Raw genomic sequence first — 56,392 nt, forward strand, 5'->3', positions numbered from 1 at the left:
CGGATGCGCTGCGCTTATCCGGGCTACGGAACGGGGCGCCGCGCCGCCGGCATCACGTCGCTCGCGGATCCGCGGACACGTGGGACAGGCGTCGGCCGTCGCCTCGTGATGCCGGGTCCATGCGCTGGCGCGCCTCGCGTGCCGGACCCGCGCGTCTCGCTACTCGCCAGCGCGGGCGTCACAGGCGTAGCGCGGGGGGAGCCTGCCGGAAGGTCTACGGGTGCGTCGGCGGCGCCGCGTCGGACTCGGGTCCGGATTCGCCAAGCGCATTGATCGCGTCGTTCTCCACCACGTCGGGCGGGTCCGGCGTGGCCGCCAGTGCCAGCATCGCGCGCCCGAGCAGCGCGGTACTCGTCATCATCCCCGGCAGCAGCCGCACGCCCAGCACCATGGCCGGCCCCGCGACCGTGTAGAGCGGCCGCATCCATCCGTGCGGACTGCGTTCACCATGCGCCGGCGCGATGCCGCCAGGGCGCAGCATCACGGCGGGGATCGGCAGACCGCGCAGCGCGCCTTCGGCCTCGCCCTTCACCCGCAGCGGCATCAAGCGGCTGGCGGGGTCGGCATGGGCGCCGGAAATGTAGAGCAGCCGCGCGCCGGGATTGCGCTGGCCGAAGGCGCGGGCCACGTGCAGCGTGAGATCGACCGTGACGTGCCGGTACTCGGGTTCCGGTGTGCCCAGCGGCGGTGCGCCCGCGCAATAGAAGCAGGCGTCGAAGGGAGTCAGGCGCTCGAGCACCCCGGTCAGCTCGTCGAACCGCTCCACCACCAGATCCTCCACCCGCGGGTCGGGGTGCGACAGGGCGCGGCGTCCCAGGACCGTTACATGGGACACGCCCGGGTGCGCCAGGGTTTCCACCAGCACCCCCTGGCCGACCAGACCGGTGGCGCCTGTCATCAGGATGCGCATGGGAAATCCGGCAGGGAGGGAGGGGGCGAGTCTAGGCCCGGAGGCATGTGGGCCATGTCATGGCGCGCTGCAGGAGACGGGAGGACCCGGCGCTTGAGGGGGGCGCCGACACGGCACCGTCCGCCCGTCCGTCGCTCCCGTCCGCGCCGGCCGTTCGCCGCGTCGGCTGTCGACAGGTGTCTGCCGGCCGATAAGGGGGCGTGGCCGACCGTACCCGGTCCGTCCCGCGTGCTTGAATAGTCCACGCGGACGGAGACTTGCCGCGGCGAACCTGGATGAGGGCCCCGTGCCGACCTTGTGGATTGCAGTGATTGCCGTGCTGGTGGTGTCCGCTGCTGCGGGCCTGCTGCTGCGACGGCGGCAACTTGGCGGGCCGGGAGGGCCATCCGCGCCCGTGCGGCGCGCGGCGCCTCGGCGTCCCGTCGATGGCGACGGCGCTCCGGACGCGACCGTGACGGCCGCGCCGGGCGATGCAGCCGTCTCGCCGCCGGCTGTGCGGGCGCCCGAACCCGAGCGGGTGATGCTCGAGCGGCTGTGCGCACCGGCGTTCGCGCATGCCGCGACGGCGGGCAGCGTGTCGGCGGTGGACTCCGCCGACGCCGGGGCAGCCGCGGTCGACGTCCTGGCGCGCATCGACGCGCACCCGCGCTACGTGCCGCGGCGTCCCCAGCTGTTGCCGCAGTTGACGCGTGCGATCAACGATCCGGCCGCCAGTGCGCCGTCCATCGCCGCGATCATCGCGCAGGACCCGGCGCTGGCCGGCAACCTCCTGCGCATCGCCAACAGCGCGATGTACCGTCGGCAGGACGCGCCGATCGAGCACCTCGAGCGTGCCGTGGCGCTGCTCGGCACCGAGGGACTGCGCCGGATCGTGATGGCCGCCCTGCTGCAGCCGGTGATCGCCGACGACGGCAGCGTCTTCGGCCGCTGCGCGGCATTGCTGTGGGACCACACCCTGCGTTCGGCCGACTTCGCCCTGCGCGCGGACCAGGGCGCGACGCGCGACGACCAGCATGCGGCGCAGCTGCTGGCGCTGCTGTACGGGTTGGGCGGTGTGGTGGTCGTGCAGGTGCTGCGCGACACGTGGGGCAGGCGCGGTGACGGCGTGCCCGAGGTGGGGACGCTGGCGATGCTGCTGGATGCCTGGTCGGCGCGTTGCGCGCGTTCGATTTCGGTCGACTGGGGCCTGTCCTCCCGGGTCGGGCGCGTCCTCGAAGAGCTCGCGGGTGAGGATGGGCAGCCGGCCCCGAGCGGCCTTGCACGCTCGCTGCGCATCCACCGGGCGCAGGCGGCCGCTGCCATGCCCGGCGCGGCAGGCCGGGAATCCGTCGAACGCGTCGAACCCGTCGAATTGCCCCGGCTTGCGGCCGAGCCATCCCGCCTGGACTGACGTGGTCCGCGGCGCCGGTGGCGTGGCGCGCATGCAGCAGCCCTGTGCGGGTCGGATGTCCACGGATCACGAGACTTCGACCCGCATCGTGCGTGAATGGTGCGCTCCGCACCGGGACTGGCACATGTTCTTCGACAGCTGGCACGGGCTGCTGCGCGTGATCGTGGTCGGCACGCTCGCATACCTCGGACTGGTCGCGTGGCTGCGGGCGACCGGCAAGCGGACCGTCTCGAAGTGGAACGCGTTCGACCTGATCGTCACGATCGCGCTGGGTTCGACCCTGGCAACGATCCTGCTGACGGAGGAGGTCGCGCTGGTGGAAGGCGTGCTCGGCATGGGGCTGCTGATCATGCTGCAGTACGCGATCAGCTGGACCTCCGTGCGTTCCGGCTGGGTCCGTCGCGCAGTGAAGAACGCGCCGACCCTGTTGCTGCGTGAAGGCCGGCCCTGTGTCGATGCGCTGCGCAAGCAGCGGGTCACGGAGGGCGAGTTGCGGGCCGCGGTCCGCGCGGCGGGGCATGCCACGTTCGAGGAGATCGACGCGGTGGTGCTGGAGACGGACGGGAACTTCAGCGTGATCACCCGCGGCTGGGAGGGAGCGCGCTGTGCGATGTCCGATGTGGAGGGCGTCGAGGACCGGGCAGGCGTGCCCGGGGTGCGCTGATCCGCATCAGGCCGACGGTCAGTCGCGCGCGGGCGCGGGCTGGTCGGGATCGACGTCTCCGGCCAGCGTCCACACGATCTCGCGGCCCTGCGGGTCGCGGCTGAGATGGAAGTACGCCCGGGCGCGTGGCGCGATCGCATGCACTCCGGCGCTCCCATCGCTGCCCGCGATGGCGACGGGCACGATGTACAGGCCGGTCGCGTCGATCGTCCTGCGTGCGGGGCGCCCGGCCAGGTCGCCGATGTCGAGCACCGTTGCGCCGCGTTCCAGCAGCGCATCGTCGAATTCCAGCACCAGATCGGCCCTGGCCGGCGCGCGTCCGGGGAGCACGAGCGTGCCGCCACTGATACGCAGGTCTGCCCAGCTGCTTCCGTTCTCTGGCAGTTCGCGATACGCCGCATGCGGCAAGCCGGCATGGGCGCCGGTGGCGATGGCGTCCAGCGCGGCGGCCAGGGCGAGGAAGTTGAGCTTGCGCAACTGCTGCTTCTGCAGATCGCCCTCGATGCCGCCGGACTCCACCAGGATGGTCGACACGCCGGCCTGCGCCGTCAGGTCGCCGAACGCGCGCGGGTTGAACGTGTCGTCCCATCTGGCGATGCGGCCGGCGACGTAGGGCTCCAGCGCGGCGCGGATGGCCACCGAAACTTCGATCGCGCGCGCACGCGCGGCATCGACCTCGCGCGCCTGGTTGTAGGGCGGAGCGAGCAGGGCGATGGCGGTGCCGCGGCCGGTGTCGCCCACGCGCGTGCCCACGTCCTGGTCGTGCAGGTTGAACCCGAACCTGGGCTGCAGGCGTTCGCGCAGGTCGTGCAGGGCGCGACCCTCCGGCGTGGCCAGGGCGCGCGCGTCGCGGTTGATGTCGATGCCCTGCGCATTGCGCCGCTGGAAGCGCGCCGCGCCGTCCGGATTCACGATCGGGAAGAAGTGCAGGCTGGTGTGCCTGCGCCATCGCTGGACCAGCGGATGCCGAGGGTGCTCGCCCAGGAACCGGAACAGGTCTGCCAGGGCCATCGACGCCGTGCTCTCGTCGCCGTGCATCTGCGACCAGAGCAGCACGCGCGTGTCGCCCTCGCCCCAGGACACGTACCGCAGGGGGCGTCCTTCCGCGCTGCGGCCGATGCGTTCGCTCCGGAATCCGCGCGAGTCGCTGGCGAGCGGCCCGGCCAGGGACCACCACTGTTCCGGCGCGAACCGCCGGTCTTCCAGGCCGGCCACGCGGATGCGCTGGTCGTACAGCGCGTCGAGCGCTTCGAGCCAGGCCGGTGCGGGCGGCACCATGGTGTCGGGCGGTGTCGTCGGGGTGGTCGCCGGCTCCCGGTCCTGCGCCGGGGACATGGGCGGCCACAGCAGCACGCACAACAGCAAGGACAGCGCGGGCAGATTCGGCATGGCGTTGCGCTCCATCATGAGCGTCGCATGCTCCGAACCACGTCCGCCGTTGTCAAACGGTATGCGCGCACCGTTCTCCACGCGGCCCCACATCTCCTGCACCGCATTCGCACAGCCGCCACGGCGGCGCACCGGCGGGCATGCTGCAGCGCCTAGTGCTTCGGCGTCCCAAGCTCCGCCTTCACCAGCTGCTTCCTGCGGATGAATTCCGCATGCGGCACCGCCAGGAGGTCCGCGACCCGACGCACCATCAGTTCCTCGTGCTTGTCCAGGCGCGCATCGGCGAAGGCGACCCGCCACAGCCATTCGACCAGCTCCGCACGCTGGGCGGCATCGAGCCCGGGCCTCAGCTCGCGGGTGAACTCGTGCAGCGAGACCGACTGCCGCCGCGCTTCGTGCGCCTGTTCGATCAGCGACGCCAGCTCGGCAGGCGCCATGCGGAAGGCCGTTGCCATCGCCTGGTGCACCACGTCCAGCTCCACCTCGTCCCCGCCGTCGGCGGTCACCGCCATCTCCAGCAGCAGCGCGGCGGCCGCCCGCGGCAGCGCATGCGGATCGTCGCTGCGTTCGTGCCGGTTGACGATGCGGGTCAGGGCGCTGAACCAGTCGGTCACGGGAGAGCCTGCCTGTGTCTCGGTGGAATTGGAGAAACTGGGGGCTACGGCAGGGTTCTCAACCGGGCCGCCGGCGGCCTGGCGCGAACCGCCAGCGTCGACCGGGGATGGCCGTGGCATATGTGCCGCGTGTCGTGGTCGGGATCCCATCGCGCGTGGCGCCGGCTCGCGATGCCCCTCAGTCCGGAGGCGCAGCCCGGCGGTAGTGCAGCAACCGTCCGCTTACGGCGCGGTCGTCGTCCTCCATCGCGAAGCGTGATTCGCTGACATCGAACCCCTGCGTGGCCAGCAGCCGGGTGAACCCACCGCTGTGGCCGCGACCTGGATCGGTGATCACGACTTCGCACCCTTGGCGTGCGTGGCGCCTCACCACTTCGGACAGCAGCCCGGCAGTGCCGCGTTCGTACAGCACGTCGCTGGCGATGAGCATGTCGAACTCGCCCAGCGTGGGCAGCGGATGATCCCAGCGCAGTTGCCGGTAGTGCAGCGCAGGCAGCGCGTTGAGCGCGGCGTTGTAGGCCAGGAACGATTCGGCCAGCGGATGCATGTCCGTCGCCACGACGTCCGCGCCACGACGCTGCAGGACCAGGCTGGCCAGGCCGATGCCGCAGCCGATCTCCAGCACCCGCTTGCCGTCGACGTCGGCCCGGTCCATTGCCTCGGCCAGCAGCCGGCCCGAGGGCCACAGCTGACCGAACAGCGACCACTGTGCGGACGAAATGCCGAGGCGCTCGCCATGGCCATCGGGATCGGCGAACTGCTGGCGGTCGCTGAGCACGCGCAGCCGGTACGCGTGGTCGCCCACGACGACGGTGAGGATACGGGTACTGAAACCAGGCACGAGGCTCCCGGGAAGCGTCGCCGGGCACGGCCGGGCGATGACGCATGGAAGGGAGCGAGGCGGGCGACGGTCGCCGCGGAACGCGCACTGCGGGAATGGCCCGCGGGCCATGCTAGTCGAAACAGGAGTAGGGGACCATCAGGAAGGCGGGCGCGAAGCGGGCGGGGCCGGGTCCGATGCGGCCACAGGTGCTGACGTGCTGTTCGCGCCGCCGGCGCTACGGTCCGGGCGTCACGTTCCCTCCGGAGGCTCCGATGCGACTCGAAGGTTCCTGCCACTGCGGCAATGTCCGCTTCAGCTGCGAGGCGTACGCACCCGCACCTTTCCTGCATTGCTACTGTTCGATCTGCCGCAAGACCGCGGGCGGGAGCGGCAGCGCGGTCAACCTCGGCGCGCGCGCGGACACGCTGGAGGTGGAGGGTCGCGGGCATCTGGGCGTCTACAACGCGAAGATCCGCAGGGACGACGGCAGTTGCCGCATCAGTTCGGGGCGCCGCCACTTCTGTACCGGATGCGGCAGCGCGCTGTGGCTGTTCGATCCCGACTGGCCGGACCTGGTGCATCCGCATGCGTCGGCCATCGACACCGAGCTTCCGCGGCCACCGGAGCGGGTGCACATGCTGCTGGACTCGAAGGCCAACTGGGTGCAGGTGCCGGACGGGCCGCACGACGTGCAGCTGGACGGTCTGCCGGAGGAATCGCTCGAGGACTGGCACCGGCGCCACGGCATGTTCGAGGGCGAGTGAGCGCGCGTCCGTCGGGTCCCGGGTGCGCTGCGCTTACCCGGGCTACGCGATCGCGGATCGGCATGGGGATGGAACGGGGTATCGTCGCCGGGTGAGCGCAGCTCGCCCGAGACCCGCTACTTCTGCCGGGGCATGTCGAGAGTGGCGCCGGCCTCGCGCTGCCCTGCACGCAGCTGGCGGACGCGTTCGAGCAGTGCCCGCGCGGCGTTGCGGCTCTCCTCGATGACGGCCCGGTCCTCGTCGAGCGCGTCGTGGCTGGTGGCGTAGGGCGCGTAGTAGCCGATGTAGCGGTCCAGTTGCGACAGCGCGCCGGCGTCCACCAGGCCCATGCCGCGCAGCCAGTCGGACAGCGCATGACGCACCAGCTGGGTTCCCTCGCTGTCGCCATGCACGACCACCGAGAAGGCGCGACCGGCCAGGTGCTGGGGGTAGTCCCAACCCTCGAGTTCCAGGCGCTTGGCGCGCGCCGGATCCTTGCCCTGCGTCGAAGTGGGATCGGGGTTGCCGCCGTCGGCGCAGACCAGGCGGTCCATCATCAGCTTCAGCGGCGAGGTGGCCTGGTTCCAGTGGACCGGCGTCACGATCATCACGCCGTGCGCCTCCGCCCAGCGCGGGTAGATCGCGTTCATCCAGTCCTGGTGCTGGCCCAGGCCGTGGTTGGGATAGCACGAGCACGGCCAATGGCACAGCGGCATCGCGGTGGACACGCAGCCCTTGCACGGATGGATGGTGCGGCCGAATTCGGACGCGGTGCGGTTGAGTTCGAGCACGTCGCATTCCGCGCCCTGCGCCGTCGCCGCATCGCGCGCGGCCTCGAGCAGGCGCCAGGTCTTCGACATCTCGCCGGGACAGGTGTGCTCGCTGCGCGGCGAGGCGCAGACGAGAAGGAGTCGGTCCGGCGTGCCTGGTGCCTGCTGGCGTCGCGTGGCCTCCACGATGGCATCGCGCGCGGCGCGCCATTCGTCGGACAGCGCATAGGCAGGATCTTCGAAGCCGGGCCCGGCGGGATGCGTGTGCGGCGCCTTGCGGCCCTCGTCGTACGCGTTCCAGGCGATCGCGGCGAGCTGGTCGATGGCGCCACGGTGGGCATCGAATGCGGGGTCGGTGAAAGCGATGCGATAGCGACGCTCGAACTCGTCCCGGCCGAGCTTCGGATCGGGCTGGCCCTTTCGCGCGGGGGGAGGGGAAGCGGGCGTGTCGGTCATGGGTGTCGATTCGGTACGGGGTCGAGGGGCCCGTGGGGCGGGCGGGTCCGGAAGCGCGAATCCGCGGCGTCGGAAAATCGTGTCGCATCGCGCGTGTTCGGGAACGGTCGCGCGGTGAGGCGGGACATGGTGCGGACTTCGCCTGTCATCGGCACTGATGCTTGCGGCCGCGCGCCTGGACGGCGCACCGGATCGATGTGCGGCGATCCGACGCAATGGACGATGCCGGCGTCCGGGTGAAGCCGGTGTCGTGGGCAGACAGCCACGCTCACGCTGCGGGGAGCCACGGAATGTCCCGCGCGTCGCGTCGCGGGCGCGGGATCAGGCACCCCTGGACGGGTGGACAAATGCGATGGGCGCAGGGAAAGTGCACGCTGTTTCCGGCCCGCCGCGGCCGACTCTGGGGATCGATCGGACATGGGGTTCAAGGCTGTGTTGTGCGGAATGCTGGCCGTCGCCGGGGTCGTGTCCGGGTCGTCCGCTGCGGCTGTGGCGCCGGAGGCATCCGCCACTGCGGTGCACCTGGTGCCGTTGCCGCAATCGCTGACGATGCGTGGCGGAGAACTGCGATTCGCCGATACGGTGGCGGTGCAGGTCGACACGCAGTCGCCTGGAGCTGAGGCGGCACTCGAGGCGACGCTGGAGTCGCTGGGAATCGCCGTCGCCGATGCCGGTGCCGTTTCCGATGTCGATGACGCGCCGACGCGCATCCGCCTGCAGCGCGTGGACGATCCTGCGCTGGGCGACGAGGGCTACCGGCTGGTCATCGCCGGTGACGTGCAACTCGGCGCCCGCACAGAGGCCGGCCTGCTGCATGCCGTGCAGACGCTGCGCCAGCTGCTGCCGGCGCAGCCGCAGGCGGACATACGCCTGCCGCGTCTGGAGATCGTCGACGCGCCAGCGTACCGATGGCGCGGGCTGTCGCTCGACGTGGCGCGGAGCTTCCTGCCGGTGGAATACGTCGAGCGGACGATCGACCGCATGGCCCTGTTCAAGTTGAACCGCCTGCACCTGCACCTGACCGACGACCAGGGCTGGCGAATCGAGATCAAACGCTGGCCGAAGCTGGTGGAGATCGGCGGCGCCAGCGCGGTGAAGGGCGGCCGCAGCGGCTGGTACACCCAGGACGAACTGCGTCATCTGGTCGCCTACGCGCAGGCGCGCGGCATCACCATCGTGCCGGAGATCGACGTGCCCGGACACGTGCAGGCGGCGCTGGCCTCCTACAACGAACTGGCCTGCGACGACGAGGACAACCTGGCGCCGTACTCGGGACTGGAGGTGGGCTTCAGCGTGCTGTGCCTGGACAAGCCCGAGGTGGTGTATCCGTTCGTACAGCAGGTGCTGGAGGAAGTGCTGGCGATCTTTCCCTCGCAGGAAATCCACATGGGTGGGGACGAGATCAAGCACCCGCTGTACGGCGAGTTCGTGGCGCACACGGCCCGCATGGTCGAGGACATGGGACGCACGGCCATCTTCTGGGAGGAGGGGTCGGTGGCGGACACCCGTCCGGACGTGCTCTTCCAGTTCTGGAACGATGGCTACGACATCGCCGCGGCGGTCGAGGAAGGCCATCGGCTGATCCTCTCGCCGTGCTCGTACTTCTACATCGACCATGGCAACTACGCCGGCCAGCCGCAGACCTACGACTGGTGCCGCAAGGAGGGCGTGCCGCTGGCGCGGCTGTACGCGTTCGATCCCACGCCGTTCCCGACCGCGGTGGGCATCGAGGCCGCGCTGTGGACCGAACTGGTGCACACCGATGCCGCTGCGGACAACCGCCTGTGGCCGCGCCTCGCGGCGGCGGCGGAGGTGGCGTGGACGCCGAAGGCGCAACGTCGCTACGAGGACTTCGTGCAGCGCACGGGCGCGTTGCGTCCGCACCTGGACGCGATGGGGATCGGCTACCACCCGGAGCCGGACCTGGGTTGGCAACCGGACGCCGCGACGCCCGACTAGGGAGGACTAACGTCCCGCAGCTGCAAGGCATGGCGTTCGGTCGGGTACCGTGCGCTTTCGCGATCGCGAAAGCGCTCTACCGTCGCATTGAAGGCCCGGGCTGAGGATCACGGGGCCGAGCCGCAAACGACGCCTCAGAAGCGTTCGCCCGCCGGCAGGTAGCGCCATGCACCCACCGGCATCTTCGCCAGCGACACGCGTCCGATGCGCAGGCGCCGGATCGCCACCACCTCCAGGCCCACCTGCCTGCACACGTCGCGCAGCTGGCCCGGCTGCACGCCCTTGAGCGCGAAGCGCAACCGCACCTCGTTCTGCCAGCTGACCTTGCACGCGGGCAGCGCGCGGCCGCGGTAGTGCAGGCCATGCTTGAGCCTGGCCAGGCCGTACGGGGCGATCTCGCCGACCACTTCCACCACGAACTCCTGTTCGATCGCCTCGACATCTTCGGTCAGGCGCCGCCACACGCGGCCGTCCTGTGTGAGCACCACCAGGCCAGTGGCCTCGGCGTCCAGCGGCACCAGCGGCGTGAGGCGGTGGAAGTGGCGCTGCAGCAGGCGCACCCCGGACGGATCGTCGGGCCAGCGCGTTTCGGGCCGGACCAGTGCGGCGACAGCGCCGGGATCGCGGCCGGCGTCGAGGTCGGCGGGCCGGTGCAGCAGCACCGTGGCCGGCTCGATCGCATCCAGTCGCGCGGCCGGGTCGAGCTCGACGGTCTCGTCGCGCACCGCCAGCGCAGGATCCTCGACCACCACGCCATCCACCCGCACCCATCCGCCCTTGATGTACTGCTCAGCCTCGCTGCGCGGGCAGCGGGCGAGGGCGGAGACGCGTTTGGCCAGTCGCACCGGTTCTGACATTGCTCCACGCCACGCGATTCAGGACAGGCAGTGTAGCGATCGGGCACTCTAGGCGCCCTGCGATCCGCGCGTCGCCTGTTGCGCCGCGCGGCGCGCCCATGATCGAGGTGCCATGAAAACCCCGTCCGGCCTGCAGCCGCTGATCGACGATGGCGTGATCGACGCCGTGATGCGGCCGCTCAAGAGCGGCAAGGAGGCGGCCGTGTACGTCGTCAGCGCAGGCGGGGAGATCCGCTGCGCCAAGGTCTACAAGGACATGGCCCAGCGCAGCTTCCAGCAGCGCGTGCAGTACCAGGAGGGCCGCAAGGTGCGCGGCAGCCGCGAGGCGCGCGCGATCGCCAAGGCCAGCAAGTACGGCCGGCGCCAGCAGGAAGCCGAGTGGAAGAACACCGAGGTCGAGGCGCTGTACCAGCTGCGCGATGCCGGTGTCCGGGTGCCCGAACCCTTCGGCTACTTCCACGGCGTGCTGGTGATGGAACTGGTGGTCGATGCGGACGGCCATTCCGCGCCGCGGCTCGGCGAAGTGGAGCTGGCGCCGGAACAGGCGCGCGGTTTCCACCGCTTCCTGGTGCGGCAGGTGGTGAAGATGCTGTGCGCCGGGCTGATCCACGGCGACCTGTCCGAGTACAACGTGCTGGTCGCCCCGGACGGCCCGGTGATCATCGACCTGCCGCAGGTGGTCAGCGCGGCGGGCAACAATGCCGCGCGCACGATGCTGCTGCGCGACGTGAACAACCTCACCGCCAGCCTCGGCGCGTGGGCGCCGGAGCTGCTGGACACCTGGTACGGCGAAGAGATGTGGGCGCTGTACGAGGCCGGCGAGCTGCATCCGGATACCGAGCTCACGGGGCGGTTCGAGCACGACGAGTCCGCGCCCGACCTCGACGGCGTCCGCCATGCGATCAACGACGCGCGCGAGGAAGCCCTGATCCGCCAGCAGGGCCGCGAGGCGGCCGCCGAGGGGGATTGACGCGTATCGGGGCGATGGTGGAGCGGCAGCCTGCGCGTCGACCGCACGGCTGGCGCCACGCGTGAACGCGACGGGACACGCATCCGGAGCGGCGCGATGGTGTTGCGGCAGGCGGGGTGTCCTGCTTGCCGGCAACGGTGCATTGACACGGCGGCTGGCACCATCGTCATTCGTCCGGGAATGCATTCGCCACGCGATCCCGATCCGTTTCGGAGCCGATCTGATGCCGTATGGCCCGTCCAGCGCGTGCCGAGGGGCCCGATGAGCCGGGATCCTGGTGGTGATCCGCGCGTCTCCGGTCCGCCCGCCCCAGTGGATGCATCCGCCGCCGGCATCGTCGGAACCTGGCGGCTGCTGGCGTACGAGGTGGAGGTACGCGCGACCGGACGCCGCTTCCCCGCGATGGGGGAGCGACCGTCCGGCTACACCATCTTCAGCCCGGAAGGCCGGGTCTGGTTCATGCTGACCGGCGACGGACGCGAGCCCGGCGACAGCGACGCGGAGATGGCCCGGCTGCTCGAAAGCCTGATCGCCTATACCGGGCGCTACCGCATCGAGGGCGACGACTGGATCACCGAGGTCGATGTGGCCTGGAACCCGGCGTGGGTCGGCACCGGGCAGCGGCGCCAGTTCGCACTGGACGGCGACCGCCTGGAGGTACTCACGCCCTGGCGCGTGATGCCGAACTGGGCCGACGAGGGCGAGTCGCGCAGCATCATCACTTTCGAGCGCGTCACCGTCGAACGCGTGGCCGGGGCGGTCGCTCCCGAGTGACGTTCGCGACGTCACGTGGCGCCGACCGGGTCGCGGCCACGCTTGGCGCATCGTGGTCGGGAGTCCTCGACATGCGTCATCCGATAATCCTTGCGGCCCTCTTGGCCGGCCCGCTCGCGGCCGCCGGCATCGCCGCCGCAGCGCCGCCTGATCCACGGCCCAACGTGCCGGTGGACGACGTCGACCTGTCGTGCTACGCGGGCACCTGGTACGAACAGGCGCACCTGCCGATGGTGTTCCAGCGCCAGTGCGTGTCCGACACGACCGCCCGCTACCGGCTGCAGGCCGACGGCACGGTGGAGGTCCTGAACCGGTGCCGGACGCGCGAGGGCGGCTTCGAGCAGGCGCGCGGCGTGGCGCGCACGGTCCACGGACGCACGTCCACGCTGGAAGTGCGGTTCGCGCCGGCCTGGCTGTCGTGGCTTCCCGTGGTCTGGGGCGACTACTGGGTGATCGCGCTCGACGAGGCCGACTACCGGTGGGCCATGGTCGGCGCGCCCGACGCGGACTACCTGTGGATCCTCTCGCGCACGCCGCAGCTGGCCCCCGCGGTGCGTGCACGGCTGGTGGAGCAGGCCCGCGCGATGGGCTATCCGGTGGACGAGCTGATCGAGACTCCGCAGCGCTCGCAGGCGCCGGCCGGTCAGGCCGCCGAACCCGCGCCAGCGCAGTGACCGTGCCGCGCGTCGCGACCGGGCCCGATATCCTGTCTGCGTGACCCGACCTCCGCGCATCGTGCTCGACGGCGTTCCCGCCAGCCGGCTCCAGCTCCCGCCCGGCCCCTGGGCGACGGTGCTGGATGGCCTGTGCGCGAGGTTTCCCGCGATCGATGCGGCCACCTGGCACGCGCGATTCGCGCGCGGGCGCGTGCTGGACGTGGACGGCCACCCGCTCGATGCCGACGCGGCATACCGGGTCGGCGCCGAGATCCGGTACTTCCGCGAAGTCCCGGACGAGCCGCTGCTGCTGTCCGTCGAAACCGTCGTGCATGCCGATGCGCACTTGGTAGTCGCCTGCAAGCCGCATTTCCTGCCCGTCGCGCCCACCGGAGCCTGGGTGCGCGAGACGCTGCTGTCGCGTCTGGTGCGCAAGCTGGGCAATCCCGCGCTGGTGCCGCTGCATCGGATCGACCGCGACACGGCGGGCCTGGTGATGTTCTCGGCCGATCCCGCCAGCCGCGGCGCCTACCAGGCGCTGTTCCGCGAGCGGCGCATCCGCAAGCACTACCTGGCCCTCGCGCCGCCGCTCCCGGCCTTGGCCTTCCCGCACGTGCAGCGCAGCCGCCTGGAGCGGGGCGAGCCGTTCTTCCGCATGCGCGAGGTGCCCGGCGCCCACAACAGCGAGACCGTGGTCGACGTGGCGGCCCGTGGTCACGAAGCGTGGACCTATCGCCTGGCGCCGGTCACCGGCCGCAAGCACCAGCTGCGCGTGCACATGGCGGCGCTGGGCGCGCCGATCGTGCACGACCGCTGCTATCCAACGCTGCAGGTCCGGAACGCCGACGACTCCGATCGCGCGCTGCAGCTGTTCGCCCACGCACTGGCCTTCGACGATCCCCTGAGCGGCGAACCGCGCACATTCCTCGCGCCGGGTGGGGCAGGGTGGGAGGGGGTGTCCGGCGCGATGCAGGAGGCGTCGGCTGCGCCGATGCTGGAACGACCGCACGCTGTCGGACGCTGATTCCCGGGCCGCCCCGTCATGCCGAACGCGTGTTTTTTCGGAGATTGCCGCAGGCCGTCTTTACGACGGCCGCGGCGTATCAGGCTTGCCTGGGCGTTTCAGGCTTACCTGTCAGCTCACTTGCGCCAGAGGTTGATGCCCTGGCTCACGTCCTCGGCGTAGTTCTCGATCGCCGCAAGATCGCGTTCGTTGGAGATGCCCGTCAGCAGGGCCTCACGCAGCGCGTTGGACGCGCCCTGCTGGTCCAGCAGTTCGGTCTCGTCCTCGCCCAGCGCACCGGTCAGGGCCTGCTTGGCCTCGTCGGTGAGATAGCCGGTGGTGGAGTCGATGATGCTGCCGCTCACACCCTTCAGCGCCTCGGTCACCTGCGGACTGCTGAAGAGTTCGCCGATCATGCCCGACACGGCGTCCTTGGCCTTGTCGCCCACCGGGATCCCGGCGAGCGCCAGGTCGGCGATGAACGACACCATCTCGGTCTGCGCGTCCTCGCGCGCCTTGAGTTCGTTGAAGCCCTGGGTGATCGCATCGTCGGCGCCGCCCATCAGCATCGACAGCCGGCCCATGGCGTCCGCGTCGCCCTCGGCGGTGTTGATCTGCGACTTCAGGCCTTCCGCGTATTCGAGCACGGCCGCGCGGGCACTGCCCTGGTAGGTCTGGTCGCCGTCGAACAGCACGACGTTGAACAGGGCGCCCAGGTCGGACGCATCCTGCATGTACTGCTTCACGTCGGCATCGTCCTTGCTGCCGATACGGGTGGTGTCGAAGTCGGTCAGGCTCTCGAGCATCGGCTCGGAATGCGAGACGAACAGCAGGCCCATGGCGTCCACCCGCTCCTGCACGTTGCCGGTGTGGCGATCGCTGAAGATGTCGCCGCTCGACGCCGGCACGCGCGCCAGCATCGCCGCCGCCTCGCGCGATTCCGCCGTGTCGACGCGCGAGACCTGCGCCACGAGCGAGGAGAACAGGTCGGGGATGGAGATGTCCGCGGCGGTGAGGCCGTCCCGGTAGGCGACGGTGCTGTGTTCGACCAGGCCTTCGAGATGGTTCGGCGAGATCGAATCGCCGGCGCGCGCGACGCGCTCCATCAGCGACTGCAGCTGGCCCTGGTCGAGGCCCGCCAGCACGTCGGCGGCGATGTCGCCGCGGGTGGGATCGCCGGTCAGCACGATCGCCGCAAGGCCGGCGGCGTTGTCGCGCAGGGCGCCGTCCTCGAGCTGGTCGTTGAGGGCGTAGTCGGTGATCAGGTGCTGGCTGTAGGTCTCGCGGAAACTGGAAATGTCGGAGCTGTAGTGCGGTCCGCCGAAGAACTCGGCGAACTCGCGCATGTTGCGGGCGTGCTCCACCTGCTGGTCGACGCCGTCGGTGCTGGTGGAATCGGGATTGTGCAGATAGGTATCCAGCGCGCTGGACGTGCCGATGACCTCGCCGTCGGGGCCGACGATGTCCTGCGACGGGATCTGGCCGGCGTTGTAGGCGGCCGCGATCGCCTCCGCCATGTCGCCGCGGGCCGACTGCGACACCTGTCCGGCGTCCACCTGCGCATTGATGCGGGTGGGCGACATCCAGGAGTTGAACGCGTTGGGATCCTGGCGCAGGATCTCGGCGACCAGGGCCTGCCGATAGTCCGCATCGCCCTCCTGGATCGCCTCGCCGAAGGCGCGCACGCGGGCGTCGTAGTCGTCCGTGCCCCACTGCGAGCCGACTTCGAGCAGGTCCTGGGCCGCCTGCTCCGGATCGGGCGTCTGCGGGACTTCGGTCGGCAACTGGACCGGCGACTGGGGACTCTGGACGGGATCGATCACGACACGCTCCTGCAGCGACAAGCTCGGGGCCGATTATCCGGGGGCGGCAAGTGCATCGATGCCTCGGGCCGACCCTAGGCGGTTCAGCAGTACGTCAGACCCGCATCCGGGCGCCTGCGGTGCGCGGAAGCACTGGAAGGTGACAGCGGATCCCACACGCGGATCACAAGCGGGCGGGCATGCTGGCCGCATCAGTCCGGGGAAAGCGCCGATGGAACGTTTCGAAGGCGGATGCCTGTGCGGCGACGTCCGCATCATCGCCAAGGGTGAGCCATACCGCGTGGGCGTGTGTCATTGCCTGGACTGTCGCAAGCACCACGGTGCCCTGTTCCTGGTCACGGCGATGTTCCCGGTGGATGCCGTCGAGATCACGGGCGAAACCCAGCACTACGCCAACCGTCACTTCTGCCCGCGCTGCGGCTCGTCCGTGTTCTCGCGCACCGGCGACGAGGTGGAACTGCATCTGGGCGCTCTGGACGACATCGACCGGCTGGCGCCGACCTACGAGCTGTGGACGCAGCACCGGGAGTCCTGGCTGCCGGAATTCCCGCTGTCGCGGCGCTATCCGCGCAACCGCACGTCCGGCGGCCGCCACGAACCCTGACCGGGCACCTGCACGTGCCAGCATTCGGCGGTAAGGTCCGCGCATGAGCCTGGTCCTGCCGCCGTGCCCGCGCCTGCGTCCCTACGTGTCCATCTTGTGGGCCGGCGCGCGGCCGGCTGCTTCGGGCCGCGAATGCGCGCTGCCGTCCGGGGAGATGCACATCGCGATCAGGCTCCAGGGTGGACCGGTGCGGGTCTACGACGGCCCGGTGTCGGCGTCCACGCAGTGCACCGGTGTCGCGCTGGTCGCCGGCCTGCGGATGGAGCCGTACTGGAAGGATGCGGACGCCGCCACGCAGAGCGTCGGGGTGCAGCTGCGTCCGGGCGCGGCCGGCGCCCTGTTCGGCGTGTCCGCGACCGAGTTCGCGGACTCTCATGTGGAACTGGAGGCCGCGTGGGGCGCCGACGGCCCGCGGCTGCACGATGCGCTCCACGACACGCGGGATCCGCGGGCCCGGCTCGCCGCGCTGGAATCCGCGCTGCTGGCCCGCCTTCGCCCACGGGACATGCATCCCGCGGTCGCCGGGGCGCTGGCGTCGATGCATGCCGCGCCAGCTGCCGGCCGCCTGCCCGATGTGGCCGGCATCAGTGAGCGCCACTTCATCGCGCGCTTCCGTGAGGCCACCGGCCTGTCGCCGAAACGCTATGCGCGCCTGCGCCGCTTCCGCGCCCTGCTGCAGGCGTTGCGGGCCGGATCCGGCAGGCCGCTTGCCGAAATGGCGCTGGCCGCGGGATACAGCGACCAGGCCCATTGCAGCCGCGAGTTCCGGGCGTTCGCGGGCACCAGCCCGCAGGCATGGCGGCGACAGTACGAGTCCGCGCGATGACCGCGGGCCGCAGCCTGGACGGTCAGTTCCGTTCAAGACCGGCTGCCCGCCGTCGAGTCAGGCTGTGCACCACCACCATTCGATGGAGACCGGCATGAGCGAGCAGGCGCTGTACCCCTACCTTTGCGTGGCCGATACGGCACGCGCCATCGAGTTCTACCGCCAGGTCTTCGGGGCGACCGAGCTGTTCCGCCTGGTCGAACCCGGTGGCCGGATCGGCCATGCGGAAGTGGACATCGACGGCACCACGCTGATGCTGTGCGACGAGTTTCCGGAACTCGACATCCGCCGGCCCGATGCCGGCGCCGGCTACAGCACCACCATGCACCTGCACGTGGACGATGCCGATGCCGTCATTGCCCGGGCGGTCGAGGCCGGTGCGACCGTGCTCATGGCGCCGGCCGACGCGTTCTACGGCGAGCGCTCCGGCGTGATCCGCGATCCGTTCGGACATCGCTGGAACATCGGCCACAGCATCGAGGACATCACGCCGGCGGAGATGCAGCGCCGCTACACGGCGATGATGGCGTCGCCGGACACCGACTGAGGGGATGGTGTCCAGCGTCAGGTCGGGGAACGCGTCTTGCATGCGCCATTGACCGGCGTCGGGTGAGGCGCCGTCCACATTCCATCGACAGGCTGCAGTGGCCTGATGCACTGCCGGCGTCCGGACGCGGCGCTAAGATGATGGCAAGGCCTGCCACGAGGAGTTCGCATGTTCCTGCACCGCTTCTTCGGGCAGACCCCCACGCCGCGCGCCTGCGCGGGATGCGAGGGCGATCAGCGGCTGGATTTCGAAGTGCGGATGGCGTTCCAGCCGATCGTGGATGCGCGTGACCATTCCATCTACGGCTACGAGGCGCTGGTGCGCACCGCCGACGGCGGTGGCGCGTCCGAGGTGCTGGCCCGGGTGGAGCCGGAACTCCTGTACCGGTTCGACCAGACCTGCCGGGTGAAGGCGATCGTCACCGCGGCGGAGCTGGGGCTTCGGCAGCGGCTGTTCATCAACTTCTTCCCGAACGCGGTGTACCAGCCCGAGACGTGCATCCGGCTGACGCTGCAGGCGGCGCAGATGACCGGATTCCCGACCTCGAACCTGGTGTTCGAAGCCGCCGAGTCGGAGCAGGTGAGCAACCAGGCGCACGTGTCGCGCATCTTCCGCGACTACCGCAACCGCGGTTTCCAGACCGCGATGGACGATTTCGGAGCGGGCTATGCGGGGCTGTCGAGCCTGGCGGCGTTCCAGCCGGACCTGATCAAGCTGGACATGGGCCTGCTGCGCGGGATCGATGCCGATCCCGTGCGCCGGAGCATCGTCGCCGGCGTGGTCCAGATCGGCCGCGGCGTGGGATCGACCCTGCTGGCCGAGGGCGTGGAAACGGCGGCGGAGTACCACACCCTGCGCGAGCTGGGGATCGACCTGTTCCAGGGCTACCTGTTCGGACGGCCCGCACTCGAGCGCCTCGAACCGGTTCCCGACGCGACGTGGAGATCGCTGGCGGCGTAGCGGGCGCTACCGGCGTGGGGGCGCCTGGCTTCGGCCCGGGCGTCGTCCAACGGGGCCTGCGCGGCACCGCATCCGTTACGCGCGCTCTGCGGACGGCACGCCCTCGGACGCTCGCCGACCCTTCACGGCGTCCCTCTATGCTGTGGCGATGGCGAAGCTCTCCGACCGTGTCTGGAACTTCCGCGGCAAGCATCGCATTGCCGGCGTGCTCGATGTCGGCACCCAGATGTCCCTGGTCCGGCGCGGCGATGGCCGCTTCGTGGTCGTCGACGGGTGCGCACTCGATGCCGTGCAGCACGCGGAACTGATGTCACTCACCGGCAATGGCGCGCAGGTCGCGGCGGTGGTGCATGTACATCCTTTCCATACCCTGCATGTCGAAGCCACCCAGCGACTGTTCCCGCAGGCGACGCTGTACGGCACCGCGCGCCACCGGGAGCGTGCTCCCGCGCTGCCGTGGTCGGGCCCGGCGGTGGAAACCTGGAGCGAAGGGCATCCGCTCGCGGACGTGTTCGACCTCTCGGTACCCGATGGCGTGGACTTCGTCTGCCCGGACGAACGCGTGCACGTGGCTTCGGTGCTGGTGCGCGAACGGGCCAGCCGCATCGTCCACGTCGACGACACGCTCAACGTGCTGGCGGGGCCGGGCGCCCTGCGGCACCTGCTGCCGGTGTCGGGCCTGCGCATGCACCCGATGCTGTCGCGCGCGCTCAGGCCGCAGGCCGGTGCTGCCGCGGCATACGCGGCGTGGGCGCGCGCACTCGCGGTGCGCTGGGCGGATACGCGAATCGTCTGCGCAGCGCATTCGGCGGTGCGTGTGCTGCCCGAAGGTGGCTTCGCGAGGGAAGTGGAGGCGGCGCTGGGGAAGGTATCGCGCACGCTGGAGCGGCATCGGCAGCGCTACGGCTAGGGGCTTGCGGGGTGTGACGCGGCGTTACGCGGCGACCGCATACAGTGGCCCGCCATCACGCCGACCGGACCCGAATGCGCAAGCCTCCGCAGAATCCGCACGACCTCAACCGCCATGACCTCGACGACATCCTCGGCACCATCAACGAGGAAGTCCGCCAGCGCTTCGGAGAGGGCAAGCTGCCCGACTACATCCCGTCGCTGGCCGACGTGCCGGAGGACCGCTTCGGGATGGCGCTGGCGCTGCCGGACGGCAGGATCCACGCGGTCGGCAACGCACGGGATCCGTTCTCGATCCAGAGCGTATCGAAGGTGTTCACGCTCACCCTGGCGATGTCGGCCGTGGGCGACGAACTGTGGAAGCGGGTCGACCGCGAGCCCTCCGGCGACCCGTTCAACTCGCTGGTCCAGCTGGAGTACGAGAAGGGCATCCCGCGCAACCCGTTCATGAATGCCGGCGCGTTGGTGACGGCGGACGTGGTGCTCTCCAGCTACGCGGATGCCGAAGCGACGCTGCTCGAGTTCATGCGCGCGCGGTCGGGCAACCCCGAGGTGGGCACCGACGAGGTGGTGGCGAAATCCGAGCGCGAGAGCGGCCATCGCAATGTGGCCATGGCCAATTTCATCCGCAGCTACGGCAACCTCGACAACGACGTGGATGCGGTGCTGGGCTTCTACTACCTGCAGTGCTCGCTGCGCATGGACTGCGTGGACCTGGCGCGCAGCGTGCAGTACCTGGCCGATGCCGGCCATTGCGCCACGTCCGACGTCCAGGTGACCAGCGCCGAAGGCGCAACGCGCATCAACTCGGTGATGATGACCGCGGGGACCTACGACGCCGCGGGCGACTTCGCGTACTACGTGGGGCTGCCCGCCAAGAGCGGAGTGGGTGGCGGCATCGTCGCGGTGGTCCCGCATGTCATGGGCGTGTGCGTGTGGTCGCCGGGCCTGGACGACAAGGGCAATTCGCTGCTGGGACGCTACGCGCTGCACCGGTTCACGCGGATGACCGGACTGTCGGTGTTCTGAGCGACATCCCCGCGGCGGTCCAGTGATCGGCGCCCCGTCGGCCCGACGCGGTTTCGCCGTGGACAGCGGGCATGAATCTCTCTGCGTCGGAGAACATCCTCGCAGCGTCTGCAGACCTCGCAACGTCTGCAGACGCCGGGTTCACGCCGGTGAATCGTCCCTGACCTGTCGCTCCGGCGTGCGTCGCCGCGCGGCCCGCACTCACGTGGCCATGCGCACCATCCGGCTAGGGTGCGCTGCATGAAAACCCTACGACAGCAGGTGTCCGCCGACGGCCGCGGCACGCTATCCGCCCGTTTCCTCGAGATGATCGACGACCCGACATTCCCATGCGTGGGCTCGAAGGCTGCCCTTGCGCGCGACGCCATCGAGCCGTGCGAGTTCGACCGGTTGGGCAGTCGCCACAACGATGCGTCGCTCCTGGATGCGCTCACCGCGTTCGCGAGGAGCATCGACGCGGCGCCCGCGGACGACACCACGGTGCGGTCCTTCGTGGCCCTGTTCGATGGGCCGTTCGATGCCGACGAGCAGCGGTTCGAGGCCATACTGTGGTCGCAGCTGCAGCGCCTGCACGATCTCGACACACGTCGCGGGACCCCCTGGGCCAGGGACGTGAGCCGCGACCCCGACGACCCGCGCTTCAGCCTGAGCCTGGCCGGGCATCCGTTCTTCGTCATCGGCCTGCACCCGGGGGCCTCCCGGATCGCGCGGCGGTTCGAGGCGCCGGCGATGGTCTTCAACTCGCACCGCCAGTTCGACCGCCTGCGTGCGGACGGGCGCTACGCGAAGATGCAGGCGGCCACGCGCCAGCGCGACATCGCGTTGCAGGGATCGATCAACCCGAACCTGGCCGATTTCGGCACCGCGCCGGAAACGCGCCAGTACAGCGGGCGACGCGTCGAGGCCGACTGGCGCTGCCCGTTCCACGTGCGCAGGCCGCGATGAGCCCCGCACCGCTGGAACGCATCCCGCCCTGCTCGGGTCGCGCGATCGAACTCGAGACCGGCGACGAGCTGGTGGTGATCGATCCGCAGGGCCAGCAGGTGAGCGATCTGACCGCATTCTCTCGCGACGATCTGGCCGAATACCTGTCCTCGGGCCGCTCGATCGACTACGCCGCCAGGCTCTGGCTGAGCACCGGCGACACGCTGTACTCCAACCGCAGCCGCCCGATGTTCACCATCCTCGAGGACACCTGCGGCCGGCATGACTTCACGCTCACGCCTTGCTCGAAGGAGATGTTCGAGAAGCTCTACGACGAGGCGGAAGGGCGCCCAGGCTGCGAGGGCAACCTGGCATCGGCGCTGGCGCCTTGGGGCATCGGACGCGACCGCATCCCGGTGGCGTTCAACATCTTCATGAACGTCACCTTCGATGCCGCATCCGGTGCGGTGGCCGTCCTGCCGCCGCTGAGCAAGGCCGGCGACCACATCCGCCTGCGCGCGGAGATGCCGCTGGTGGTCGCGATGACTGCCTGCTCGGCAGGCCAGTCGAACAACTTCAGCTACAAGCCGATCGATTACCGCATCGATCGCGCCCGGGCGGAATAGCCGCACGCCGGCGGTCCGGGGCGACGCTCCCGGGAGTCAGAACCAGAGGTCGCGGACGCAGCGCCCGTCGGAGGGCAGGTCGTCGAAGCTGTCGAGGCCGTCGAAATGGTCGATCGGCAGGTGGGCCACGGCCGCGGGTTCGGCGAGTCGTACGTTCACCGCCATCCGCCGCCGCCCGTCCGCCTCCCGCCGCAGCCCGCGCCAGCAGATGACGCATCCGCAGGTCGGGCAGAACCGGATCTCCAGTGCCGGATCGCGCTTGCCGATCCGGGTATAGGCCTGTGTCGTCCCCTGGATCGCAATGCGCTCGTGCTCGAAATCGTAGGCCCACAGGGCGCCATAGCGTCGGCAGAGCGTGCAGTTGCACGCCGTAACCGGCCCGGGATCGCCTGTCAGGGTCCAGCCGGCGTCGCCACAGTGGCAGCGCCCTTGCACGGTGTCTGCGCGCATGGCGGGTTCAGGGTTGCCGTGAGGGAGCGGGGGCATCGTCGCGGGCCACGGTCGAGTCGCCCGCGCGCCCGCCGGGAACCACCGTCCACCCCGGGGCGAGCGTGAGCGTCCAGCCTTCGCCGGCGCGTCCGTCGCTGCCCGGCGGCAGTGCCACCGTCGCCTGCTTGCGGTCCGCGTGCACCAGGGCCGCTCCGCCGTCTGCCACGACCAGCTCGCCCCATGCATCGGACAGGCGCAGGGTGGGGTAGACGGTCCCCACACCGTCGAGGGCGGCGAGCGTCTGCGGATTGAACTGGAAACTCGATTTCCCAAGCGGCAGCACCAGCACCGGACCGTCCACCAGCGTGGCGCGCCATGCCGCCAGGCGTTCCCGGCGCGTGCGCTCGCGTGCCTCCTCCGCCGTGCGCAATGCGCCGTCGGCGTCGTAGCGCCGCGTCCGTGGCCCGATCTCGCGCAGGCGCGCCGGATCGATCCGGTGCGCGGCCGCCAGCAGGGCGCCCAGGTCCGCATCGGCTCCGAGCCTGCCGCGCCAGTCCGGATCGACGGCGTCGAGCAGCAGGCCGTAGGCAGGACCGCTGGCGTAGGCGAACGAGCGCACGAAACTGGGTGCGTCGAGGAACCGCGCAAGATCGTAGACGGCGAAGGCGCGGCGCTGCTCGTCCCGGGCAAGGCCCAGCCGCACGCCGGTGTACTCGGCGAGCCCCTCGTTGATTTCGAGCGCCGCCTCGTCGGCGCCGGCGCCATCGAACAGGCTGCGACGGGCGTGGCGGAACGCGAGCGCATCGGTGACGTGCCCGAGGCGCGCGTCAGCCTCGTCGACCATCAATGCGCGGGCCAGCGCTCGCCATTCCAGCTGCAGCAGGTAGCGGCCGTCGAGGGTGTCGAGATGGCGGTTGCCGGCCTCGCCGCGCGCCAGTCCGAGCCCGGGCTGGATGCGGTGGAACATCTCGTGCACCAGGAACACGCGGAGCAGGGCGGGTTCGAACGGCACCGGCCACAGCAGCTGGGTCCACGCCGCGCCCGACCACTCCACGCGCGTGTTCGCCATGATCGCCGAGGCCGGCAGGGTGCCGACGAAGGCGCCGTCCTTCGCCACCAGGACCCCGCCGGGGTCGGCCTGGTTCGCGATCACGGCGCGGTCGGCAGGATCGACGATCATGATCGGCCCGCACAGCGATTCCCCCCACAGCGCGCCGTCGTCGGCGTCGCACAGCTTGCGGGCCTCGTCGAAGACGACCATGGCGCTGGCGTGGTCCGGCGCGGCGGCGACCGGCAGCGCCGCGAGGCCTGCCAGACACGCCAGCACGGCTCCCAGGGATCGAACGACGACTCTTCTGGACATCACGGACCCCTTGGCACGTATGGCGAGCGGCACCGGCAGATCCGGGACCATCCCGGCAGCCGGGTGGAAGGATCAGCGGGCGTTGGGAGCGGTATTCCGGTCCTGCACCGAATCGGCGATCAGCGCGGCCACGCCGCGCGGATCCTCTTCCTGGGCGACGTGGCCACCGGGGAAGGTGCGGATGGTCCAGCCGCGCGCGACCGCGTTGCGCCAGCTGCGGTCGGTCTTCGCGCGATCTTCGGCGGACTGGTCCGCCGGCACGAACGCGACGTAGGTGACCGGCAGCGCGAGCGCCGCCGGGTTGCGGTAGGAGACCGGCTGGCTGAAGCACTTCACCGAATGCTTGACGTTGTACGGCGGCGTGGCGCCCGGCTTCACCCATGGCACCTGCATGAAGCCGTCCTTGAAGCGTTCGGGGTCGGGCGGTGCGTCGTTGCCGAAGATGTCCCACAGCGACTGGCCGTCGTTGGGAACCGCGGCATCCAGGAACACCACGTGGCGCAGGCGTTCTGGAATGCGGTCCATCACCCCGGTCACCACCATCCCGCCGTAACTGTGGCCGGTGAGCACCACGTCGTTCAGGTCCTCGAACAGGATCAGGTTGACCACGTCGTCGATGTGCGTCTGGAGATCGACCTCGGTGCTGTTGAGGTGCTCGCGCTCGCCCAGACCCGTCAGGGTAGGGCGGTACACGGTGTGTCCCTGTTCGCTGAGGAACTGTCCGGTGCGCTTCCACTCCCAGCCGCCGGCGGTGGCGCCATGGACCAGGACGAAAGTCTGCCTTTCGGCGGCGGCTGCCGCCATGGATGTCGGCGCCAGCAGCAGGGTGAACAGGACCAGTGCGAGGGCACGCAGCGGGGAAGCTCTCATGGGTATCCGGATGCTCGTGGTCAGGGGCCGGGAAAGTGTGCCACGCGGATCCGCGGATCGTGCGGCGCCGATCGCGTACGCCGGCGCACGGAACGCGACCGGGGCGACCTGGCGGACGAGCGGAGGGCGAATATCCGCTCTGGCAATGGGGAGCGTCTGTCGGGACGGGCCTAGTCCCGCCATCTTTGGCCCGGCGCGCAGGTCGTGGTACTCGGCGACGCATGCATCTGACGCATCGGCGGCGCCTCGGCTTGTCCTTACGGCACTTGTCCCACTGACGCGGCGTGCGGCTGCGCGCCGTCGACCCACCCGGCTATCGGAGTTTTCCGACAGACACCGGACCCGACGCGCCGGGATACTCGATGCAGCACCAGGATCGGTGCGCGCATCCGGCGAGTTGAGCCGCCCCTGCCGCGATGCGTCGTCCCCGACGGGCGGATGACATGGAGGTAGCACGCATGAAGACACGTATTCTTACGGCCGCGCTGGCACTGGCGGCGACACTGCTGTGTGGCTGCGCATCGATCGCCGAGAGCACCAACACGCTCTCGGACGAACGGCTGCAGTCGATCGCGGCCGGCGCCCTGGGCTACGAGCCTGCCGAACTGGAGGTGGTCAGCCGCCGGACGGAGGGCACCAATACCTACGACAACCTGCGCGCCAGCGACGGTGGCGAGTTCGCCTGTGTCGTGAACGGTGGCAACTTCCTGTCGGCCGGCATGACCAACCCGCCATCGTGCAACCGGAAGGGAGAACCGGCCCGCAGGACAAGCCCGCTGTGACGGGTTAATCCGCTCGATGGGTGGATCGGATCGCCCGACATCGGTTCCCGATGTCGGGCCGTCCGTCACGGACGGGAATCCAGGAAGGTGTCATTGCGAAGGCCACCGCTCGAGTCGCCGGAGTGGCGGCGCCCACGCCGCCTGTGCTGCAATCGCGCCCGATGCGCACACCCACCCTCGATGTCCTGCGGCGCTACGCCATCGCGCGGACGCTGCCACCGCCCGCGACCCTGTCGAGGGCGATCCGGCGACTCGGCTTCGTCCAGGCCGATCCGATCCGCGCGCCGGCACGCGCGCAGGACCTCACCCTGCGCCACCGCGTGCGCGACTACGTCGCCGGCGACCTGGAGCGGCGTTATCCGCGCATGGCGCTGGAAGAGGACTGCCTGGTCAACTACGGGTTCCTGCCGCGCGCGCAGGCGGCGCTGCTGCATCCCCGCCAGCCGCGCCGCGCATGGGATGCGGCGACGCGCCGCCGTGCGGAGGCGGTGCTGGCGTTCGTGCGCGCGCGTGGCGCGGTGCATCCGCGCGAGGTCGACCGCCATTTCGCGCACGGACGTGTGCGCAACTACTGGGGCGGCTCGAGCAACGCCACCACCCACCTGCTCGAAGCGATGCACTACGCCGGCCTGCTGCGGGTGCGGCGGCGCGATGCCGGGACCCGCGTGTATGCCGTGGCGCAGCGCGAACCCTCCGACGACAGCCCGTCCGGACGCGAACGCCGGGCCGAGGCACTGGTGGAACTGATCGTCCGCAAGTACGCACCGCTGCCGGCATCCAGCCTGGTCTACCTGGTACGGCTGCTCGACTACGGTGCGCCACAGCTGGCGACGCAGACCCGCGCTGCGCTGGCCATGGCGCGCGAACGCCTGCCCTCCGCACGGGTCGACGGCGTGACGTGGCTCTGGCCGGACGGAGAGGATCCCGCCGCGCGCCGCCACCGGTTGGACCACACCCTGCGCCTGCTGGCACCGTTCGATCCGATCGCCTGGGATCGCCGGCGATTCGAACTGCTGTGGGGCTGGCGCTACCGGTTCGAAGCCTATACCCCGGCAGCGAAGCGACAGTTCGGCTACTACGCGCTACCGATGCTGTGGCGGGGCCACATGGTCGGCTGGGCCAATATCGGCATGCGCGACGGGCAGCTCGCGCCGGCCTTCGGATACGCCGCAGGCGTCCCGAAGGACGCCGGCTTCCGCAACGCACTGGACGAAGAACTCGATCGGATGCAGCGGTTCCTGATGGGCGCTGCGGCCATCCGTGACGCGGCGGGCCGGGGCTGAGGGAGGCCTGCTGCAGGCCGGACCGTCCTGTGAGGGTGTCCGTGTAGGGCAGCGGCGCTGCGACGGTTGACCGAAACCGCGTGCAGCCGCGGCAGGTCAGGCGGACAATGGGCCGGCCGTGGCAGCCGGATTCCCGAGGTGGTTCCGCAGCTCGTCGTCCATGAAGCGCACCGGTGCATTCGTCGCAAGCCACCGCATCGCCACCAGGTCGTGTCCTGCATGGTTGCGTGGAGTGTCTGCATCTTCAATGTAGAAATGGCCAGGCGATAACGAGAATCCTGTCGCATCAATTCGTGTAGCTCCTGCGGCAGCGGCAAGCAGCAGCGCCAGTACGCCGTTCGAATGGGCGTCCGGCCCGACGAGTCCTCCACTCGAGTAGCCTGTCAATGCGAGCACGAACTGTGCCCTCGCCTCGGCCGTCATGACCTCCTGCGAACGCCACGCGAAACCGAAATCACGGAAGCGCTCGGCATAGTCGGTCCATTTGCCGGGATTCACGAAAAGGACCCGCTCACTGAAGCGACCATTCATGTTGCGCAGGGTATGGCGGCTCGTCTTGTCGCCAGCCCGGCTGACGCCAGCGCCGAGAACAGTCAGATCTGCAGAACGAGCGAGTCCGTATCCCGCTCCATTCGCGCAGACGATGACGGAATCTTCGTATCCGGCGGGCAGTTTGCGACCTGGTGCGGACCCGAACACCGTGCAGTGCTGCCCCGATACGAAGCGACAAAGTTCCGGCACGAGCGGTGATGTCGCTTCCACGATCAAGTGTTGAGACGCCAAGGTTGCTGAGCCTCCATCCAATCGAAGAGGGCGGCAAAATCGTACTGCTTCCAGGCGTTCGATCTCAGCGCCTGCCGGAGCTCGGGGTACGTCTGGAACACCGGAATTTCGACTCCCGAGCTCGCCAAAAGCCCCTCGATCTTATGGGTATTGCCTTTGAGAACCAGGAACGGGACGCGAGCCCTGCAGGCGGCGTACATGGCGTGGTGACGGCCCGTCACCAGTACTTTCGCGGAAGGAAGCGAACGAACCAGGGAAGACCACGTCCACTCATGCATCTGGATGTACGGGACCGACCAGGTCCATTGCGTAGTCACCTTGGCGAAGGTCCCCAGGTCGCGACTGAAGAAATCGGTCAGTACGATGTCACCGCCAAAATCGACGACAGGGGATGCGACGTCAATCGGCAGGAAGAACGACTGGTCTATCATCACTTCACTGCAGACGCCGCTCCTCTCGAGTTCCTGTTGCGAAAGCACCTCGCGAACCACGACGCGTTCGCAGGATCTGAGGACCTCTGCAGCGGCGGCCGAGTTCTCCTGCCACACCGTGTTTACAAGCTGGACCCGCTTGCCCCGAGCCGTTGCAGCCCCGATCTCGGCCAGCTTCCGGCGGCAGGAGGGGGAGTCGTGATGCATCGAGCCTTCGCCGTTGACGACGAGAACATCGTAGTCACTCTCTTCCCCCACCACACAGCCGGATAGCCTGCAGGCTGCCAGGATAGACTGGTAAGCCGCCGCGGAGCCGCAGTGATAGTCCGAATGATCCCCGATGATCCGGATTCTCGTCGTCCGATCGTCCCTACTCAATGATCAACTCCTTGGGTATTGCGGTGACGGTCCATGGTGCGCCGGGCAGCGCCGACAGCACGGCGATTCCGACCTGCCGGGCGCGCTCCAGTATCGCAGATTCCCGGTCCCCGCTCGGGCCCTCCGGCTTCGACGGAACCGCTGATCGTCGGTTGCACGGCGATCCGCACGGCGGAGTGAAGTCCCAAGCCGTGCCGATCGAAGTCGCAGGCGGGGACGGTCATTCCCGCCTACGGGACAACGTTGACGCCGACGCTCCGGTACGATCCGCGCTGGATTCGCAAGCCCGGGGGTCGTCCCGCGTGTCTTCCATCATTTCCATCCGCAACCTCGGCAAGACCTACGCCTCGGGATTCAAGGCGCTCGATTCGGTCGATCTGGAGATCCGCAAGGGCGAGATCCTGGCGCTGCTGGGCCCCAATGGCGCAGGCAAGACCACGCTGATCAGCATCGTCTGCGGCATCGTCAACCCCACCGAAGGCACGGTGGTGGCCGATGGCCACGACATCGTGCGCGACTACCGCGCCGCGCGCAGCCGGATCGGGCTGGTGCCGCAGGAGTTGTCGACCGATGCGTTCGAGACGGTCTGGGCGACGGTGAGGTTCAGCCGCGGCCTGTTCGGCAAGCCGCGCGACGACGCCCACCTGGAGAAGGTGCTGCGCGACCTGTCGCTGTGGGACAAGCGCGACAGCAAGATCATGACCCTCTCCGGCGGCATGAAGCGACGCGTGCTGATCGCCAAGGCGCTGGCGCACGAGCCGGCCATCCTGTTCCTGGACGAGCCGACCGCAGGCGTGGACGTGGAGCTGCGCCGCGACATGTGGGCGCTCGTGCGCCAGCTGCGCGAGAGCGGGGTGACCATCATCCTCACCACGCACTACATCGAGGAGGCCGAGGAGATGGCAGACCGCATCGGCGTGATTGACAAGGGCCGCCTGCTGCTGGTGGAGGACAAGCACGTGCTGATGCGCAAGCTGGGACGCAAGCAGCTGTCGCTGACGCTGCACGCGCCGCTGGACGCCGTGCCCGAGGCGCTGGCGTCGCTGCCGCTCGAACTCGCCGACGAGGGAAGAACGCTGGTCTACACCTTCGACTCCCAGACCGAGGAGACCGGCATCGCCGGCCTGCTGCGGCGGCTGGGCGAGCTCGGCATCGAGTTCAAGGACCTGCATTCGAGCGAGAGTTCGCTGGAGGAGATCTTCGTCGAACTGGTGCACACCGGCCGCCAGGAGGCACGCGCATGAACTGGCACGCGATCCGCGCCATCTACCGCTTCGAGATGGCGCGCACGTTCCGCACCATCACCCAGTCCATCGCCTCGCCGGTGCTGTCGACCTCGCTGTACTTCGTGGTGTTCGGCGCCGCGATCGGCTCGCGCATGGGCGAGATCGACGGGGTGTCGTACGGTGCCTTCATCATCCCGGGCCTGATCATGCTCTCGCTGCTCAACGAGAGCATCTCCAACGCCTCGTTCGGCATCTACATGCCCAAGTGGGCGGGGACGATCTACGAGCTGCTGTCCGCGCCGGTGTCGTACGTGGAGGTGGTGCTGGGCTACGTGGGCGCGGCGGCCACCAAGTCGATGATGCTCGGTGTGCTGATCCTGGTCACCGCCCGCCTGTTCGTGCCCTACGAGATCGCGCATCCGCTGCTGATGGTCGTCTTCCTCGTGCTGACCGCGGTCACCTTCAGCCTGTTCGGCTTCATCATCGGGCTGTGGGCGGACGACTTCCAGAAGCTGCAGGTGATCCCGCTGATGATAGTCACGCCGCTGACCTTCCTCGGCGGCGCGTTCTACTCGATCAGCATGCTGCCGCCGGTGTGGCAGAAGATCGCCCTGTTCAATCCGGTGGTCTACCTGGTGAGCGGCTTCCGCTGGAGCTTCTACGGCACCTCGGACGTGAACGTCGGCATCAGCCTGGCGGCGATCGTCGGCTTCCTGGCGGTATGCCTGGCGGCGGTCTGGTGGATCTTTAGGACCGGCTGGAAACTGCGCGCCTGATGAGCGATTGCGGGTTGGTGTGGCCGTCGGCGGCGTGCCGTCCGGCTCCGTGCGCACAGGTCCAACACAGCCGTAATGGACCTGTGCGTCTCCGCCAGTGATGACGACCGCCCGCGCGCTCAACGGCTGGTCCGTTCAGGGCGGGCCAGCCGCGCGTACGCATCCACGGATCAGCCCCGGCGGGCGGCCTCGATCGCGGCGACGTCGATCTTGCGCATCTCCATCATCGCCTCGAACACCCGCCTGGCGGCCGCCCTGTCGGTTCCGGCCATCGCATCGGTGAGCACGCGGGGGGTGATCTGCCACGACAGCCCCCAGCGGTCCTTGCACCAGCCGCAGGCGCTTTCCTGGCCGCCGTTGCCGACGATCGCGTTCCAGAGCCGGTCGGTCTCGGCCTGGTCGTCGGTGGCCACCTGGAACGAGAACGCCTCGCTGTGGCGGAACGTGTCGCCCCCGTTCAGGCCGATGCACGGGATGCCCATGACCGTGAACTGCACGGTCAGCACATCGCCGGCCTTGCCCGACGGATAGTCGGCCGGGGCGTGGTGTACCGCGTCGACGCGGCTGTCGGGAAAGATTTCGGCGTAGAAGGTGGCGGCCTCGAGCGCGTCATGGTCGAACCAGAGGCAGACGGAGTTCTTCGGAGTCATGGATCGGTTCCTCAATGCGGGCCGGGTGGGGCAGGCCGGACCACATGCGTGGGGTCTGCCGGTCCTGCACCCGGACGACGGGCCACGGTGGCGCAAATCGACATAGCACCGTCCGCGGCTTTGGTGAGGTGAAACGCCTGGGGTCCGGGCTGCCCGGCGGGGTGGATGCACCTGCCCCGCGGCCGCATCAGCGGTACTCGTCCGATCCCTGCACCCAGAGGAAGGACTGCACGTCGATCATGTCGCGCGGACGCAGGTCGCGCAGGTCCTCGCGCACGATCGCGGAGAACTCGAGCAGGCTCCGGTAGACCTCCCAGTCTGGCCGCGACCGGTAGGGCAGTGGGTAGCCGTAGGCACGTGCGGCGGCGCGGATCGTGTTGGGCTTCATGAACATGTGCCGGTCCGGCTGGGCGATGAATCCGAACACGGTGACCAGCGGCCAGGTGAGCACGCGCGTCTGCCGCCGCGGCAACCGGTCGATGGCGGCGACCCAGCGTTCGAACCGCAACTCGAGCCCCCCGCGGCCGTGCAGGTAGTCGTACAGCCCCTGCGCGAACTCGCGCACGCCGGCCTCGCTGCGCAGGGCATCGCGCAGCGCCATCTTCTCGAACGAGAACAGCATGCTGTGGCGGGCACGCTGCTCGACGCGCACCGCACGCGCGGCTGCTTCGGCATGCTGATCGTCGCGCAGCAGCCGGCGGAAGGTGGTGCGCGGCAAGGCCTCCTGCCAGCGCTGGTGCGTGTCCCACTTGTAATCGCGCTCCCAGTCCAGGTAGACCGGATCGCGGAAACCGCCTGGGAACTGGCGCAGGAAGCGCCTGCGGCTGCGCGCTGCGCCGGCCAGGGCGGGGGGTGTCTCGGTGCGGGAGCGCGCCATGCCCGGCTTGTAGCACCGGCGGGTTGACGGCGGCGTGCATGCCTTGCACGGATGCGGCGCGATCCATTCGACGGCGCGCGCGGGGAACCCGCGCCGAGCGCCCGCATCAACCCATCGTGTAGCTGGCGTTGCCCAGGCCGGTGCCGATCGTCAGCACCGCCCAGCGCCTGGCCTTGCGCATGCGCCGCAGTTCGCTCAGGCCCTGTACGACGGCGTCGTTGTGCATCACCACGCGCGGAATCCTGCCGTCGACCGGATGCAGCAGGGTGGACAGGGCGTCGGGCAGGTGGAAGGGCCGTTCCCAGTCGCCGGGCAGGTTCTGGGCGCCGGCGGACAGCGAGCCGTCCGCTTCGACCTGGCCCGGGCAGGCGATGCCGACGAAGGGTGCCAGGCGCAGCCCCAGGGTCGCCGCGAACGCGGCCAGCGCATTGAGCATCGCCGCCAGGCGCACGACCGCGTCCTCGCGGCTGGGGCCGTCGTCGGCGTGGCGCCATTTCAGGCTTTCGACCACGCGCGCCTTGCCCCCGGTGTCGTCCTTGTGCAGGCCGTGTTCAACGATGCCGCAGCGCAGGTTGGTGCCACCCACGTCGACCGCCAGGAATGCCTGGTGGCCGCGCGCCTCGTCCGGAAGCAGCGGCGCCCACCCGAGCAGTCCGCCCTCGTCCGCATCGTGCCGCAGCGGATGCAGAGTAGCGCTGGTGTCGGCCAGTTCCAGCAGCCGCATCGCGCGCCGCAGCGCGAGGCCGCCGGTCTCGTGCTCCGGGAAGCCGCCGCCGAGCACGATCCGTTCCACGCCCGTCCACTGCGGCTGCGCCAGGAACACCTGCACCACGTAGCGCAGCCGTCGCGCGTATTCCTCCACGGCCAGGTGGACGGCGTGCGCGGCGTCGGGATCACCGCCGACCAGCACCAGGTCCACCTTCTGCTTGCCGAGCTCGGACGAGGGAGTCTTGCCGAACGGGTCCTCGCCGCTGAGGTGATCCCGGCGCGCGGTGTCCAGCAGGGTGCGGAAGGCGGTCTGGCTGGCGCGGTCGCCCACGAAACCCTCGCCGTCGGGGTCGCGCAGGCGCAGGTTGTAGTGGTCGATCCGCAGTCCCGGCAGCTGTACCGCGTTGTGCTGGCCGCGATCGTCGCGGGCGGAGGGAGCGCGGTCGTCACGTGCCATGGGCTGGATCCGGGAAACGTTCGGCGACGCTACCCGGATGGCGGTGAGGGGCGGGTGCAGGACCCGATGGGTCAGAGGTTGGGGTCAGAGCATCGGGTCAGAGCATCGAGAGCTCGACGTTGGTCAGGTTGCCGCGGTACTGGTTGCGCAACCGCACCTTGCGCGCGAGGTCTTCGATGATGTGGCGGCTGAAGTCCACGCCGGTCAGCTCCTCCGCCATGTTGATTCCGCCGGGGGTGTCGACGTTCACCTCCATCAGTTTGTCCCCGACGATGTCCAGACCGGCCAGGTACATGCCGTCGTGGATCAGCTTCGGCGCCACCAGCTCGGCCAGTCGCAGGGCGTCCTCGTCCGGCTCGGCCAGTTCGATCTTGCCGCCGGCGCTGATGTTGCTGCGCGCATCGCCGCTGTCGTTGTAGCGGCGGAAGCACGCGTAGCGGCCGTCGACCTGCAGCGGACGGCCGTTGAGCGTCAGCAGCCGCAGGTCGCCTTCGGCGGCCTTGGGCAGGTATTCCTGCGCGATCGCGTAGCCGTCGCGGATCACCGCGTCGATCATCTGGTTGACGTTGGCGCCGCCGTCGCCGTTGACGACGAACACGCCCTGGCCACCGGAGCCCTGCAGCGGCTTGATCACGCCGCGTCCGCCCTGGGCCGAGATGAAGGCCTTGATCTCGTCCGCGTCGCGGCTGATGCAGGTGACCGGGCGCACGTCCTCGGGAAAATGCTGGAAGTAGGTCTTGTTCGAGGCGTCGGTGAGGTGGGTGGGGTCGTTGAGCACGATCACGCCGCGCTTGACCACCAGCTGCGCGAACAGCAGCGCGCTGTTCGGCGCCCAGGGACGGTCGACCACTTCCTCGGCGGGGTCGCTGCGCAGCATCAGCACGTCGAGTTCCTCGACGCTGATCCGCTCGACCCGGGCGTCCTCGCCGTGCAGGTCGGCCAGCAGTGCGGCGTCGTCCTCGTACGACTCGCCGCGAGGCAGGTGCGCCTTCGCGCAGACGCTTCCGGCCGGGTCGTAGATGAAGTCTTCCAGGCCGATCAACGCGACCGAATGCCCCAGCCGCAGGGCGGTGCGTGCCAGGCGGATGGTGGTGTAGTTGTCCTGTTCGGTGGCGATGTCGTTGACGACGAAGCCCAGACGCAAGGGTCGATCGGTCATGCAGAGGGTTCCAGCGGGAGGGGAGTGGGGTGGGCGTGATACAGGTGCGCGACGTCGAGCGTTCGACAGCGTGCCAGCGCGGCGGTGAATCCCTCGGCGGTCGTGTAACGGGGCAACAGCCGGGGTGGGGTGGCCCAGCCCTCTTCGACGAGTTGCGCCATGACCGCGCGATGGCGCAGCGCGAACTTGCCCGCGAACAGCGGCTCGAACGCGTGACCGGCGCGCAGGTCGGCAAGCAGGTCGCACAGGCCGCGCAGGTAGACCGCGTCCTTGGTCAGCCCGCCGCCACGCAGGGCACGTACCGCCACGTCGAACGCCTCGTCGGTGGCGAAGCCGTGCTGGTCGTGCAGGCAGGCGAAGATCTCGGGAATCCCCTGGCGGTGGATCGCCATGTCCGCCGCGACCACGCGGGCGGCGAGGATCCGCAGCCGCTCGCCGGGCAGGTAACCCGACAGGAACTCGGCGAGCACGCCGAGCCCCTCCTGCAGCGGGTCGTACTGGGCCAGCCCCACGGACAGCTGGCGCAGCGGCTGGCGCGCGCCGTTGTAATGGGTGACCACGTGCGTCCCGACCTCGTGCTGCACCAGCGGCTGCAGCCGCGCCTGGGGCAGGCGCAGCTCCGCATCCAGGTACAGGCGGCCGTGCGACACCATCATCAGCGAGCCGATGTCGGCATTGACGACGACATCGAGTTCGAAGTCCGGGGCCTGTGTCCGATACCAGTCGACCTCGTCCTCGACCGCGGCCACCACGGCGTCGACGCCGGTATCCGCCTCCAGCGGTTCACCGGCCTCGACCTCGTCCAGCAGGCGGTTCGCGAGCGCCAGCAACTCGGGCTCGACGCCACCGAAGAGTCCGATGCTGGCATCGATGAACCCCCCCGTGCCCCGCAGGCGCACCAGGTCGATGGTGTGGCCGAGGTCGCGCTGCTTCTCGGCCAGTACCCCGGCCAGCAGCGGCGATTCGATCCGGTCGACCGGAAGCGTGAGCAGGCGCCGGCGCATGGCATCCAGGTCGAGCACCGGCTCGGCGTAGCGCAACGGCGCCACGCGTGTCCGGTCGCTGGCCTCGAACTCCTCCCACAACCGGTCCGTCCCCAGTGGATTGAGTGCGATCAGCCAGTCGAGTTCGGCATCGATCGCGAGCAGGGCCGCGTCGATCTCCGCCGCGACCGGCGGAAGCTCCCGCGCCGGTGCGAAGGACGCGTCCCCCGGCTGCACCTGCGCGTTCATGTCCGCCTCCGGAACTCGGGTCGGACTGCGTCCACCGCCGACCTGAGTCCACGCTGGAGGTCGCGCACGGCGGTGATGTCCGCGGTGCCGGTCCACTCGTCCATGAAGATCTTCTTGTACTCGGGCGAAATCGTGCACACCCGGGATCCCCAGCGGGCGAAGATCCATTCAGGGAAGTGCCCGCCCGTGGGAAAGCGCACGTTGGCGCGGACATCCGGCGCGCGGCCCCGGATCGGCATGGCGCGCAGCGCCTGGGCGAATCGCTCGGTGACGGCGCGCCAGCGCGACGGGTCGGCCGTGGTGAGGCCCAGTTCGATGTCGGGATTGCCGGCCTGGGGTGCGACGTCGCCGCCGGCGCCATCGCGTCGATGGTTGTAGCTGTGCAGGTCGATCAGCAGGATCGCGTCCCAGCGCTCGAGCAGGGTGTCCAGCAGCTCGGTGACCATGGCGTAGAACCTGTCCCAGCGCTGCAGCGAACGTGCGATCTCGCGCTCGGGCAGGGGCGAGGACCACACCTGGAGTCCCCAGCAATCTTCCGGGCGCGCGTACACCGCGCCGTCCCGCGGGCGATTCAGGTCGACTTCGAAGCGCGAGACCGGTACACGGAGACGCACGTCGCCCACGTCGGTGAGCAGGCCGGTCAGTGGATCCTCCTCGCGCAGGCGATCTGCGTCGCCGAGCGCGAGCAGGGGACGCAGGGACGGGCGGATCGCATGGCCGTCGTGGATCGCGGTCGCCACCACCGGGCCGTCCGCGAGGGTCATGTCCCACTCGTCCTCGCGACGGATCGGCGTCAGTTGCGGACGGGTCTCGAACCAGCCCCGCGCCGGAGCGTTGCCTTCGGGTGCCATCATGGCGGCGAATGCTCGCAGGCGCGCAATGATCGCGCCGTGATGGGTGCGGCGCGCGTGGCGTGCGCGTGCAATCGGCATTCATCCGGCGCGACACGCGAACGCCGTCGCTCGATCCTCGTCCAGCGCGTCCGTCACGACGGCCCCTTCACCGATTGCAACGGAACTGTTCTCGCAGCGCCGCTCGCTTGGGCCTGGACGATCCCGTGCGTCGGATCGTCCGCCGGCCTGAACATGTGCAGGTCCGGCGTGCGTTCAGGGTTCAGTACGCCTTCGCGCATCGCAGACAGCGCGAGAGGATCGCCGTCACCCGGCATCAGCGCATCACTCCACTGGCGGGCCGTGTTCGCCCTGCGAAACGCCAAGCGACTGCGGCGGCCACGTTCGCGACCCTGTCGCGCAAAGCCGGCGACACGTACGGCGTGGGTCGCACGACGCATACAATGGAGTTCCCGGATCCTGGCATCTCCATGGCGCCCAACGCGACGATCTACCGGCTCGAACTGCAGGTCAGCGACATGGACCGGCACTACTACGCCAGCCACAACCTCACGCTGGCGCAGCATCCGTCCGAAACGCCGGAGCGGCTGATGGTGCGGTTGATCGCCTTCGCGCTGTTCGCGGACGAGCGGCTCGAGTTCGGCCGCGGACTGAGTACCGTCGAGGATGCCGACCTGTGGCAACGGGACTACGGCGGCGAGATCGAACGCTGGATCGACCTCGGTCAACCCGACGACACCTGCATCCGCAAGGCGTGCGCGCGTGCGCGCCACGTCGTGGTCGTGAACTACGGCGGCAATGCCGCGGACATCTGGTGGAACAAGGTCGCATCGTCGCTGTCGCGGCTGGACAACCTCACCGTGATCGACCTGGCCCCGGACCGCATCGAGGCAGCCACCGCCCTGCTCGAGCGCGGGATGCGACTGACGGCGATGATCCAGGACGGCGAGCTGCAGCTGATGAGCGAGCACCTCAACGTGGCGATGACGCCGCAGGTGCGGCGGGCGGCCTCGCGCGGCATGTAGACGGGTGCGCGCGCCCTCGAAGCGCGCCTGTATTGCGCAGGAGCCGGTCTCGTGGGTGTGCACCCGGCATCGGGGTGCGTTCACACGCACGGGTCGCCGCTGTGCGTAGGCTGGGGCGCGAGGACCTGTCCGGGCATCGGTCAGGGCGAGGATGCCTGACCGGTGACGGCTGGCGGCCCCGGGCGCGGTCGCCCCGGCGCGGCCAAGGGAGGCGCGATGTGGAAGCACAGGCTGAGGGTGGATTTCCACCTGGGCATCGTGGTGATGTTCGGCGCGATCACCGTGCTCGGCATCGCCCCGTTCGGCATCTACCGCCATCTCACCGGTGAGTGGTTGATCGCCCTGATCGATCTCGTCATCGTCGCCAGCATCGTCGGTGCCGTGCTGTACGCGTGGCGCACCGGGCGCACCGCGGGGGTGGCCTCCTTCCTCGCCGCGACCTACTCGCTGGGATGCGTCGCGGTGGCGCACCTGGCTGGATTGCCCGGCCTGCTCTGGGTGTATCCGGTGCTGGTCGCGAACTTCCTGCTCGTGCGGCGCTGGCCGGCACTGCTGATCTCGGCCGCGGCCGCGGCGGCGGTCATGGCCAGCGATGCCGCCCTCGCCACGCCGGTGGAGAAAATCCTGTTCATGGTCACCGCGATCGTGGTCAGCCTGTTCTCCTTCGTGTTCGCCTCGCGTGCGGAACTGCAGCGCTCGCAGCTGGAGGCGATCGCACTGCGCGATCCCCTCACCGGAGCCGGCAACCGGCGCGGGCTCGAGCTCGAGCTGCATGCCGCGATCGTCACCAGCCAGCGGCAGGCGACGCCGCTGGGGATGCTGATCTTCGACATCGACCACTTCAAGGCGATCAACGACGACTTCGGCCACGAGGCGGGCGACGACGTGCTGGTGCAGCTGGCAACCGTCGTGCGCGGCAGCACCCGTGCCAACGACCGCTTCTTCCGCCTCGGCGGCGAGGAGTTCACCCTGCTGCTCCCCGGGGCCAGTGGTGCCGCACTGTGGGCGATCGCGGAAAAGCTGCGATCGGCCGTCGAGACGGACGTGCAGTGCAGGGGGCGCACGGTCACCATCTCGATCGGCGCGGCCAGCCACCAGGGTGGCGAATCGGCGGCGGAGTGGCTGGCGCGTGCGGACGCGGCGATGTATCGCGCCAAGCGGGGTGGGCGCAACCGCACGATGACCGCGGACGACGGCGACGGGCCCTCCTGAACCGGCGGATCATGCGCGTCTGGCCGAAGCACTGGCACGGACGTCGCCGCGCGAGCGGCAGGTGCGGCGAGGAGTTGGGCGACGCAGGCGCGTGGCCGCCGTTCCGGCTGCGCCGGGCAGCCACGCGCGCAGCGGCACGACCCGCGCCGCGTGCAGTCCGCGTTGTTGCCTACGCCGCCCGTTGCTACCCTCGCGCCTGGTCTGGAATGGGGGCAGGGCATGCGCAGGCGACACTTCCTCGGTACCGCCGCGATGGCCGCCAGCGCGGCGCTCGCTCCCGGCGTCGGATCGGCTGCGCGCTCCGGTGCCGGGATGGCGCAACGCCTGCCCAGGCCGCTGTCGCCCGGCGGCACGGTCGCCCTGGTCAGCCCGTCCTCGGCGGTCTCCGACCCGTTCGACCTCCAGCTTGCGCGCGAGGTGATGGAAGCGCTGGGGCTGCGCGTGACCACGGGCGCCCACTACGCGGCGCGGCGCGGCCACCTCGCGGGCACCGATGCCGAACGCGCGGGCGACCTCAATGCCGCATTCGCCGACCCGCAGGTCGACGCGATCGTCTGCACCCGCGGCGGGTCTGGCGCGGCGCGCCTGCTGCCGCTGCTGGACTACGACGCGATCCGTGCGAATCCCAAGGTGCTGCTCGGCTACTCCGACGTCACTGCGCTGCACTGCGCGATCCAGGCACGCACCGGGCTGGTGACCTTCCACGGTCCGATCGGCACCGGCAGCTGGAACCGGTTCAACGCAGACCAGTTCCGGCGCGTGTTCTTCGAGCGCGAACTGCTGCGCTACGAAAACCGCATCGAGGCCGGCGACGAACTCGTGCCGCGACGCAACCGCACCCGCACGCTCACGCCAGGCAAGGCGCGGGGCCGCCTGCTGGGCGGCAACCTCACGGTGCTCACCGCGCTTGCCGGCTCGCCCTACCTGCCGGATTTCGACGGCGCCATCCTGTTCCTCGAGGACGTGTCGGAGGCGCCGTACCGGGTCGACCGTATGCTCACCACGCTCAGCCTGATGGGCGTGCTCGACCGCATCGCGGGCTTCGTGTTCGGCGAGTGCACCGAGTGCGACCCGGGCGATGGCTACGGGTCGCTGACGCTGTCGCAGATCCTCGACGACTTCATCTTGCCGCTCGGCATCCCGGCCTATACCGGAGCGATGATCGGCCACATCCGCGAGCAGTTCATCCTGCCGGTCGGCGGCGAGGTGGAACTCGACGCCGACGCCGGCACGCTGCGCCTGCTGGCGCCGGCGTTCGCGGGCGGGTGAGGGGCGAGGTCGCCCGGAACCCCGGGGCGGCCGTTCGCCTGATGCGGCCGGTGGACGGGAGTGTCGGCTCTGGGGTGCGTCGCGCGGCCCCGGATGCGGCCTTCGGCCTTATCCGGGCTACGCCTGATGCGGCTGGCGGACGGTAGCGTTGGCTGTGGGAGGGGTCGCGTGGACCCGGATGCGGCCTTTGGCCTTATCCGGGCTACGGGGCGCCGGTGTTGCAGGTGACTGACCATGGCACCGGGCGACCCGGAACGCGTGCTCCAGCCCGGGTCGGGCAAGCGCTGGCGCTCATTCGAGCGTCAGCACCACCAGCGACTTCGCGGGCAGGCTTGCCGACAGGGTGCCGCCCGCAAGGCGTGCGCCGTCGAACGCCACCGGGCGGACGGTGTCCGGAGCGTCGAAGGTGTTGTGCGCGTCGAGCGCGTCGGCGGTCAGCAGTTCGCCGGACACGCGTGTGGCCTGCGCGCCGTCGAGCGCGAGCGACACGTCCATCGCGTTGCCCGGATCGAGGTTGACCAGCGCCACGTACAGCTTGCCGTCGCTGCCGCGCGCGGCGGTGCCGTCCACCGCCTTCAGGCTGCCGTAGTCCGGCGAGCGCAGCGTCAGCGGCAGCGACGTCGCGCCCTGGAACGGCCGGTACATGCGGAAGGCGTGGTAGGTGGGCGTGCGCACCATCTTCGCGCCGTCGGTGAGCAGCATCGCCTGCAGCACGTTGACCATCTGCGCGATGCCCGCCGCGCGCAGGCGCTTCGCGTTGCGGTGGAAGATGTTGAGGTTGACCGCCGCCACCAGCCCGTCGCGGATGCTGTTCTGCTGCTGCAGCCAGCCGCCGGGCGAGCCGGGCGTCGGGTCGTACCAGGTGCCCCACTCGCCGATCACCAGCGCCTTCTCGGCCTCGGGATCGAACTCGTCCATGATCGCGGTCTGCTCCTGGATCATCGGCTCGATCATGTAGGTGCGTTCGAACGTCGCCCGCCACTGCGGCTCGTCGAAGCCGGTCGCCGGACCCTTGGTGGTCCAGTCGCCGGTGGGCAGGGTGTAGTAGTGCATCGAGAACGCGTCGAGGTACTCGCCCGCGATCTCCATCGTGGTGCGGGTCCACGCCGGATCGGTCGCGTCGGGGCCGGAGGCGATCATCGTGGTGCCGCCGTGCGGGGCGAGGAAGCCGGAGTACTGGCGGAACAGGTCGGCGAAGGTCTCCGCGCGCATCCGCCCGCCGCAGCCGTTGGGCTCGTTGCCGATGCCGAGGAAGTCGATCTTCCACGGCTCCTCCCGGCCATTGCGCCGCCGCTCCTGCGCCAGGGTCGAATCGGTGGGCGAGGTGATGTACTCGACCCACTGCGCGGCCTCGCGCGGGGTGCCGGTGCCGACGTTGACGTTGAGGAAGGTCCTGGCGCCGACCAGTTCGGCGAACTCGAAGAACTCGTGGGTGCCGAAGGCGTTGTGCTCCTCCTTGTTGCCCCACCAGCGGTTGAGCGTCACCGGGCGGTCCGCGCGCGGGCCGATGCCGGTGCGCCAGTCGTAGATGTCGGCGTAGCAGCCGCCGGGCCAGCGCAGCACCGGCACCTTGAGCTCCTTCAGCGCCGCGAGCACGTCGTTGCGGTAGCCGCGGGTGTTGGGGATGTCCGAGTCGGGGCCCACCCAGATCCCGCCGTCGATACCGGTGCCCAGCTGCTCCATGAACTGGCCGTAGAGTTCCGGCGCGATGACCGGGCCCGGCTGGCCGGCATCGACCCGGCCGGTGACGGTGCCGGCGAAGGCGAGCGGCGCAGTGGTCGAGAGCAACAGCACGCAGGCGGCGTTGCGCAGGGAGGTCAGGGCGATCATGGCGGTGGTCGATCCTCGTTCGGGGCGCGCCGCGCGTGGTGCGGCGGCGCGCGGGCGGGTGGCTTCGGGTCGGCCGCAGTCTGGCCAAAAGCCGCAACCGCGTCGACTCGCCCGATCGCGCGGAGCCGCGTACAGGTCGTGTCCTCGACGCACGTGGCCCGTGGGGGGTCGATGCGCCTCCGTGTTCGAACGGTCGGGAAAACAGCTTCCCTCGCTCGATCGCACGGTGGGGGAGGCCGTGTGGTTTCGGTGTGCGCCGGATATCCGATTTCGAATCACGTGCGGCCGGATTGGAATGCCGCGGACTTCGCCTCGATGCAGCGCACCAGTGCCGCGGCGCGGTGCCGCCGAATGCGGTGGCGGACGCGATCGAGCATGGAGGCGACCGGCCGCCGGGCTTCGCACGGCCAGTGCCGCGACACGGCAAAAGCGGACGTGGCCGGCCAACGGCAGGCCGGCGGCACGGGGATATCCGGCATCCCCCGGAGTCGTCACCGCGGTCGGATTCCTATGCTAATGTCGCGCTGTTACAGGCCCCGGGGAAAGACGCATGCGTCGGGGCAGCTGCATTCGGGTCCCGGCGGAGCGTCGCGAGGCGCGCGTACGGTGGCGATGCCTGGTCGATTCAGGGGGAGACACCCATGTCGAAACTGCTTGAACTGATGCGCAAGCTTGGCAGCGACGCGGCACTTGCCGCGGAGTACGACAAGGATCCGGACGGAGTGATGCAGCGCGCCGGCCTGTCGGAGTCCGAGCACAAGGCGATGTCCGAGAAGGACTACACCGCGATCAAGCGCCTGACCGGCCTGACCGACGGCAAGTTCGCCACCAACCACATCGTCAAGGCGTACGAAGACTAGACCCCGCGACATGGGCGCGCGCCAGGGAGTGGTCCGGCCATGCGTGGCGCTGTTCGTCTGCTGGATGGCGGCGGCCGGGCCCGCGCACGCCAATCCCTCTCTCGAGCCGCAGGTCGTCGAGATCGAGCGGCTGTCCATCAATCAGCACTGGCGTGAATCGGCCGCCAGGATCGAGGCGCTCGCAGCACAGCCGGTCGAGATGTCCGCGGAACAGCGACAGCGCGTGGAGTTCGTGCGCCTGCGCAATCTCGGCATAGCGGGCGCGCCGCGCGACGCGATCGAGGGATTCGAGACGCTGCTGCGCGAGCCGATGCCCGCGCCGCTGCGCGTCCGCGCCTACACCACGGCCATCAGCATCGCGGCGAACGTCGAGGACTGGTCGCTGGCGTTCCGCTGGCTCAGCGAGGCGCTGGCCTTCCTGCCCGAGGCGCCGGGCGAATCGGCCCGCCTGCTCGGCGTGGCCAGTTACCTGCACACGCTGGTCGGCGAGACCGGCAAGGCGCGCGAACTCGCGCTGCGCGGCCTGAGCCTGGTCGAGGGTGGCGACGACCCCCGCGCGATCTGCCATGCGATGGGCGACGTGGCCCTGGCCGAGGACCACGCCCGCCACTTCACCGAAGCCGAGCGCTGGCGTCACCGCCAGATCGAGGCCTGCAGCAAGGCCGGCGACCGCATCTTCACTGCGAACGGCAAGTATGGCGTGGGCAAGATGCTGGCCGGTCAGGGGCGGCCGGCCGAAGCGCTGACCTGGGCGCGCGAGGCCCTGGCCGACTTCGAGGCCGCCGGCTTCGACGCCGGGGCCTGGAGCGCGCGACTGGTCGTCGCCGACAGCCTGATCGCCACCAACCGCGAACTCGACCACGCGCACGACCTGCTGACCGACACCCTGCGCTACTACCGCGAGCAGGGGTCGGACCTGGCCATCGCGGAGACCGAGCACCTGTTCGCGCGGCTGGCCGAGCGCCGCGGCGACCTGCCGCTGGCGCTGCAGCACCTCAAGTCCGCGGGCTCGGCGTCGGAGGCGGCTGAGCGCATGGCGCGCGAACGCCAGCTGGCCTACCTGCAGGTCGAATTCGACACCCGGATGAAGGAGCAGCAGATCGCGCTGCTCGAGGCGGAGAAGGAACTGGCCGCGCTGCAGGTCACCGCGACCCGGCGCTGGCAGTGGCTGCTGGCCGCGGGCCTGGTGGCGTTGCTCGCGACCGCGCTGCTGCTGACGATCCTCCTGCGCCGCTCGTTCCGCGAGCGGCGCCGCTACCGCTGGCAGTCCGAGCACGACAGCCTGACCCGTCTGCTCAACTACCAGCAGGTGCGCAAGGACGGCGAGGAGGCGTTCGATCGGGCGCGGCGCGAAGGCCGGCCGTTCACCGCGATCGTCGCCGACATCGACCGTTTCAAGGAGGTCAACGACCGCCACGGACACGCCGCTGGCGACGAGGCCCTGCGCTCGCTGGGCACCTGGATCACCGAGGAAGTCGGCGCGCAGGGTATCGCCGGGCGCAGCGGCGGCGACGAGTTCACCATCCTGCTCGATGGCGACCGCGACCAGGCCCAGGACCTGCTGCGGCGCCTGCGTGGACGGATCGAACCGGTGACCGTGTTCGGTCATACCGTGCACTTCAGCATCAGCGCCGGCATCTGCCAGGCCAACGGCCACGCGACCACGCTCGAGCAGCTGGTGCACGACGCCGACCAGGCGCTGTACCGCGCCAAGTACGAGGGCCGCGACCGCACGGTCTGCACCAGCGACGCGCCGCCCGATGCGCGCGAGGGCGGCGGACTGGTGGTGGTGGGCAGCGGCATCGAGTTCGGCCGCCACGTCAGCGAACGCTGCCTGTCGGAGATCCGCGAGGCGCAGGTGGTGTTCTGCCTGACGGACCCGTTCGCCCTGGCGATGATCCAGGGCTTCCGCCCCGATACGATCAACCTCGGCGTGTATTACGCCGACGGCAAGGACCGGCGCCAGACCTACCGCGAGATCGATGCCGCGATCATGGCCGAGGTGCTGGCCGGCAAGCGCGTGTGCACGGTGTTCTACGGCCATCCGGGGGTGTTCGCCGACGTGCCGCACGCCGTGGTCCGGAAGGCGCGGGAGGCGGGCATTCCGGCGCGCATGGAGCCGGGCATCTCCGCCGAGGCCTGCCTGTACGCCGATCTGGGCATCGATCCAGGGCGCCGCGGCGTGCATTCGATGGAAGCGACCCATTTCCTGCACTACGACCGCGTGCCCGACACCGCCGGCCTGCTCCTGCTGTGGCAGGTGGCGCTGTCGGGCGACCTGAGCTGCACCCGGTTCCATGCCGAGCGCGAGGGACTGCAGGCGCTGGTGGACCGGCTGCAGCGCTGGTATCCGCCGGACCACGAGGTGATCCTGTACGAGGCGGCACGGCTGCCGATCGAATCCGCGCGCGTCGACCGTGTCGCGCTGCGCGACCTGCCGGACGCGCATTACGAGGAATACACCACGCTGGTGATCCCGCCCTTGGGCGAGCTGCGCGTCGGTGGCGGAGCCGATCCGGTCGGAGACCCCGAACCGGGCACTGGGCCCACGCGCTGAGCGTGGCGCACGTCGGCATGCGTGCGCACGCCGGGCATCACCGCGGCGCCACGCGCCTGTGCCACAGTGGCGGCCCCCGCGATCCTGCCGATGAGGGACCACATGTTCCAAGCCAACCTGCGCGTGCTGTCCGCCTTTTGCCTGCTGCTGGGCGCCACCGCCTGCACCACCATGTCCGAACCGCAGGCCAACGCCGATGGCGAGCGCTCGATCGAAGGCACGATCGTCTCGATCGACACCCAGCCCTGGACCTACGACGGCAATGCGGTGGTGGTCGTGGACGCCGGTACGCAGGGACAGGTGCAGGTCCAGCTGCCGGCGCGCTGGAACCTGTGCGCCGCCGCGCCAGTGGACGTGGAGGCGCTGTCGGTGGGCATGCGCGTGGCGGCGACCGGTACGGCCGGAGAGGCCGACACCCTCGTGGTCTGCCAGCAGCCGTCGCACCGGCTCGCGCCGGCGCCGTAGCGGCTCAGCGCCGCGGCTGCGCCAGGCGCAGGTCGCTTTCGCGCAGGGTCATTTCCGAGAACAGCAGCCGCGTCTGGTCCGGCGACAGGTCCAGGCCCCAGCCCTCGAAATCCGGCGACAGCGTGAGCAGGTCGGTGCTCGTGCCGGCCTGCACGTCGAACAGGGCCAGGGCGGGCGCGCCATCGGGCGGACGGCGGACGTGGTAGATGCCCGCGTCGGACGGGGCCCAGTTGCCGCCGTCACGCGCCTGCACGGCTTCGACCAGCAGCGTCTCGGTCGTCGACGGTGCGGCCACGGACCAGTCCGCGCGCGCCACCTGCCACAGGCCGGGGGCATCCGGCTTGGCATACAGCAGCAAGCGCCCATCACGCGACTCGCGCGGATGCACCGCCGGCCCGGGGGACACCGCGACCGCAGCGCCGCCATCGACCGCTTGCGCATACGCGCGCCAGCCGCCGTCCCGGTTGGACTCGAAATAGAGCCAGGCGCCATCGCGCGACCAGGCCGGATTGCGGTGATCGCCCGGGCCGGTGACCAGCGGGCGCGCGGTGCCGCCTTCCGCGCCGACCACGAAGATCGCCGTCCGCCCCTCGGGGCTCGCATCGAAGGCGATGCGGCGCCCGTCCGGCGACCAGGCGGGGTTGTCGACGAAGGTCCCCTCGAAGGCCGCGACCTCCACCGCGCCGCTGCCATCACGCCGGCTCACCCAGATGCCGTGCGGACCGCCGCGATTGGAGGCGAACGCGATGCGCTGGCCGTCGGGCGACCACGCCGGATTGGAATCCCAGCGGGTGGACTGCAGCAGGCCGCCCTCCGCGACGTCGCGCCCGCTCGCCACGTCGACCTGGCGCAGGTGCGAGCGGTGCCGCCACTGCTCGAACATGATCGCCTCCACGCCCGGCGCCGTCGCGGGCTGGTGCACGTCCTCGTTGCCCAGCGGCACCTGCACCGGAGTGCCGCCGTCCGGGTCCAGCGACCACAGCGCGTACAGCCCCGAACGCGTCGACGTGAACAGGATCCGGTCTCCGGTCGCCGACCATGCCAGGCCATTGATCTTGCGGTTGTCGAAGGTCATCCGGGTCGGCGCGCCCCCGTCCACCGGCACCCGGTACAGGTCCTTCGTGACCTCGTTGAGCCCGCGCGCGAACACGATCGAGCGGCCGTCGGGGGAGAAGCGCGGGTCGATGTCGCCCAGTGAGCCTGCCGCAGGCCGCGACAACACTTCGCGCCGGGTGCCATCCAGCCCGGCCAGGTGCAGGCGGTAGGGATCGCCCGCGGCGGCGCGCGCCGCATACGCGATGCGGCTGCCATCCGGCGACACGCTCATGCCACGCAGGTCGCGCATGGCCGGGTCGCGCAGCGCGAGGGTGACGCCGCCGCCGGATGCGGACACGCGCAGGATGGCGACGCCCTCGGCATCGCTGCGCGCGAACAGCAGCGACCGGCCGTCGGGCATCCAGGTCGGATGGCGTTCGTCGAGCGGACTGTCGCTCAGGTTGATCAGCGCTTCGCTGCCGATCGCCTTGACGTACACGTCGAAGGTCCCGCCCGCATCCCAGATGAAGGCGACGCGGCTGCCGTCGGGCGAGAGCGCGGGCTCGAGTTCGCGGCCGACGAGGCTGGTCAGCGGGTGGATCTCCAGGTTCGCTGGGGACGGGGGAACGGCGCCAGCGGTCGGCGCCGGCGGGGCGCGCAGGCTCCACGCCGCGACGGCTGCGATCGCCGCCAGCACCAGCGCCGCCACTCCGCCGGCCAGTCGCAGCGGCGAACGGCCGGCGCCCGGCAGGCGTGGCGTGCCCGCGTCCGTCGGACGGTCACCGGGTGCCGCCGCGTCTGCAGCGGGCACGGCGTGCGCCGCCTCCGTCACGCCGGCACCGTGCTGCGGGGAAGGGGACGCAATCGCGGCCGCGACCCGCGCCGGTGCGATCGGGGCGATCAGCCGGTAGCCGCCCTTGCGTATGGTTTCGATGTAGCGCGGCGACTGCGGGTCGTCCCCGAACACCTTGCGCAGCTCGGAGACGGCACGGTTGAGCAGATAGTCGTCGCCCACGGTGCCGGCCCAGACCGTGTCGAGGAAGGCCTCGCGCGCGATCACCGTGCCCGGCCGCGTCGCCATCAGCACCAGCACCTGCATCACCTTGGGCTCGACCTGGTGGACGTGGCCGTGGAGCGAGATCCGGTTGAGCGACGGCTGGACGAGCGCCTCGCCTGCGCTGAAGTTCGGCGAGGCGCCAGGCGCGGCGCGGTCGCCCGGCAGGCCGATCTTGCCGATGGCGATGTGTTCGCTCACCCGTGCCTGTACCCGGATCCGGGCCCCTCGACGGCGCTCGTCCGCGCCCTGCACGAAATCTATAGCAAAACCGCAGCCTGCCTCCATCCGGACTTGCGGCCAGCCGGGCTTTGCTTGCGACGTTGCGATCGCCACCGCGCCGCACCCGCCGACCGGAGTGTCTCCATGCCCGACGTCCACCCGCCCACCTCCCTTCCAGCGGCGATCCTGCTGGCCGTGCTGCCGGTCTTCGCCGCCCCGGCCACGGCCCAGACCGATAACGCCGCGCTCTACCAGCGCAATTGCGCCGGCTGCCATGGCCCCGAGCGCCAGGGCACGGGGCTGGGACCTCCGCTGTCGCTGGCCAGCTATCGCTATGGCGGCACCCGGGCCGACATCGTCCGCGTGATCGGCAACGGCATCGCCTCGCAGGGCATGCCGGCCTTCGGGGCGACCCTGTCGGCAGGGGAGATCACCGCGCTGGCCGGCCTGCTACCCGCACGCGACGGCGACCGCGCGCCGGAGGCGGATGAGGACACGGACGAAGAAGCGGCCGAAGAAGACGCTCCCCCGCGCGAATTCGACGCCGTCCCCGGCGTGCACGACACCCTGGACTACGCGCTGCGGGTGGAACTGTTCGCCGATGGCCTGGAAACGGTCTGGTCGATGGCGTTTCTCGATGCCGACACCGTGCTCGTCAGCGAACGCACCGGCCGGCTGCGGGTGGTGCGCCGCGGCGTGCTGCAGCCGCAGCCCGTGACGGGGGTGCCGCCGGTCTACGTGCACGACCACCGCTGGAACCAGGCGGGCCTGTTCGACATCGCGCTCGATCCCGACTACGCGCGCAACGGCTGGATCTACCTCAGCTACGCGCATCCGCTCGAGGCCACCGGCCCCGAGGGCGGCCGGCTGGCGATGACCCGGGTGGTGCGCGGGCGCCTGCGCGGCAACGCGTGGGTCGACCAGGAGACGGTGTACGAGGCCGATCACGCGCACTACGGCGAACCGTTCTGGCATTTCGGCGGCCGCATGGCGTTCGATCCGCAGGGGCATCTGTACGTCTCGGTCGGCGATCGCGGCGTGCAGGAGTTCTCGCGCGAACCCGGGCGTCCGAGCGGCAAGATCCACCGGCTCCGGCCCGGTGCCGGCGCAGCCCCCGACAACCCGTTCGCGGGACAGGCGGACGCGCTGGCCACCGTCTACAGCCTGGGTCACCGCAACCCGCAGGGCATGGCGTTCGAACCGGGCACCGGGCGCCTGTGGGCGACCGAGCACGGCCCGCGCGGGGGCGACGAGTTCAACATCGTGCGCCGCGGCGGCGACTACGGCTGGCCGGTGGTCTCGCACGGCATCAACTACGACGGCACGGTGCTCACGCCCGACCGGCGCGCGGACGGCGTGGAACAGCCGGCGTGGTTCTGGCGGCCGTCGATCGGCGTCTCGGGCCTCGCGTTCTACCACGGCGCGCAGTTCCCGCTCTGGCGCGGCAAGGCCCTGGTCACCGCGCTCGCGCCGCGCCAGCTGCGGCTGCTGACGCTCGACGGCGAGCGGGTGCAGCACGAGGAGGTCGTGCTGACCACGCAGGGGCGTCCGTACGAGCCGGTGGTCGGCCCCGACGGCGCGATCTACATCGTCACCGACGATCCCGGCCAGATCCTGCGGTTGACCGCACAGCAGGAACGTCCGCAGTAGCGGACGCGCTGCATACACCAACGTCCACCCCACAACTCTGCGGATGCGTCCGCACAGGAGACTCCATGCAACCGATCTTCGCCGGCCTGGCCATCGCCATGGCCGCACTCGCCACGCCCGCCGTGCATGCGCAGACGATGACGCCCACGCTCGATTTCGCTACCGCCGACGCCATCCGCGACCGCTGCCTCGCGCATGCGCAGGAAGCGGGCCACACCGTTGCCGTGGCGGTCTTCGACCAGGGCGGCAACCTGGTGAGCTTCGCCCGCGACCGCACCTCGCCGGCGGCGGCCGAAGTGGCGCTCTGGAAGGGGCGCTCGGCCTCGATCTATCTCCACTCCACGCGCGAGACCGCCACCTGGAACGTCCCCACCGCGCCCCTGATCTCCACCGCCGAGGGGGGCGTGCCGCTGTTCACCCGCGAGGGCGTGGGCATCGGCGGCGTCGGCGTCTCGGGCGCGCCGTCGGCGTTCGACGCCGAATGCGGCAGCATCGGCGCCGAAGCGGCGGGGCTGCGCGTCACGCCACGCTGAACCGCGTCGGGCCACCCTGTGCACCGACGTGGCGACGGAGACGGGCAGGGCATGGGTCGACGCAAGCATCTGGCGCTGGCGACGTTCAACGTCAACGGCATCGGGACGCGACTGGGTCAGCTGCTCGCATGGCTGGAGCGCGAGCAGCCGGACGTGGTCGCGCTGCAGGAACTCAAGGCGACGGACGAGGCCTTCCCGGCCGACGCGCTGGAGGCCGCGGGTTACGGCGCGCTGTGGCACGGACAGCGCAGCTGGAACGGCGTCGCGCTGCTCGGTCGGGGCGTGGTGCCCCAGGAAAGCCGGCGCGGGCTGCCGGGTGAGCCCGCGGACACGCAGAGCCGGTACCTGGAGGCCGCCGTGCACGGCATCGTGGTCGGCGCCCTGTACCTGCCCAACGGCAATCCGCAGCCGGGTCCGAAGTTCGATTACAAGCTGCGCTGGATGCAGCGACTCGCGCGCCATGCCGCAGGCCTGGTCGACCTCCCGCATCCGGTGGTGCTGATGGGGGATTTCAATGTCATTCCCACCGATGCCGACGTCTACGATCCCAAGGCATGGCGCAGGGACGCGCTGATCCAGCCCGAAGTGCGCGACGCCTACGAGCGCCTGCTGGCGCAGGGCTGGACCGACGCGCTGCACGCGCATTTCGGCGAGGCGGCGCCGTACACGTTCTGGGACTATTTCCGCCAGCATGCCGAGCGCGACCGCGGCCTGCGCATCGACCATCTGCTGCTGAACCCCACGCTGGCGCCGCGGCTGGTGGAGGCGGGCGTCGACCGCTGGGTCCGGCTGCAGGAGAAGGCGAGCGACCACGCCCCGACGTGGATCCGCATCGCGGCCGCGACCCCGGCGAAGCGCACGCGCAAGCAGGCCAAGGCTGCGGCCGCGCCGCGCAAGCCGGGCGCGCAGGCGCGGACACCGCGACGCAAGGCGAGCGCCTGAGCGTTCACGCGCTCGCCCAAGGACGCATGGCTAGCCTTGTCGACCCACTGCACGGTCGACCCGTCGCGTTCCAGCGCTCCCGGGTCGGAGCCGGATGAAGGAGATGCGCGATGCGATCATTGGCGACGACGTCGCTGGCCCTGCTGCTCGCCGCCTGTGGCGGCGGCGACACCGAACCCGGCATCGAGACCCCGGGGCGCGACGAGCGCCCGGAGACCCGCGCACTCGATGCCGGCGCCGCGCTGCTGCAGGACAAACCCCCGATCGACGCGATCAACGCCTACCTCGACGGCTTCCACTTCTACAGCGGCCGCATAGAATCGCAGATGGAAGCGCACCACTACTGCTCGGTGCTCAACGAGGACGTCATCCAGTGCGTGATCTACGACGGCAACGTACGCGAGGCGCGGATCATGGGCGTGGAGTACATCATCGGTGAATCGCTGTTCGCCGGCCTGCCGGAAGCGGAAAAGGCGCTCTGGCACAGCCACGTGCATGAAGTGAAATCGGGCCAGCTGGTGGCCCCGGGCCTGCCGCAGGCGGCCGAACGCGAGCTGATGGAAAAGCTGGTGCGCACCTACGGCAAGACCTGGCACACCTGGCATACCGACCTCGACAAGGACCTGCCGTACGGCGTGCCGCAGCTGATGATGGGGTTCACCGCCGATGGCCAGGCGGATCCAGCCATGGTCGCGGCGCGCGATGCGCGGCTGGGCGTGGACAGCCAGCAGCGTCGGCGCGACCGGGCCGGCATCGAAGCGCCACCGGTGCAGCCCGGCGCCGACGCCTGGCAGCAGGGCAACGCGATCCAGCTCGAGGATCCGACCGGACACGTGCATGCACCGCCCGACAGGGGGCAGACCGGGGAGCGCGACGCAGACGCACCACAGGACGCAGACGCATCGCAGGACAATGCGCGTTCGGGAGCACCACGGCGCTGACACGCACGCGGGGGTGCGCGCGGTTCCGATTGCTGCGCAGCAGCATGTTGCGACGCCATGCATCCGCCCTTCGTCGGGTCGCCAGAACCGTGTCGCGGTGCTACCTTCTGGTAGCGCTAACACCTTGCCGATGCCCGCTTGGCATCGCGCTGCCGCCACCCGGGAGGAACTTCATGCTGTCCATCCACTGCGCGCTCCGCGCGCATCGTCGTCGCCTGTCCAGACTGCTGTGCACGTGCGTCTTCGCCGCTGCGGCCGTGAGCGCCGTTCCGGCCATCGCGCAACCCTCGGGCGGCCCCTACGGGCCGGTGCCCCAGACGTACGAAGTGCCGCAGCAGGGGGTGGTGTACTACGTCGCGCCCGACGGCAAGGCCGACGTGACCGGCACCGAACTGGCGAGTCCGACGACGATCGAATCGGCGATCGCGCGCGTGGTGACCGGCGACACGATCGTCCTGCGCGGCGGCACCTACCGCACCGGCGGCCTGCAGCTCAACCAGGGCATCACCCTGCAGCCGTACCGCGACGAACACCCGGTGCTCAAGGGCACGCGTGTGGCGGACGACTGGGAGGAACTGCGCGACGGCACCTGGCGCACGAAGTGGAGCAGCCTGTTCCCGGCGCAGCCGCTGGCGTGGTGGCGGCGCGAGCGCGAGGGCATGCGCACCCCGATGCACCGCTTCAACAACGACATGGTCTTCGTCGACGGCACGCCGCTGCTGTCGCAGGGCTGGGCGGGCGAACTGGGCGATGACGGCTACTACATCGACTACGAGCAGGGCTACGTCTACATCGGCACCGATCCGGCCGACCGGCTGGTGGAGATCACCGCCCACGACATCGCGCTGCACCGTCCCTCGCGCGAGGTGCACGGCAAGCCGTCCGACCGCAAGGGCCCGACCATCCGCGGCCTGACCTTCACCCAGTACGCGTTCCGCGCCATCGACATCGAGGGCAAGAAGCCGTCCACCGGCCCGAACGAGGAACCCACCGACGATCCGGTCGACGTCTCCGATCCGGCCGACCACGGCAAGGAAGTGGTCGGTACCACGCTCGAGAACGTCACCATCAGCTTCACCTCGCGCGTGGCCGGCTATTTCCGTGGCGACGGGCTGGTGATCCGCAACTCGCTCATCAGCGACACCGGCACCGAGGGCATCTACGTCATCGGTTCGTCCGACGTGCTGCTGGAGCGCAACATCATCCGCCGCAACAACATCGAGCAGCTGACCGGCTACTACCCGGCCGCGGTGAAGATCTTCAACCAGTCGTACCGGGTGACGGTGCGCGACAACCTGGTGATCGAGCACCCGCATTCGAATGGCGTCTGGTACGACGTGGGCAACGTCGAAGGCGTGTTCGCCAACAATTACGTCGAAGACACGTTGATCGGGTTCTTCTTCGAGATCTCCAAGGGAGTGGTCGTCGCCGGCAACGTGTTCGTCGACAACGAGCAGGGCATCCGCATCCTCAACAGCTCCGGTGCGCGCATCCATCACAACACCTTCCTCGACTCGCCGGTGCTGATCGACCGCAACGAGCGCAGCGCACAGGGCGACCACTTCGGCTGGCACCCGCGTACCGGTCCCGATGTCGACGAGCGCCACGGCCATGTGGTCGAGGGCAACCTGCTGGCCGCGCGCGCGGGCTTCGACGGTGCCCTGCTGCGCTTCGAGCAGCCCGCCGCCATGTGCGGCACGCTGAAGCAGCCCATGACCACGCAGGTGGACGGCAACGTCTACGCGCGCGCGGCCGGCGACACCGGACCGCTGGTGGTCTGGAGCCCGGCGCGGGGCAAGGACTGCAAGGCCGAGTTCACGAGCGTGCAGGCGTTTGCGCGCGCGACCGGACTGGAGTCGGAAGGCGTCTCGCTCGCGATCGACGGCCAGGGCCTGTTCCGCAGCCCGGAACTGCGCCGCTTCGATCTGGCCAGCGCGCCGGCGGCCCTGCCGGCGCGCGAGGTGGCGGACGAAGCGCGCGCGGCCACCGGCTGGAACGAGGGCACCGCGCTGCCCGGGGCGTACGGGGACGCGGTCCGCTGACGGCGCGTGCATCGGAGCCGTCCGCCTGCCGGCGGCTCCGGTGCGCGCATTGACGCGGGCGCCACGACGCGGCTGCGATCCTCGTGGCCCCGCACGTGGAGACGCCGCCATGTCCGATCTTCCGGTGACCGGCGAAGTGTCCAACAGCAAGCTCGCGGCCGTGTTCGGCAGCCGCGATGCCGCGCGCGATGCGGCCACGGCGCTGGTCGCGGAGCTCGGCCTGCAGCCGGCGCAGGTGAAACTCGTCACCCCCGACAGCGCCGACGTCGACATCCAGCTCGAACCCGAAGGCGGGGGCATCTGGCACACGATCGTCGTCGCCCATGTGCGTCTCGGGATCGCCGGCGCGGTCGTTGGCCTGCTGGCGTTCCTCGCGCTGTACTGGGCAGGCATCCCCTTCGTCGTGCAGTCGCCCTGGGTCGCCGGGCTCGCCGGGACCGGGTTCGGCGCGATCGCGGGACTGCTGCTCGGAGGCCTGGTCTCGCTGCGGCCCGACCACGACCGCTACATCCAGGCGACCCGCAGCGCGATCGACGAGGGCCGCACGACGCTGGTGCTGCACGCGCTGTCGGCCGAGCAGAACACCCGCGCCGCCGCGTTCCTGTCCCGGCGCGGGGCCGCCGTGACCCGCACGCTTTGAACGCACCGCCGGCCGACGCGGCCGCGCGCCGTCTGGATCCGGACCCGCAGCAGGATCCCCAGCCGCCGGCGGCTACCATGCGGCGTGTCCCCCGGTGAGTGCGTTGATGTCGAGTCCGCAGCGCGATCCCTATCCAGACGCGCTGCGTGCCTGCGCGCTGCTGGTGGTCGTGTTCGGCCACTGGATCGCGACCCTGCCGCGCCTGCGCGACGGCCGCCTGGTCGACACCGACCACCTGCTCGCCGCCTGGGAGGGCGCGGCATTGCTCACCTGGCTGGTGCAGGTGGTCCCGCTGTTCGTGTTCGTCTCCGCTGCGGTCAGCGCCGCTGGCGTGGCGCGCCGCGTGGAGGCGGGCGGAATCGCGCCCTGGTGGGCCACGCGTGCGCTGGCGCTGGCGCGCCCCACGGTCACCTATGTCGCGGTACTGGTGGCGCTGGCGCTGCTGGGGCTCGCCTCCGGGGGGCGTCTGCTGGGCGTGTTCGACCAGTCGCTGACCGTGCACCTGTGGTTCCTGCTGATGCTGCTCACGGTGCAGGCGCTGCTGCCCTGGTGCCTGCGCCTGGATGAACGTTTCGGCCTGGCGGCGGTCGCAGCGCTGGTCGTGCTGGCGGCGGTGTTCGACCTCGTGCGGGCGGGCGCAGGTTCGCTGTCCGATCTGATCCGCCTGGGCAGCCTGGTCGCGGAGCGACCGGCCGGGATCGCCTGGCTCAACATGCTGGTGGTGTGGCTGCTGCCCCAGCAGCTCGGCATCGCCTGGGCGCGCGGGCGCATCCGTGGCGCCGGCACGGGACTGGCGCTGCTTGCGCTAGGCGCGGCGTGGCTGGTGCTGGCACTGGCCAGCGGCTATCCGGTGGCCATGGTCGGCGTCGCGCTGGCGGGCAACAACATGCTGCCGCCGACGCTTGCGCTGGTCGGCGTGATGTGGCTGCAGGTGGGCGCGGTGCTCGCGTTCGAACCGCTGGCGCGGCGGATGCTGTCCGGTTCGACCTCGGGGCGCGGGCCCGGGCGTGCGATCGCCGTGCTCGGCGCACTCGGCATGCCGCTGTACCTCTGGCACAAGCTGGCCGAACTGCCCGCGGCCTGGCTGGGCGAACGGCTCGGGCTGCCGATCGACGCCGGCGTCCCGGGCGAGCCGGGGTTCTGGCTGGGCCGCGCGTGTTGGATCGGGCTGTGCCTGCTGATGGTGGCACCGGTGATCGCGGCGGTCGTGCGTTTCGAACTGCGCCGCGACCGCGAGGTGCCGGCGGTCTCGCGCACCTGGCGGATCGTGCTCGGCGGGGTCGCGCTCTATGCGGGCCTGGCCGCGGCGCTGGCCTGGGGCGTGTGGCCCGGCGCGGTGATCGCGCTGCCGGCGGTCCTGCTGGCGTCCGGGCAATTGCGGCAGCGGGCGGCGGTCGCGGCTGTCGCCACTCAAAGGGAGAACTGAGCCATGCCCATCGTTCCAAAGAACACCCCTCACCGCGGCCGCGCGCGTGCAGCGCGCGTCGTGCTCGCATGCCTGCTGCTCGCACTCGCCGCGTGCAGCAGCGTGCCCGCACCGGAGCCGGCACCGCTGCGGGTAATGACCTTCAACGTGCGGGTGCCGATCGATACCGACGACAACCGCTGGGAACTGCGGCGCGATGCGCTGGTGC

53 protein-coding genes and 1 pseudogene (1 of these 54 running past the window's edge) are annotated in these 56,392 nt (G+C 70.3%); 34 read left to right on the forward strand and 20 right to left on the reverse strand.

Translation table 11 applies throughout. The features are described from left to right. Positions 1 to 214: 214 nt before the first annotated feature. A complete protein-coding gene (locus QFW81_RS05780; protein ID WP_280577700.1) occupies positions 215 to 910 on the reverse strand; it encodes an NAD-dependent epimerase/dehydratase family protein in 696 nt (231 codons plus the stop codon). 451 nt (positions 911 to 1,361) lie between these two features. Here QFW81_RS05780 and QFW81_RS05785 point away from each other — a divergent pair, with 451 nt between their 5' ends. Beyond that, positions 1,362 to 2,300 carry an HDOD domain-containing protein gene (locus QFW81_RS05785; RefSeq protein WP_280577701.1) on the forward strand — a complete coding sequence of 313 codons (939 nt, stop codon included), beginning with the start codon at positions 1,362 to 1,364 and terminating at the stop codon, positions 2,298 to 2,300. 124 nt (positions 2,301 to 2,424) lie between these two features. Beyond that, entirely contained in the window at positions 2,425 to 2,964 is a 540-nt protein-coding gene (locus QFW81_RS05790; RefSeq protein WP_280577702.1) for a DUF421 domain-containing protein, read from the forward strand. Between the two features lie 18 nt (positions 2,965 to 2,982). Here the strand turns inward: QFW81_RS05790 and QFW81_RS05795 are convergent, their stop codons facing one another. The 3 genes from QFW81_RS05795 to QFW81_RS05805 all read right to left on the reverse strand — a co-directional run bounded on the left by QFW81_RS05795 (position 2,983) and on the right by QFW81_RS05805 (position 5,808). Beyond that, complete coding sequence (locus tag QFW81_RS05795; protein ID WP_280577703.1) at positions 2,983 to 4,353, reverse strand: M14 family zinc carboxypeptidase; 1,371 nt, start codon at positions 4,351 to 4,353, stop codon at positions 2,983 to 2,985. A gap of 152 nt (positions 4,354 to 4,505) precedes the next feature. Further along, positions 4,506 to 4,967: a tellurite resistance TerB family protein gene (locus tag QFW81_RS05800; protein WP_280577704.1), complete on the reverse strand. Its 462-nt coding sequence runs from the start codon at positions 4,965 to 4,967 to the stop codon at positions 4,506 to 4,508. Between the two features lie 178 nt (positions 4,968 to 5,145). Further along, entirely contained in the window at positions 5,146 to 5,808 is a 663-nt protein-coding gene (locus tag QFW81_RS05805) for a class I SAM-dependent methyltransferase (RefSeq protein ID WP_280577705.1), read from the reverse strand. A gap of 254 nt (positions 5,809 to 6,062) precedes the next feature. Here QFW81_RS05805 and QFW81_RS05810 point away from each other — a divergent pair, with 254 nt between their 5' ends. Beyond that, complete coding sequence (locus QFW81_RS05810; protein ID WP_280577706.1) at positions 6,063 to 6,554, forward strand: GFA family protein; 492 nt, start codon at positions 6,063 to 6,065, stop codon at positions 6,552 to 6,554. 116 nt (positions 6,555 to 6,670) lie between these two features. On the opposite strand, the gene QFW81_RS05815 is transcribed toward QFW81_RS05810, so the two are convergent. After that, positions 6,671 to 7,759, reverse strand: a complete 1,089-nt coding sequence (locus tag QFW81_RS05815) for a flavodoxin family protein (protein WP_280577707.1) — start codon at positions 7,757 to 7,759, stop codon at positions 6,671 to 6,673. A gap of 417 nt (positions 7,760 to 8,176) precedes the next feature. On the opposite strand from QFW81_RS05815, the gene QFW81_RS05820 reads away from it, so the two are divergent. Next, entirely contained in the window at positions 8,177 to 9,718 is a 1,542-nt protein-coding gene (locus QFW81_RS05820; RefSeq protein WP_280577708.1) for a beta-N-acetylhexosaminidase, read from the forward strand. Between the two features lie 134 nt (positions 9,719 to 9,852). On the opposite strand, the gene QFW81_RS05825 is transcribed toward QFW81_RS05820, so the two are convergent. After that, positions 9,853 to 10,575 (reverse strand): rRNA pseudouridine synthase, encoded by a 723-nt coding sequence (locus tag QFW81_RS05825; RefSeq protein WP_280577709.1) that lies wholly within the window; start codon positions 10,573 to 10,575, stop codon positions 9,853 to 9,855. A gap of 112 nt (positions 10,576 to 10,687) precedes the next feature. Here QFW81_RS05825 and QFW81_RS05830 point away from each other — a divergent pair, with 112 nt between their 5' ends. The 4 genes and pseudogenes from QFW81_RS05830 to QFW81_RS05845 all read left to right on the forward strand — a co-directional run. Beyond that, positions 10,688 to 11,545 (forward strand): PA4780 family RIO1-like protein kinase, encoded by an 858-nt coding sequence (locus QFW81_RS05830; RefSeq protein ID WP_280577710.1) that lies wholly within the window; start codon positions 10,688 to 10,690, stop codon positions 11,543 to 11,545. Between the two features lie 312 nt (positions 11,546 to 11,857). After that, positions 11,858 to 12,319, forward strand: a complete 462-nt coding sequence (locus QFW81_RS05835) for a lipocalin-like domain-containing protein (RefSeq protein WP_280577711.1) — start codon at positions 11,858 to 11,860, stop codon at positions 12,317 to 12,319. Positions 12,320 to 12,390: 71 nt separating this feature from the next. After that, entirely contained in the window at positions 12,391 to 12,993 is a 603-nt protein-coding gene (locus QFW81_RS05840) for a lipocalin family protein (protein WP_280577712.1), read from the forward strand. 40 nt (positions 12,994 to 13,033) lie between these two features. Beyond that, a pseudogene (locus QFW81_RS05845) lies at positions 13,034 to 13,915 on the forward strand (pseudouridine synthase); the annotation flags it as partial. Between the two features lie 200 nt (positions 13,916 to 14,115). On the opposite strand, the gene QFW81_RS05850 reads toward QFW81_RS05845, so the two are convergent. Continuing rightward, entirely contained in the window at positions 14,116 to 15,801 is a 1,686-nt protein-coding gene (locus QFW81_RS05850) for a hypothetical protein (RefSeq protein WP_280577713.1), read from the reverse strand. A gap of 211 nt (positions 15,802 to 16,012) precedes the next feature. Between QFW81_RS05850 and QFW81_RS05855 the strand changes: the two genes are divergently transcribed. From QFW81_RS05855 to QFW81_RS05890, 8 genes are all read left to right on the forward strand, one after another. Beyond that, positions 16,013 to 16,405, forward strand: a complete 393-nt coding sequence (locus QFW81_RS05855; protein WP_280577714.1) for a GFA family protein — start codon at positions 16,013 to 16,015, stop codon at positions 16,403 to 16,405. A gap of 43 nt (positions 16,406 to 16,448) precedes the next feature. Continuing rightward, positions 16,449 to 17,231: a helix-turn-helix domain-containing protein gene (locus tag QFW81_RS05860; RefSeq protein ID WP_280577715.1), complete on the forward strand. Its 783-nt coding sequence runs from the start codon at positions 16,449 to 16,451 to the stop codon at positions 17,229 to 17,231. Between the two features lie 94 nt (positions 17,232 to 17,325). Then, positions 17,326 to 17,778: a VOC family protein gene (locus tag QFW81_RS05865; protein WP_280577716.1), complete on the forward strand. Its 453-nt coding sequence runs from the start codon at positions 17,326 to 17,328 to the stop codon at positions 17,776 to 17,778. Between the two features lie 168 nt (positions 17,779 to 17,946). Then, positions 17,947 to 18,738: an EAL domain-containing protein gene (locus tag QFW81_RS05870; protein ID WP_280577717.1), complete on the forward strand. Its 792-nt coding sequence runs from the start codon at positions 17,947 to 17,949 to the stop codon at positions 18,736 to 18,738. Positions 18,739 to 18,886: 148 nt separating this feature from the next. Beyond that, positions 18,887 to 19,648: a hypothetical protein gene (locus QFW81_RS05875; protein ID WP_280577718.1), complete on the forward strand. Its 762-nt coding sequence runs from the start codon at positions 18,887 to 18,889 to the stop codon at positions 19,646 to 19,648. Positions 19,649 to 19,722: 74 nt separating this feature from the next. Further along, entirely contained in the window at positions 19,723 to 20,676 is a 954-nt protein-coding gene (locus tag QFW81_RS05880) for a glutaminase (RefSeq protein ID WP_280577719.1), read from the forward strand. 240 nt (positions 20,677 to 20,916) lie between these two features. Continuing rightward, positions 20,917 to 21,621: a guanitoxin biosynthesis heme-dependent pre-guanitoxin N-hydroxylase GntA gene (gene gntA, locus QFW81_RS05885; protein ID WP_280577720.1), complete on the forward strand. Its 705-nt coding sequence runs from the start codon at positions 20,917 to 20,919 to the stop codon at positions 21,619 to 21,621. After that, positions 21,618 to 22,226 (forward strand): urea carboxylase-associated family protein, encoded by a 609-nt coding sequence (locus tag QFW81_RS05890; RefSeq protein ID WP_280577721.1) that lies wholly within the window; start codon positions 21,618 to 21,620, stop codon positions 22,224 to 22,226. Before gntA ends, QFW81_RS05890 begins: the two co-directional genes overlap by 4 nt. Before the next feature lie 36 nt (positions 22,227 to 22,262). Here the strand turns inward: QFW81_RS05890 and QFW81_RS05895 are convergent, their stop codons facing one another. The 3 genes from QFW81_RS05895 to QFW81_RS05905 form a co-directional block, all read right to left on the reverse strand. After that, complete coding sequence (locus QFW81_RS05895) at positions 22,263 to 22,676, reverse strand: GFA family protein (RefSeq protein ID WP_280577723.1); 414 nt, start codon at positions 22,674 to 22,676, stop codon at positions 22,263 to 22,265. 7 nt (positions 22,677 to 22,683) lie between these two features. Beyond that, positions 22,684 to 23,982, reverse strand: a complete 1,299-nt coding sequence (locus QFW81_RS05900; RefSeq protein WP_280577724.1) for a hypothetical protein — start codon at positions 23,980 to 23,982, stop codon at positions 22,684 to 22,686. Positions 23,983 to 24,090: 108 nt separating this feature from the next. Then, positions 24,091 to 24,888: an alpha/beta fold hydrolase gene (locus QFW81_RS05905; RefSeq protein ID WP_280577725.1), complete on the reverse strand. Its 798-nt coding sequence runs from the start codon at positions 24,886 to 24,888 to the stop codon at positions 24,091 to 24,093. Positions 24,889 to 25,346: 458 nt separating this feature from the next. On the opposite strand from QFW81_RS05905, the gene QFW81_RS05910 reads away from it, so the two are divergent. Both QFW81_RS05910 and QFW81_RS05915 read left to right on the forward strand, forming a co-directional pair. Then, entirely contained in the window at positions 25,347 to 25,670 is a 324-nt protein-coding gene (locus QFW81_RS05910; RefSeq protein WP_280577726.1) for a hypothetical protein, read from the forward strand. A 161-nt stretch (positions 25,671 to 25,831) separates the two neighbouring features. Continuing rightward, positions 25,832 to 26,953, forward strand: coding sequence for a DNA glycosylase AlkZ-like family protein (locus QFW81_RS05915; RefSeq protein WP_280577727.1), 1,122 nt, complete (start codon positions 25,832 to 25,834; stop codon positions 26,951 to 26,953). A gap of 96 nt (positions 26,954 to 27,049) precedes the next feature. Here the strand turns inward: QFW81_RS05915 and QFW81_RS05920 are convergent, their stop codons facing one another. Both QFW81_RS05920 and QFW81_RS05925 read right to left on the reverse strand, forming a co-directional pair. Then, positions 27,050 to 27,736, reverse strand: a complete 687-nt coding sequence (locus QFW81_RS05920) for a hypothetical protein (protein WP_280577728.1) — start codon at positions 27,734 to 27,736, stop codon at positions 27,050 to 27,052. Then, positions 27,718 to 28,545, reverse strand: a complete 828-nt coding sequence (locus QFW81_RS05925; RefSeq protein WP_280577729.1) for a polysaccharide pyruvyl transferase family protein — start codon at positions 28,543 to 28,545, stop codon at positions 27,718 to 27,720. Before QFW81_RS05925 ends, QFW81_RS05920 begins: the two co-directional genes overlap by 19 nt. A gap of 302 nt (positions 28,546 to 28,847) precedes the next feature. Here QFW81_RS05925 and QFW81_RS05930 point away from each other — a divergent pair, with 302 nt between their 5' ends. Both QFW81_RS05930 and QFW81_RS05935 read left to right on the forward strand, forming a co-directional pair. After that, positions 28,848 to 29,789 (forward strand): ABC transporter ATP-binding protein, encoded by a 942-nt coding sequence (locus QFW81_RS05930; RefSeq protein ID WP_280577730.1) that lies wholly within the window; start codon positions 28,848 to 28,850, stop codon positions 29,787 to 29,789. After that, positions 29,786 to 30,547 (forward strand): ABC transporter permease, encoded by a 762-nt coding sequence (locus tag QFW81_RS05935; protein ID WP_280577731.1) that lies wholly within the window; start codon positions 29,786 to 29,788, stop codon positions 30,545 to 30,547. Before QFW81_RS05930 ends, QFW81_RS05935 begins: the two co-directional genes overlap by 4 nt. Positions 30,548 to 30,717: 170 nt before the next feature. Here QFW81_RS05935 and QFW81_RS05940 read toward each other — a convergent pair whose 3' ends face one another. From QFW81_RS05940 to QFW81_RS05965, 6 genes are all read right to left on the reverse strand, one after another. Continuing rightward, entirely contained in the window at positions 30,718 to 31,197 is a 480-nt protein-coding gene (locus tag QFW81_RS05940; RefSeq protein ID WP_280577732.1) for a VOC family protein, read from the reverse strand. Between the two features lie 187 nt (positions 31,198 to 31,384). Next, positions 31,385 to 32,074 (reverse strand): hypothetical protein, encoded by a 690-nt coding sequence (locus QFW81_RS05945; RefSeq protein WP_280577734.1) that lies wholly within the window; start codon positions 32,072 to 32,074, stop codon positions 31,385 to 31,387. A gap of 106 nt (positions 32,075 to 32,180) precedes the next feature. Further along, positions 32,181 to 33,239 carry an ROK family protein gene (locus QFW81_RS05950; RefSeq protein WP_280577735.1) on the reverse strand — a complete coding sequence of 353 codons (1,059 nt, stop codon included), beginning with the start codon at positions 33,237 to 33,239 and terminating at the stop codon, positions 32,181 to 32,183. Between the two features lie 97 nt (positions 33,240 to 33,336). Beyond that, the gene (locus QFW81_RS05955) at positions 33,337 to 34,398 is read right to left on the reverse strand and encodes an ATP-grasp domain-containing protein (protein ID WP_280577736.1); all 1,062 of its coding nucleotides are present in this window, start codon (positions 34,396 to 34,398) and stop codon (positions 33,337 to 33,339) included. Further along, positions 34,395 to 35,630: a tyrosine/phenylalanine carboxypeptidase domain-containing protein gene (locus QFW81_RS05960; protein ID WP_280577737.1), complete on the reverse strand. Its 1,236-nt coding sequence runs from the start codon at positions 35,628 to 35,630 to the stop codon at positions 34,395 to 34,397. Before QFW81_RS05960 ends, QFW81_RS05955 begins: the two co-directional genes overlap by 4 nt. After that, entirely contained in the window at positions 35,627 to 36,484 is an 858-nt protein-coding gene (locus QFW81_RS05965; RefSeq protein ID WP_280577738.1) for an N-formylglutamate amidohydrolase, read from the reverse strand. The genes QFW81_RS05960 and QFW81_RS05965 overlap by 4 nt, the downstream gene beginning before the upstream one ends. Positions 36,485 to 36,951: 467 nt before the next feature. On the opposite strand from QFW81_RS05965, the gene QFW81_RS05970 reads away from it, so the two are divergent. From QFW81_RS05970 to QFW81_RS05980, 3 genes are all read left to right on the forward strand, one after another. After that, positions 36,952 to 37,506: a YaeQ family protein gene (locus QFW81_RS05970; RefSeq protein WP_280577740.1), complete on the forward strand. Its 555-nt coding sequence runs from the start codon at positions 36,952 to 36,954 to the stop codon at positions 37,504 to 37,506. Positions 37,507 to 37,722: 216 nt separating this feature from the next. Continuing rightward, complete coding sequence (locus tag QFW81_RS05975) at positions 37,723 to 38,718, forward strand: GGDEF domain-containing protein (protein ID WP_280577741.1); 996 nt, start codon at positions 37,723 to 37,725, stop codon at positions 38,716 to 38,718. Positions 38,719 to 38,937: 219 nt separating this feature from the next. Next, the gene (locus tag QFW81_RS05980) at positions 38,938 to 39,987 is read left to right on the forward strand and encodes a S66 peptidase family protein (protein ID WP_280577742.1); all 1,050 of its coding nucleotides are present in this window, start codon (positions 38,938 to 38,940) and stop codon (positions 39,985 to 39,987) included. A 291-nt stretch (positions 39,988 to 40,278) separates the two neighbouring features. Here QFW81_RS05980 and QFW81_RS05985 read toward each other — a convergent pair whose 3' ends face one another. Continuing rightward, entirely contained in the window at positions 40,279 to 41,817 is a 1,539-nt protein-coding gene (locus QFW81_RS05985; protein ID WP_280577743.1) for an alpha-N-arabinofuranosidase, read from the reverse strand. 641 nt (positions 41,818 to 42,458) lie between these two features. Between QFW81_RS05985 and QFW81_RS05990 the strand changes: the two genes are divergently transcribed. The 3 genes from QFW81_RS05990 to QFW81_RS06000 all read left to right on the forward strand — a co-directional run bounded on the left by QFW81_RS05990 (position 42,459) and on the right by QFW81_RS06000 (position 45,699). Further along, on the forward strand, positions 42,459 to 42,677 hold the full coding sequence (locus QFW81_RS05990; RefSeq protein WP_280577745.1) for a hypothetical protein: 219 nt from the start codon (positions 42,459 to 42,461) through the stop codon (positions 42,675 to 42,677). Between the two features lie 10 nt (positions 42,678 to 42,687). Further along, positions 42,688 to 45,234, forward strand: coding sequence for a diguanylate cyclase (locus QFW81_RS05995; protein WP_280577747.1), 2,547 nt, complete (start codon positions 42,688 to 42,690; stop codon positions 45,232 to 45,234). A 102-nt stretch (positions 45,235 to 45,336) separates the two neighbouring features. Further along, positions 45,337 to 45,699, forward strand: a complete 363-nt coding sequence (locus QFW81_RS06000; RefSeq protein WP_280577749.1) for a hypothetical protein — start codon at positions 45,337 to 45,339, stop codon at positions 45,697 to 45,699. A 4-nt stretch (positions 45,700 to 45,703) separates the two neighbouring features. Here QFW81_RS06000 and QFW81_RS06005 read toward each other — a convergent pair whose 3' ends face one another. Further along, positions 45,704 to 47,989 (reverse strand): winged helix-turn-helix domain-containing protein, encoded by a 2,286-nt coding sequence (locus QFW81_RS06005; RefSeq protein ID WP_280577751.1) that lies wholly within the window; start codon positions 47,987 to 47,989, stop codon positions 45,704 to 45,706. Positions 47,990 to 48,154: 165 nt separating this feature from the next. Between QFW81_RS06005 and QFW81_RS06010 the strand changes: the two genes are divergently transcribed. From QFW81_RS06010 to QFW81_RS06045, 8 genes are all read left to right on the forward strand, one after another. Next, positions 48,155 to 49,660 carry a PQQ-dependent sugar dehydrogenase gene (locus tag QFW81_RS06010; RefSeq protein WP_280577753.1) on the forward strand — a complete coding sequence of 502 codons (1,506 nt, stop codon included), beginning with the start codon at positions 48,155 to 48,157 and terminating at the stop codon, positions 49,658 to 49,660. 65 nt (positions 49,661 to 49,725) lie between these two features. Then, positions 49,726 to 50,193: a heme-binding protein gene (locus tag QFW81_RS06015; RefSeq protein ID WP_280577755.1), complete on the forward strand. Its 468-nt coding sequence runs from the start codon at positions 49,726 to 49,728 to the stop codon at positions 50,191 to 50,193. Positions 50,194 to 50,244: 51 nt separating this feature from the next. Then, complete coding sequence (gene xth / locus QFW81_RS06020) at positions 50,245 to 51,135, forward strand: exodeoxyribonuclease III (protein WP_280577756.1); 891 nt, start codon at positions 50,245 to 50,247, stop codon at positions 51,133 to 51,135. Between the two features lie 110 nt (positions 51,136 to 51,245). Then, complete coding sequence (locus tag QFW81_RS06025; protein WP_280577757.1) at positions 51,246 to 52,076, forward strand: OBAP family protein; 831 nt, start codon at positions 51,246 to 51,248, stop codon at positions 52,074 to 52,076. 257 nt (positions 52,077 to 52,333) lie between these two features. After that, a complete protein-coding gene (locus tag QFW81_RS06030; protein WP_280577758.1) occupies positions 52,334 to 54,118 on the forward strand; it encodes a right-handed parallel beta-helix repeat-containing protein in 1,785 nt (594 codons plus the stop codon). A gap of 109 nt (positions 54,119 to 54,227) precedes the next feature. After that, positions 54,228 to 54,758: a hypothetical protein gene (locus QFW81_RS06035; protein WP_280577759.1), complete on the forward strand. Its 531-nt coding sequence runs from the start codon at positions 54,228 to 54,230 to the stop codon at positions 54,756 to 54,758. A gap of 106 nt (positions 54,759 to 54,864) precedes the next feature. Further along, positions 54,865 to 56,184 (forward strand): acyltransferase family protein, encoded by a 1,320-nt coding sequence (locus tag QFW81_RS06040; RefSeq protein ID WP_280577761.1) that lies wholly within the window; start codon positions 54,865 to 54,867, stop codon positions 56,182 to 56,184. 3 nt (positions 56,185 to 56,187) lie between these two features. Then, positions 56,188 to 56,392, forward strand: partial view of an endonuclease/exonuclease/phosphatase family protein gene (locus QFW81_RS06045; protein ID WP_280577762.1) — the 5' end (the start) only. Its footprint extends 695 nt past the window's final position; only the first 205 of its 900 coding nucleotides appear in the window; the start codon lies at positions 56,188 to 56,190; its stop codon lies off the right edge, out of view.

This window comes from Luteimonas kalidii (assembly GCF_029887935.1).
Classification (GTDB): domain Bacteria; phylum Pseudomonadota; class Gammaproteobacteria; order Xanthomonadales; family Xanthomonadaceae; genus Luteimonas; species Luteimonas kalidii.

Excerpts from the sequence above, each read along its gene's own strand:
- QFW81_RS05780 (WP_280577700.1), bottom strand. The coding sequence starts at position 910 with ATGCGCATCCTGATGACAGGCGCCACCGGTCTGGTCGGCCAGGGGGTG.
- QFW81_RS05790 (WP_280577702.1), top strand. The coding sequence starts at position 2,425 with ATGTTCTTCGACAGCTGGCACGGGCTGCTGCGCGTGATCGTGGTCGGC.
- QFW81_RS05795 (WP_280577703.1), bottom strand. The coding sequence starts at position 4,353 with ATGCCGAATCTGCCCGCGCTGTCCTTGCTGTTGTGCGTGCTGCTGTGG.
- QFW81_RS05810 (WP_280577706.1), top strand. The coding sequence starts at position 6,063 with ATGCGACTCGAAGGTTCCTGCCACTGCGGCAATGTCCGCTTCAGCTGC.
- QFW81_RS05815 (WP_280577707.1), bottom strand. The coding sequence starts at position 7,759 with ATGACCGACACGCCCGCTTCCCCTCCCCCCGCGCGAAAGGGCCAGCCC.
- QFW81_RS05820 (WP_280577708.1), top strand. The coding sequence starts at position 8,177 with ATGGGGTTCAAGGCTGTGTTGTGCGGAATGCTGGCCGTCGCCGGGGTC.
- QFW81_RS05825 (WP_280577709.1), bottom strand. The coding sequence starts at position 10,575 with ATGTCAGAACCGGTGCGACTGGCCAAACGCGTCTCCGCCCTCGCCCGC.
- QFW81_RS05830 (WP_280577710.1), top strand. The coding sequence starts at position 10,688 with ATGAAAACCCCGTCCGGCCTGCAGCCGCTGATCGACGATGGCGTGATC.
- QFW81_RS05840 (WP_280577712.1), top strand. The coding sequence starts at position 12,391 with ATGCGTCATCCGATAATCCTTGCGGCCCTCTTGGCCGGCCCGCTCGCG.
- QFW81_RS05855 (WP_280577714.1), top strand. The coding sequence starts at position 16,013 with ATGGAACGTTTCGAAGGCGGATGCCTGTGCGGCGACGTCCGCATCATC.
- QFW81_RS05860 (WP_280577715.1), top strand. The coding sequence starts at position 16,449 with ATGAGCCTGGTCCTGCCGCCGTGCCCGCGCCTGCGTCCCTACGTGTCC.
- QFW81_RS05865 (WP_280577716.1), top strand. The coding sequence starts at position 17,326 with ATGAGCGAGCAGGCGCTGTACCCCTACCTTTGCGTGGCCGATACGGCA.
- QFW81_RS05870 (WP_280577717.1), top strand. The coding sequence starts at position 17,947 with ATGTTCCTGCACCGCTTCTTCGGGCAGACCCCCACGCCGCGCGCCTGC.
- QFW81_RS05875 (WP_280577718.1), top strand. The coding sequence starts at position 18,887 with ATGGCGAAGCTCTCCGACCGTGTCTGGAACTTCCGCGGCAAGCATCGC.
- QFW81_RS05880 (WP_280577719.1), top strand. The coding sequence starts at position 19,723 with ATGCGCAAGCCTCCGCAGAATCCGCACGACCTCAACCGCCATGACCTC.
- gntA (WP_280577720.1), top strand. The coding sequence starts at position 20,917 with ATGAAAACCCTACGACAGCAGGTGTCCGCCGACGGCCGCGGCACGCTA.
- QFW81_RS05890 (WP_280577721.1), top strand. The coding sequence starts at position 21,618 with ATGAGCCCCGCACCGCTGGAACGCATCCCGCCCTGCTCGGGTCGCGCG.
- QFW81_RS05895 (WP_280577723.1), bottom strand. The coding sequence starts at position 22,676 with ATGCGCGCAGACACCGTGCAAGGGCGCTGCCACTGTGGCGACGCCGGC.
- QFW81_RS05905 (WP_280577725.1), bottom strand. The coding sequence starts at position 24,888 with ATGAGAGCTTCCCCGCTGCGTGCCCTCGCACTGGTCCTGTTCACCCTG.
- QFW81_RS05910 (WP_280577726.1), top strand. The coding sequence starts at position 25,347 with ATGAAGACACGTATTCTTACGGCCGCGCTGGCACTGGCGGCGACACTG.
- QFW81_RS05915 (WP_280577727.1), top strand. The coding sequence starts at position 25,832 with ATGCGCACACCCACCCTCGATGTCCTGCGGCGCTACGCCATCGCGCGG.
- QFW81_RS05935 (WP_280577731.1), top strand. The coding sequence starts at position 29,786 with ATGAACTGGCACGCGATCCGCGCCATCTACCGCTTCGAGATGGCGCGC.
- QFW81_RS05940 (WP_280577732.1), bottom strand. The coding sequence starts at position 31,197 with ATGACTCCGAAGAACTCCGTCTGCCTCTGGTTCGACCATGACGCGCTC.
- QFW81_RS05945 (WP_280577734.1), bottom strand. The coding sequence starts at position 32,074 with ATGGCGCGCTCCCGCACCGAGACACCCCCCGCCCTGGCCGGCGCAGCG.
- QFW81_RS05950 (WP_280577735.1), bottom strand. The coding sequence starts at position 33,239 with ATGGCACGTGACGACCGCGCTCCCTCCGCCCGCGACGATCGCGGCCAG.
- QFW81_RS05955 (WP_280577736.1), bottom strand. The coding sequence starts at position 34,398 with ATGACCGATCGACCCTTGCGTCTGGGCTTCGTCGTCAACGACATCGCC.
- QFW81_RS05960 (WP_280577737.1), bottom strand. The coding sequence starts at position 35,630 with ATGAACGCGCAGGTGCAGCCGGGGGACGCGTCCTTCGCACCGGCGCGG.
- QFW81_RS05965 (WP_280577738.1), bottom strand. The coding sequence starts at position 36,484 with ATGATGGCACCCGAAGGCAACGCTCCGGCGCGGGGCTGGTTCGAGACC.
- QFW81_RS05970 (WP_280577740.1), top strand. The coding sequence starts at position 36,952 with ATGGCGCCCAACGCGACGATCTACCGGCTCGAACTGCAGGTCAGCGAC.
- QFW81_RS05975 (WP_280577741.1), top strand. The coding sequence starts at position 37,723 with ATGTGGAAGCACAGGCTGAGGGTGGATTTCCACCTGGGCATCGTGGTG.
- QFW81_RS05980 (WP_280577742.1), top strand. The coding sequence starts at position 38,938 with ATGCGCAGGCGACACTTCCTCGGTACCGCCGCGATGGCCGCCAGCGCG.
- QFW81_RS05985 (WP_280577743.1), bottom strand. The coding sequence starts at position 41,817 with ATGATCGCCCTGACCTCCCTGCGCAACGCCGCCTGCGTGCTGTTGCTC.
- QFW81_RS05990 (WP_280577745.1), top strand. The coding sequence starts at position 42,459 with ATGTCGAAACTGCTTGAACTGATGCGCAAGCTTGGCAGCGACGCGGCA.
- QFW81_RS05995 (WP_280577747.1), top strand. The coding sequence starts at position 42,688 with ATGGGCGCGCGCCAGGGAGTGGTCCGGCCATGCGTGGCGCTGTTCGTC.
- QFW81_RS06000 (WP_280577749.1), top strand. The coding sequence starts at position 45,337 with ATGTTCCAAGCCAACCTGCGCGTGCTGTCCGCCTTTTGCCTGCTGCTG.
- QFW81_RS06010 (WP_280577753.1), top strand. The coding sequence starts at position 48,155 with ATGCCCGACGTCCACCCGCCCACCTCCCTTCCAGCGGCGATCCTGCTG.
- QFW81_RS06015 (WP_280577755.1), top strand. The coding sequence starts at position 49,726 with ATGCAACCGATCTTCGCCGGCCTGGCCATCGCCATGGCCGCACTCGCC.
- xth (WP_280577756.1), top strand. The coding sequence starts at position 50,245 with ATGGGTCGACGCAAGCATCTGGCGCTGGCGACGTTCAACGTCAACGGC.
- QFW81_RS06025 (WP_280577757.1), top strand. The coding sequence starts at position 51,246 with ATGCGATCATTGGCGACGACGTCGCTGGCCCTGCTGCTCGCCGCCTGT.
- QFW81_RS06035 (WP_280577759.1), top strand. The coding sequence starts at position 54,228 with ATGTCCGATCTTCCGGTGACCGGCGAAGTGTCCAACAGCAAGCTCGCG.
- QFW81_RS06040 (WP_280577761.1), top strand. The coding sequence starts at position 54,865 with ATGTCGAGTCCGCAGCGCGATCCCTATCCAGACGCGCTGCGTGCCTGC.